This is a genomic window from Psychrobacter immobilis, assembly GCF_904846235.1.
In the GTDB taxonomy this organism is placed as follows: domain Bacteria; phylum Pseudomonadota; class Gammaproteobacteria; order Pseudomonadales; family Moraxellaceae; genus Psychrobacter; species Psychrobacter immobilis_C.
Window position 1 is genome coordinate 1 of the sequence record NZ_CAJGZN010000002.1, and the last position, 57,671, is coordinate 57,671.

Sequence of the window (57,671 nt, forward strand, 5' to 3'; positions counted from 1 at the left end):
CTTTAAACTGGGACTGTGACAGTCGGGGCAGCTGATATCTATTTGTGTCTTCATAACCTCAAATATATCATCTTGCTTTGACTGTCACCCTCCTTTATTTCTTCAGCATACTTTTTGATACACCACCAAAAAATTAAGTCCAAATCGGCTTATGTGGTTATAATAACTATTATAAAGTTTTGTTTAGCAACCCAGTTAATTTTTATAATCATACTTTTTGGTATTTTTACTCTATCTATTGACGATACAACACTATGTCTAGACGCTCAGCACCCTTTGTCGCCCCAGACTATATCGATGATCCTGCATCAAAAGATGGCAAAAAACACGCCAAAGTTTTGTTATCAACGCTGCAAGAAGACATTGCAAACTTTCGTAATGAACAGTTTCCACCTGATATTTTGCGACAAATCCGTGATATGCCTATTTATGAAGGCAACTTAGCCGAAGTCCAAACCTATCAACAACGTTGGCAAAATCTGCTTGAGCGTGCAAAGGATTTTTATCCAGCGGCCAATATGCCACCTGATTATCTACCGCTCCCTGCCAGCCTTGAAATACCGCAATTCATCTATCACGTTCAGCGTCTACACTTAACTAAGACACGTGCTAAAGAATCCAAAAGCTTTGGGTCAGTAGGTGCTCTGACCGATAAGTGTGGTCAATATACGGATGATGAAATTGAGCGTATGACAGCAGTGTTAGACAACGATGACGAAGCGCGACTGGTAGCGCATCGTGAATTTATCGATCTGCGTGCTTATGTTTTTTGTCGCGATAGTAAGGGCGAGATGCTAGAGCCTGAGCGAGTACGCTTTTATCGTACCGGTCTTATTGTACATGCCCTGCCTGACTTTAAGATTGTTGATAGTCGCCAGACACCGCGTAAACGCCGCAACGATGCTTATAATAATCCGCTTGCAGACAATGGTGTGTGGAAAATTTATCGCAAAAAATAATAGATACTAACACGATACTGTTTTAGCCATACTGATTTTAGTCACATTGATTTTGTATTTTATTCAAATTTTTAAGGAGCCCAGATGTTTGCTGCCGCCGCCGGCTCACCAAATCTCATGTTGCAAGCCACTATATTTTTGGGAGCAGCATTGCTCTTTGTCCCTCTCGGTAAACGCTTTGGTATTGCAACGGTTTTAGGCTACCTCATCACTGGACTCATATTGGGCCCAAGTGGCTTGGATGTGGCAGGCGACGCTGAAAGTCTATTGCACTTTTCAGAGTTTGGTGTGGTCATGCTGCTGTTTATTATCGGGCTTGAACTCCAGCCTTCGCGTCTCTGGGCATTACGCCGCTCTATATTTGTGTTGGGTGGTTTGCAGGTCGGTTTGACTGGTACGCTACTGATGTGGTTATTACACCAGTTTTTCTCCTTACAACTAGATACCGCCTTTATCGTTGGTTTTGGTTTAGCCCTATCTTCTACCGCGTTTGTACTACAGATACTGACTGAAAAGCAGCAGCTTTCAAGCACCCATGGTCGAGAAGCCTTCACTATCTTACTATTCCAAGATATTGCGGTCATTCCATTATTAGCAATCATTCCCTTTTTATCAGGGGTGCGTGAACAAAGCTACGATTTGATTTATTTTGGTAAAGTATTTGCTGTCTTTGCCGGTCTGATTTTTGCCAGCCGTTACGTGGTTCGACCCTTCTTCAAATTTGTGGCTTCCAGTGGTGCGTCAGAACTACTAACAGCGGTCGCGCTATTTATCGTGATGGGCGTATCTATCTTGATGGGCCAAATTGGTCTATCAATGGCGTTGGGTGCATTTTTAACAGGTGTATTGCTCGCTGATTCTGAGTATCGTCATGAACTAGAGGCTAGTATCGAACCTTTTAAAGGGTTGCTATTAGGTCTGTTCTTTATGTCAGTCGGTATGCTTACCGACGTCAAACTTATTTTGGCAGAACCCATCTTCATTATTGGCTGCGCACTCGCATTGATGTTCATCAAGTTTGCAGTGATTGCAGGTATTGCCAAAGTATCGGGCAATCGCTGGCCGACCAGTATCCGATTGGGTGTGACCCTAGCCCAAGGTGGTGAGTTTGCCTTCGTCCTATTCAGTGTTGCCACTGCTCAAAACGTCTTGCGCCCCGAGCTTGCTAATACTCTCAATCTTGTGGTTACCATCTCGATGGCGCTAACACCTCTGGCATTCTTGTTATTAGAAAAAGTGGGTGAGCCGTTATTTGCCAAGAGTAAACCGAGTCGCGAATACGATACCATTCCCGATCATGAGCATCAGGTCATTATTGCAGGCTTTGGCCGCGTCGGACAGATTATTGGCCGTGTACTGCGCATGCATAATATCGAATTTACCGCTATCGAACGCTCTGCAAACCGAGTAGATTTTGTAAGAAAATTCGGTAACCAAGTCTATTATGGCGACCCGAAAAACCCTGAGATTTTGCGAGCGGCAGGCATTCAAAAAGCGCGGGTTTTTATTCTTGCTATCGATGACTTAGAGCGCTCTATCACTACCGCTCAATACTTACGCAAAAATTATCCTGAACTGATTGTATTAGCAAGAGCGCGCGATCGTCAGCACTATTATCGTTTACGTGAGGTTGGTGTGCGGCACATCTGGCGTGAGACTTATTTGTCATCTTTGGACATGTCACGCGAATCACTACAGCTATTAGGCATTTCACCAGAAAAAGCGCGAGAAACAGTAAAAACATTCCGTGATTATGATGATGACTTGATCGAACGCCAACAAGCTATCTATGATGATGAAGCCAGCATGATTGAATCCGCGCAATCAGCAATGGCTGAGCTTGAAAGCTTGTTTGACGAAGATATTGGTAAAGCACGTAAAATGGATTTAACCGATTTTTATGAGGCGTTAAAGAGCCAAGCAACACCAGTTGAGGAAAAAGATGATACTGCAACGGATTCTAAGCATTAACCCTAAGCAGTAGCTCTCAGCACTAGCAACACCTACAAGCACTCGTGAAATACAGTCCCTAATCAGCTATGCAGTTTTTAGGGGCTTGTTTTTTATTCAGTGAGCTGGTGCAATCCCAATTATCACTGTCTGGTATATGATAAAAGACCAGCGTCTGCTCGTTTAAATAGCGTATCGGAAACGTCACGTTCTGAATCGTTCCTACTACCGCACAGTCGGTTTCTGTTACGCCAGCGGCCTGAGTATCGACATGCATGCGTATTTGCTGCTGCTCGGTACTAAGCGGCAGATTTACTGGGCACTGCCCTGTCTGCTGATAAATCAACGCCACTCGGTTTTGGGCATTCTTTGCAATATCATAAGCGTCAAACAACACTTCGTTTGCTTTTGGCTTGGCAATAATCGGTAAGAACTGCACCTTAATCACCAATAGCGAAAACGCAAAGAAACCAAATCCTAATGCCAGTCCAAATAAGCTAACACCGCCTTCTCTTTGCAGATGCGCCTTCTGTGCTGCCTCATCTCGCGGATGATCATTTATCGCATCAGCGATCTCACGCCTTGCCATACGGTAGTAATACGCATCAGTCCAGCGTGCCACCATAAACGACCAAAATAGCCAAATAACGGCAGCAATGCCGATACGTGTTGCCATCTGATAAGCATCTGGTACATAGGACATCGCTACAAATTCAAAGGCGACTAGCACCAGTGCCACATTAAGCTGAATAAAAGACCACCCTGCGACACTATAGACAATCGCATCCATATAGCGCTTGCGATATAGCAGCCAAGGAAAGGTGATAAAAAACGCAGCCCAATGCCATTTTGGCGACAGATAACCTTGCTGATCAAACTGCTCAAAGCGTTTGAGATAATAACGCTGGGTACGATTGCCTATGAACCACTTGTCTAACTGCTTACGTTTAGCAGGTGTTAACGATTCTTGATAAAACGGTGGCGGTGAATCGGTCTCGATAAATAACATGGCAACACGCTCTACTTACTGATTCTTAGGAAAATCATTTGAAAGATACCATTATATGATAACGCCAAAACCCGTGTGTAACATAGAGAAACCACAGCACCGACCAGCAAATACGCGAAAATAGGATTGTCCGTTCACAGTTGTATGGATTTAACTTATAATAAGCAAACATCACCCACCTAATTAAGCCTTACGAATCCTATGAGTCAACATTCTGATATCAATGACAACGTCAATAGTACCGATACTACTGATGAGCAAACCCTTAATAGCACAAGCGAGCCTATCAATAACGATAACAGCACTAGCCAAGAGATAGAACCGACCTCTGACAAGCATATCCGCATCGTCAATACGTTTATGAAGCGCCGTACGCACATGAACAAAAATGCCGAGCTTGCACTAACTGCTCCAGAATTTTCTGAGTATTTGGTCAATAACAGTTTTGGTGATGGCGATCTTACCGGTATTGACAACCTACGTACGTTATTCGCCGATAGCCCTAACGGTCCAGATGCGCCGCTTACGGTAGAGATTGGTTTTGGCTTGGGTGATTCATTTATTGAAATGGCGGCCGCTGACCCTACTCGTAACTTTGTCGGTGTAGAAGTGCATGAGCCTGGTATTGGTAAATGTGCTTATATGGCTGGCACCCAAGATTTGAGCAACGTAAAAATCATCAACGGTGATGCCATTCAATTGCTAAAGCAACTACCAGAAAACCATATCGACCGTATTCAGCTATACTTCCCTGACCCATGGCAAAAGAAGCGCCACTATAAGCGTCGTTTTGTCAGTCCTGAACGTATGACCATCGTCACGCGCAGCTTAAAACAAGGCGGCTGGTTCCATACAGCAACTGACTGGGAGCATTATGCATTTTGGATGGTTGAAGTATTGGATGGTTTCGCTGGACTGACCAACAAAGCAGGTACAGGTAATTTCACTGAGCGTCCTGACTTTCGTCCAATGACCAAGTTTGAGCGTCGTGGCCTCGACCGTGGGCATGGTGTGTGGGATTTGATCTATATCAAAGACTGATTGATACAGCTCTATTTTTAAGTGTTTTGACAAAGCGGCTATCTGATGTAGCCGCTTTTTTGTGGCCTTTTATAGGCTGTAGAAAATATCTCTAAAAATACTAGACATTCTATGCATAACTATGTCTTCTGACATCTTAGGTGTATATCTTGAGTCATACTCCTGACTTTTAATGTCTATAGTATGATTATGCGTAAAAAAAGATAAATTTATAATTTGTGAAACATAGCGCTCATAGCGTTGTTTGTAGACAAAATAGTACCTGTAAAGTAGTTAGAAACAAAATATAGAATCCGTTCCTCATACTAATTATCTACGTAAACTTATGTATTATAAGGCTTTACAGAGTTCTCCCCATAAGCTGTGGATAACCCTGTGCATAAGTCACTACTTGACAACTTTATAGCTAAGCAACTTAAAGGATAAGGTAAAATCGTTCATTTTTTGTACAATTTATAAAACATTTAAAATCAATTACTTATATTAAATTTACACACATAAAAAATTATTTTAAATAATTTCTAAAATAATTTAATTCTTCATAATGTTTCACAATTAGCGAAAATAAGCCTTTTATTTGTTGTGGACAACTCCTAAATCTATTGACAAGCATAGTCATTATAAGGTTCAAAACAACGACGGCCTATCGCATCATTTCTATAGATTTTTAGCCGCATACCATACGACAGATAGTGTCGTCTAGCATCCCTCAACGCTCATTATAGTGCCTTGCTTTTGTTATAATTACCTTATCAAATCAACAGCGTCAAGAAGTTGAGTCAAGTAATTAGCACGTCAAGGCTGACTAAAAACAACGATAACGACAGTGTATTACGGACTTATTTTTACTTCTCGCGCTATTTAATTTTACTGTATAGTAGAACGATACCTTCGATACTACTACCTACACCAGTCACGTGACAACCTATTTTTCGATAAAACAGCCAAACAATAATTGCCGACTTCATAACAGTCAGTATGCGTTTGCCAAAGGTTTCAACAGTACCAATATTTTATTTATAGCATCAACTTAACTACCGGAAACAAGGAATCCAATATGGACGACAATAAAGCCAAAGCCCTCAAAGCGGCATTAGGTCAAATCGAAAAGCAATTTGGTAAAAACACCATCATGCATCTAGGCGATGACTCGGCCATTATGGATGTCGACGTGGTCTCTACAGGCTCTCTAGGATTAGACATTGCGCTTGGCATTGGTGGTCTACCAAAAGGCCGTATCGTTGAAATTTACGGCCCAGAAAGCTCAGGTAAGACAACGATGACTCTGCAAGCTATTGCAGAATGTCAAAAGCAAGGCGGTACCTGTGCCTTTATCGATGCCGAGCATGCGCTTGACCCTGTCTATGCTCGCAAGCTTGGGGTAAATACTGATGACTTATTGCTCTCGCAGCCTGACAATGGCGAGCAAGCACTTGAAATCACCGATATGTTGGTACGCTCAGGCGCGATCGACATGATCGTAATTGACTCAGTGGCTGCTTTGACGCCACGAGCTGAGATTGAAGGCGAAATGGGTGACTCGCACATGGGTCTGCAAGCACGTCTGATGAGCCAAGCCCTACGTAAAATCACTGGTAACGCTAAACGCTCTAACTGTATGGTGGTGTTTATTAACCAAATCCGTATGAAAATTGGTGTTATGTTCGGTAGCCCCGAAACGACGACTGGTGGTAACGCGCTGAAATTCTACGCCTCTGTACGTATGGATATTCGACGTATTGGTGCGGTCAAAAATGGTGATGAAATCATCGGTAACCAGACCCGTGTCAAAGTCATTAAAAACAAAATGGCACCACCTTTCCGCCAAGCTGAGTTCGAAATTACTTATGGTGAAGGTACGAATCACTTAGCCGAAGTCATTGACTTAGGTGTAGAGATTGGAGCGGTTGGTAAAGCAGGATCTTGGTATAGCTATGGCGACGAAAAAATCGGTCAAGGTAAAGCCAACTCTGTGCTTTTCTTAAAAGAGAATCCTGCCATTGCTCAAGAAATCGAAGACAAAATTCGTGACGAAAAGCTTGGTACAAAGAAAAAGAGCAAAGCCGACGAAACTGAAGAAGCAGAACAGGCTTCTGAACCTGTACAATAATGGTTTAACGATTAACCGTTGTCAGTTAATATGATTCATTATGAAAATTAAAACCTTAGCTGAAATTTTAGCTGAGTCGGGTGCCGACTCAGCTAGTTCTATTGATAGCAAACCAAAAAAACTGTCCAAAAACTCTCATACGAAAGAGCCTAAAAAACGAGAGAAATCTAGTAAACGGACTACCCGTTCAAGTAAAGATGATTCAGTCAAGAATGACGCTACTATTGATACAGCGTTCTTTGAAGACTCCTCTCCTAAGTCAAAAAAGAACTCTAAATCTAAAAAACGTAAGAAGCGTTTTCACCCAGCGGCCAATTTTACCGCTGAGCCTAGTGATACCCCTATATATCAACCACCTGAAGCGCAAACCATCAAAGAGATGCTGGCAGAAGTCAAACTCGACATTCATAATGACGAAATTAGTGATGGTTTGACCACTGGTACTAGTGATAGCACTGAGCCGCCATCCAAAAACTCAGAAAATGAAGCTGAGATTTTTGCTATTAATGATAGTGAAACAGACAGCCGAAACGATAACATACCAGCCGCGCTCAAAGCCTATTTACGAACCCCTGAACAAAAACAAGCAGAAATCGATGCGATTAAAGCAGAAAGTCGATTGCGTTGGCTCGCATTTTATTATTTATCACGCCGCGAATACGGTAAAGCTGAGCTAAAGCTAAAGCTGATCGACAAAGAGCAAGACCCAGAGAAAATTGATGCCCTGCTCGATGAGTTTGAAGAAAAAGGTTATCAAAGTGATTACCGCACTACCCTAATGCTGATACGCGAGAATATTCGTAAAGGCCGTGGACGTGGTCGGATCAAACAAGAATTCTATCGTAAGAAAATTGCTATGCCAGGTAACATCGATGAGCTAATCGATATGGCAAATACTGAGTCTGATGAATTTAGTGAGTTTGTAGATAATGATGCAGACAACTTAGTAGACGGTGTAGATTGGCTAAAACTGGCGGTGATAGCTCGTACCAAAAAATACGGTAATGAGATACCAGTTGAGCAAAAAGAAAAAGCTAAGCAGCTACGTTTTTTACAGTATAGAGGGTTTAACACCGATATCTGCTTTGCTGCGCTCAACTATACATTAGAAACATTAGATGCACGCTTTTAGCGAATGCTTTTTAAATTTAGTAATAACCGAGTACTTTCCACCAAATGAGGCCAGCACCTATCCAAATGACTAAATTAACCACGCTCATAATCGCCCCAATGGCCCACCACTCTTTTAACGTCACATAACCAGAGTTAAAAATTACAGGCGCAGTACCAGTCGCATAATGCGTAAGCGTCATCATGATATTACCCGCTGCGGCCAAGATTAGCGCATATAACATCGGCGGTGCCCCTAACGTCAGGCCAACTGCATAGAATGCTGCAAATAGTGCGGTAATATGAGCGGTGGTACTAGCAAAGAAATAATGTATGTATAAATAAACTAAGGTCAAAATAGTTGCTGCACCTACCAAACCTACCCCAGTTGTTCCAATGAGAGACTCAATATTGCCTGCGAACCAGCTAATTAGACCAAGTTTGTTTAGATAAGCTGCCATCATAATCAGGGCACCAAACCAAACGATAGTATCCCATGCAGACTTCTCTTTGAGAATATCATCCCAAGTCAGCACACCAGTCAATATCAGTGTCGTCAAGCCAACAAAGGCCGTGGTAGTAGCATCAACACTATATTGTTCACCCAAAATCAACGCAGGAATATTCGCCCACAGTACTAACATAAGAGCAAATACACCGAACATTATTTTTTCGTGAATACTGATTTGACCCATCTCTGTCAAATTATCTTTTGCAAAGTTTTTGGCATCAGGCGTTGCTTTAACATCAGGAGGATAAATCATATAAATGATCAATGGCATGACGATTAAACAAAGCATCCCGGGTATAAACATGGCTACTGCCCACGTTGTCCATGATAACTGAATATCACCACCTGTGGCTTTATTCACCAGCTCGACAACTAAAGGGTTAGGAGCCGTAGCAGTGATAAACATACCAGAAGTAATAGGATTAGCGTGGTAATTCACCATCGCTAAGTAACGCCCAATTTTGTTTTGAGTACCCTCTTCTGGTGTCGAATGAAAACTCTGCGCAATGGATTTCATAATAGGATGAATAATACCGCCACCACGTGCCGTATTAGAAGGGGTAATAGGTGCGACCATTAGCTCAGCAGCGGCCAAGGAATAAGCCACGCCAATGGTTTTTTTACCAAAGATAGAAATGAAATAATAAGCAATACGTCGACCTAAACCTGTCTTTATCAATCCACGCGATATCATAACTGCAATACCAATGAGCCAAATCAGAGGGCTTGAATAGCTTGATAATGCATCGCTAATGGCTTGCTTCGGATTATCATTTGTGACACCGGTCAGTGCCACTAGAGTCACAGCAATAATAGCAATGGCACCAATGGGCAGTACCTTACCTATGATAGCAACAATAGTCGCGATGAATAGTGCCAACATATGCCACGCTTCTGGTGTGACACCCGTCGGTACTGGGATAACAAACCAAATTAACAAACCGACTAAAATAGCAACAGCTGCTTGAACGGGCTTGAATGGCATAAGTAATAATCCTTATGAAATCATTAGGCGATTAAAAGATGGTACCTTTAATTCAATGCTTTTAAGACGATAAAGCTATAGCTACAACCTGAGTGCTTGTCTTAGCTATTTTATAGGACTTATAGAATCCTTACGTTATTGTTTACTATTTTTAACATATACATTTAGATTATAAGTTTAATAAATAATAAAAATTTGTTAGATACGATATTTACTTTTAATTAATAAAAAAAATAGTCCATCTATTGATGGACCATTTTCTATTGTGTTTTCATTGATATGACTAATTCTGTAAATAGTGATTTTTTATAAAAAACTACTTAAAATTACCAAGACGGCTAGATAGCTGGCTAATGATTTGATCTATCTCTTCATTGGCTTCAGACTCATTATCCAAATTACCATTAGGCGTTAGCTGATTCATTACTTCAGGCAACAGCTCAGCAAGTCCCTGTCTTACCTCAGTTTCATTAGCACCAGTATGAGCGGCTACTTGCTGAATTTCGTTTTCATCAAACAAACGGTTAATTTCGTTTGGATCTAAATTATCATTTGCTTCGTTATTACTCATCCAAGAGCGTGCTTGACCTTCATAGCCCATACCAGTGATTTTCGACAATGCACCGCTCAAGCCGCCATTACGTTTGATCCAGCTAAGTACCATAGGCATCAATGCAGCGACGAGCATACCTTTACCACCAAACCCACTATTAGTTCGCTGACCACCTAATACACTACCTAAAATATCACCTAGTCCGCCAGCACCTGAGCTCATACCGCCGCGCTGACTGCCGCCCGTGAGACCACCAATGATGTCGTCTAAGCCAAAACCATTATCTGCTTGACGGCTATTTTGTTGAGGGCTATAACCACCTGCCTGACTGCCACCGCCCAGCACACTACCTAAGATATCACCTAATCCGCCAGTCTGCCGTGTTTCAGTACGTTGGTTAACTGGATTGCGCTGAGCGTCGTCTGGATTCATTGCACTACGTGCCACTTGGCTCACTAAATTCCCTAATAAGCTCATTATCTATTCCTCTTTTTATCGTATTGTTTAGTACAAAAATACTGCTAAAATTTATGAAACATCATATCTGCCTACATGTTCTTTAATAACAGGACAGCAGACTTATGAGTTTTATTTTCTATTTTTAATATAACAGATTTTAATATAACAAACCTCTTTGTCCTTTGAGATAGCTATTTTGTTATGACGTGTAGAGATTTCTCATCGTAAAAGGAGAAATATAAGACCAATAAATACTCAGCTATCTAATATTACCCTTACTGATATTGGTTAAAATATTTAATTGTCGCCATTGCTCAGAATTTACTTGATCGCGAAATATAGTGGTTGAAAACGTTCTTTGATAAGGCTCAACGATATTGAATTCGACACTCATCGCCCACTGATAGCGATTTATATCGACCAACTCTGCTTGCCATAATTCATCGCCGCGGCCCGTTCGTATCAGTAATTGCCATTCTTTATCAATACGCTGACTGAGCGATGGCTGACTAATATGTAATAGTATTGGTCTCGATATAATCAGATAACTTGCGACCGCTGCCGAGACTATTAAGATTAGTAAATACTGCCACAAAGTCAAAGATGCAAACCATGCCAATATCATCATAACGCCAGTCAAGCCTACATATAGCAGCGCGCGTAAATAACTGGCAGGCTTGATAGCTGTATCAATACGTAGCGAGGTTACTAGCGTCATATAAGCGTACCATGGGAAACGTTAGATATTGTACTGACCCGTTCCTTAAGACCTAAACCAAGTCTTTGGTATGGCGCCATGTTTTTATCTTATTGACCAATACCCAGATGTCGTCCTCTTCTGGACGATTTTGATTGGTAAAATAGTCTAGCAAGTCTGGGTCTTCATGAGTGAGCATTTCTGCAAATGTTGCTTGCTCAGTAGCATCTGCTGTCAGGTACAGCTCCTTGACGTAAGGATCAATATAAAAATCCAATTCTTTTAATCCGCGGCGAGCTTGATAGATAATACGGCGCTGTTCATTGGTTGGTTCTGGCTGAGTTGTACTTGTCATAGATTTACTCTTATTAATTGAGATAGTTTTATTGGTTTAGATAGTTTAAAAATAGACGCTAAGCATAGCGTATAGAATATTTATAGTCTTAAAATCTCACTATGCATATATAAAGTGACATTAACAACGATATGCTGACAGTTGACTCCATAAGGCCACTGCTTGCTGCATCATCGCCACATTATGCGTACGAATGATACTTGCTCCTTGTTGCACGGCTAACAGTCCAGCAGCGGTTCCTGCCGAATCACGCTCTACCGCTTGCGTCATACTTACGGATTGCACCCCACTTTTGGTCAATACTTCTGCCAAGAAACGCTTGCGAGAAATGCCAAACATCATCGGCAGCCCTAATGTCTGCAAGCTACTCAGCTGACTTAATAATGCGCAGTGATGCTCATAGTTCTTAGCAAAACCAAAACCTGGGTCGATAATGATATTGCTTTGTTTGACGCCGATGCTGACTACTTCGTTAATACGGTCGAGCAGCTCTGTACGCACTTCATCGATCACATTGTCATACTGTGCCAGATTATTCATTGTCGTTGGCTCACCGCGCATATGCATTAGCATAACAGGTATATCAAGCTTAGCCGCTAGCTCTGGCGCACCAGTACGTTTCAGTGCTCGTACATCGTTCCAAATGTCAGCACCTTCATCAAAAGCTGCCTGCATGACTTCAGGACTGCTAGTATCAATCGATAACCAAATGGCATCACCACAGTGCTGACGAATGGCTCGGACCACTGGTACAACTCGTTGTATCTCATCATCAGTCGCCACAGTTTGCGCATTTGGACGAGTAGACTCACCACCGATATCGATAATAGTAGCGCCTTCATTTATCATCTGCTGACAATGAGCGACGGCTTTATCTACTGCGTTAAACTGCCCACCATCTGAAAATGAATCTGGCGTTACGTTCAAGATGCCCATGATATGGGGCTGCGACAAATCTAAGGTTTTATCACGACTAGATATCTTGTAGTCAGGTAAGGCTTGGAATAATGACATAACCAACTTATCTCTCATAAGAACAATTTTAATTATTACTGTCTATGCTTATAATACCAGTAAATCTTATGGGGTTCTAAACCCTTCATAAAATGATGACAATAAAAAAGCCCTTTATCATAAAGGGCTTTTTGTAAAACATGAGTACGCTAGCATTTACATCGCTGGTAATGGTGGCGGTGTAGCACCCGTTGTTTTAACATCGTTTTTCGACAAGTTTACTTCGTTATGCTGGTAAACTCTTGGTGGACGCGGTTCTTCACCTGCTAGGATATCTTGCAGCTGGTCACGATCAATGGTTTCCCAGTTCATAAGCGCATCAACCATCGCATGCATTTTGTCTTGGTTGGCTTCAATCAATTCACGAGCAATATCATACTGCTCTTCTAGCATACGACGCACTTCTTCATCGACCTTCTGCTGCGTGGCTTCTGAAATCGTACGTCCACCACCGCCGAAATATCCTTGTGAATTGTCGTCATCTTCGTACACCATGATACCAAGTGCATCAGACATACCGTACTTCGTGACCATCGCACGTGCCATTTTAGTAGCACGTTCAAAGTCGTTCGAAGCACCCGTTGACATTTGATTGATAAACACTTCTTCGGCGATACGACCACCGAATAAGATAGCAATATCACTTAGCATTTTTGACTTATACATACTGGTTTGGTCATGCTCAGGTAGCTGCCAAGTCACACCAAGGGCAAAACCACGTGGCATAATAGTGACCTTATGCACAGGATCCGTACCTGGCAATAGCTCAGCTACCAACGCATGACCCGCTTCATGATACGCAGTTGCACGGCGCTCTTCTTCGCGGATTACCATGGATTTGCGTTCAGGACCCATATATAGCTTGTCTTTCGCATCTTCAAAGTCATTCATATCGACGCTGGTCTTGTTACGACGCGCGGCAAACAATGCAGCTTCGTTTACAAGGTTGGCAAGCTGTGCACCACTGAACCCAGGAGTACCACGAGCAAGAGAACTGGCATCTACACTGATTGTATTTGGTAATTTCTTCAAATGGACTTTTAGGATTTGTTCACGGCCTTTGATATCCGGCAAGCCTACTTGCACCTGACGGTCAAAACGACCTGGACGCAATAATGCTTTATCAAGCACATCAGCACGGTTAGTTGCGGCAATAACGATAACGCCTTCATTGCCTTCAAAACCATCCATCTCAACCAATAATTGGTTCAATGTCTGCTCGCGCTCATCGTTACCGCCGCCCATACCAGAGCCACGATGACGACCGACTGCATCAATCTCATCAATAAAGATGATACAAGGCGCGCTTTTCTTTGCTTGTTCAAACATGTCGCGTACACGTGATGCACCAACACCGACGAACATTTCAACAAAATCAGAACCTGAAATTGAGAAGAACGGCACTTTAGCTTCACCAGCAATGGCTCTCGCTAGCAAGGTTTTACCTGTGCCTGGAGGACCTACCATCAAGATACCACGAGGAATCGTTGCACCCAGTTTGGTAAATTTGTCTGGATCACGTAAGAACTCAACCACTTCAACAACTTCTTCTTTGGCTTCTTCACAACCAGCCACATCTTCGAAGTTAACGTTGATTTGATCTTCAGTCAACATCTTCGCTTTTGATTTACCAAAACTCATTGGGCCGCCGCCTTTACCGCCCGCGCCGCCTTGCATGTTACGCATAAAGAATAAGAACAGACCAATAATCAATAGAATTGGGAAGCTGGCTATTAGTAGTTGCATTAGTACGCTTTGGCGCTTTGGTGCAGTTCCTTGAACTTCGACTTGGTTCTCACGTAGCATTGGCATGAGCTGGTCATCTGACACAGCTGGTCTAATGGTCTCAAAAGATGAACCATTTTTCTTTTCGCCGGTGATCTGTTCGCCGTCGATCTCGACACTGGCTACTTGGTTTTCTGACACTGCGGTCACAAACTCAGAGTAGTTAAGGTTATCCGGCTCAGAGGATTGATCAAAGCCGCTAAACACCAGCACCAAAACGCCGATTACCACCAGCCACAATAAGGTATTTTTTACCATGTCGCTCACTAGTTATTCCCATCCCTTACTTATTGGTGTGTTTATTAAACACGTGACGTCTATAAACGTATTGCTCATTTTTAACGAATATCCCGATAATAAAAAACTGCTAAATTAAATTTATATGATTTATAGGTAGCCTAAAAATTGTTTTTATAAATAATCATTATGAGATAAACATAGATATACGATCACTGAGCTTGTAAAACGCTTATTATCAGACGACTTTGCCTAAAACGTATGCTAAAAACAAAGGTAATATACCATGATATGTGGTGCTAACCCGCATAATTCAAGCAGGTTTCACGATTATTCATTTAACAATTGACGCATCTTTTATATCGCGATAATAACACTTTATGGTGGTTTACCCTCACGCTTACAAGAGCAGCAACCTATTGATGTTAAAACTATTTAATCGCTATCCAAAACATCTCTTTTGAGCGTGGTCGTGACGCACCTGGCTTTATACTACGAATCTTACTAAAATCCTGCTGCATCTGCTTGCGTAATTCTTGTGTACCCTCACCTTGAAACACTTTCATAATAAGTGCGCCACCTTCTGGTAAGGTTGCGAGCGCGAAGTCTACTGCCAGCTCACATAAGTACATCATACGTGGCTGATCGATAGCGCTATTTCCCGCAGTATTGGGTGCCATGTCAGACAATACCACGTCGACTTGTCTATCACCCACTTCTGCCATAATGGCATCAAACACTTCAGCTTCACGAAAATCGCCCTGAATAAAGGTCACATCAGGCAAGGTATCCATGGCCAAAATATCAGAGGCAATCAAGATACCATCGTCACCTACCAATCGACCAGCGACTTGTGACCAGCTACCAGGCGCACTGCCCAAGTCCACGACCGTCATGCCTTTTTTGATTAGGTTGGTTTTTTCATTAATCTCTAATAATTTATAAGCGGCACGGGCACGGTAGCCATCTTTTTGAGCTTTTTGCACATAATGATCGTCAATATGCTCTTTCATCCAAGCACTGCTGCTCTTTGATAGTTTTTTGTTTTCGATACGCGTGGCCAAAATACCTGCTCCTATTGCTTTACTAAATCTAGCTGCTTTAATTGCTCTATCACTTACAAACTGATATTAATCCGTTGCGGATTATTCTAAATACAGTGTTAATCAGATTTTTTATTCATGGTTGGTTGCAAACTGACCAAATTCTATTGGTTAAATAACTGTTTTATAAGGCAGTAGCGTTTATAATGTACCAAACATTCAGTTTAACATTTTCGTCACGTAAAATCGTGCAAAATCCTGCTGATCTCATGCAAGATGGTCACAGATTATCTATAATGATCAATAACTGTTTTTGACAGTACCATTTTTATTTTTACCAACACTTAGGAATTCTATGCAACTCGATAACGCTACCATTAAACGTCTAAAAGGCATCGGTCACGAGCTAAAGCCTATCGTTATGATCGGCAACAAGGGTATTACCCCAACCATCACTGAAGAAATCGATCGCGCGCTAACAGATCATGAGCTTATCAAAGTAAAATTGCCTGCTGGCACGAAAGAAGAGCGTGACATCGTTGGCGCTGAACTTGCTAAAGCGGCTAATGCATCTTTGGTTCACTCTATTGGTCGTATGGCATTATTACTACGCAAAAACCCAAATGCCAACCCAAAACTGTCTAACCTAGCACGTCACGCACAGTAATATGTCATGACCGACTGGCATTAAGTGACTGGGTTTTATGTTCACTTATATCATAGCCAAACGATAATGAAATACAAAGGCCGCGACGCACCTTGCTCGCGGCTTTTATGTTTTCCGATAGTCTCGGTTATACTTATCATATAGTATTAGTGTCCTTTAGTATTAGTGCTCTTAGCCAGTATGATTTCTCTTGTCACTATCACCTCTTTACTATTACCGTCGAGATGTACCCATAATGAACCAATCTTTTAACCTCTGTATAGCCACAGAGACGATAGCGAAAGACGCTCAGCAGTTAGGCGTGTCTATAGAAGATCTTGAGAATATCTCTATCGGAGTAAGTGCAGAAATCATCCAGCAACCAGCTTTGCAACTGGTGCTGACCTATCAAGTGACTCTGCCTAGCCAAATTCTAGCCAATCAATTCAATTGGCCAACATGGCAACAAACTCAAGTAAATTTCACTGATTACCTATGGGAAGAAACCTGCCTTGAATGTTTTATTGCTGGCAGTGAGGTTGATGGTAGTAAGGTTAATAATGAAGATGTCGTAGCATCTGACCAGACCGAACCTCACAAGATACCACTTCAGCAAGCAACCGCTTATATAGAGATCAATACTAGCCCTGATGGTCGTTACGCTCTTTATCAATTTAAGAGCTATCGTAATCCTTCGACACTACCGCCAGCACCGTTGTATGAAACCGACGGAACCACATGCGCATCTATTAATTGGCGTAACTGTAAAGAGCTAGCAGATAGATCAGGGGAGAACCCGTTATCTAGAACTCCAATGGTAGCGCAGACACCTGCTCATTATGAGCGTAGCTTTAGCCTACCTATAACGCAGCTACCGAATCAACAATACGCTATTGCAAACATGAGGATCGAACAAATACATCCTTGTGTCATCTTATGGTTTGGCAAAACTGACTTATACTTTGCCTCGGGCCATGCCTCCCCGCCTGATTTTCACAATCGCGACTATTGGCCAAAATTTGAGCTTTGATTTGGTTATATGAGCTGAACTCATTTAAATACAGCTATTCTTAGATATAATTATTTAAAGCACAAAAAAAACCCAGTAATGTCATAAAGAGCATTACTGAGTTTGGAGAAAACTTTAGTCTTATTTAACTGATGCTTACTTCATTTAACCGATGTTTATTTGTCAGCCATCGCAAGGTAGATACCACGATCTGATGCATCATCAACATACTGCGAATCACGCCATGTCGTATAGCTGTAGTTACCGCTATATGGGCTGATGCTGTTTTGACGGAAATCAGATACCCAATCATTGCCATCAAAAATCTGAATATGACCATGTGGACGGCTTGACGTGCGGTTATAGACAACGACATCACCAACTTGTGGTGCCATATCGTTACTGATTTTGGTAAAGCCAGCTTGGGCTAGCGTGCCCCGAGAGGCGTACTGATAAGCTGAAGGGTTAGGCGTAAATTCGTAACCTGCTGATTGTAATGCTTTACGTACATAGCGAGCACAGTAACCAGAGCTTCTAGATAGAGCGACGCGAGAGGCATTTGCTGCTGCAATAGCAGGAGCAGAATTGCGGTCAGGTACACGGCTTGCTTGCTGCTGACGCTGCTCGTAAGACAAACGACTGGTCAGTGAAGCTAGTTGATATTCTTTTTGCTTAGCATGAGCGCTTAGGTTGTCAATTGCTTGACTGATCTCATCGTTGCTATATACATGGGCACCACTGCTAGTGCTATAGATGTTGCGACTAGAACCATAGTTCGCAGAAGTAGAAATATTTGTGATGGTATGACTCAAGGTATTATTTGGTTGAAAGGTTGTTTCGGCAGCACCACTCGTCTGTGCGATACCCATTCCCAATACTGACAAAATTAATAAAGCTTGTTTCATAAATTTACTACCTATTGTTAATACAAGTCTGCTCGTCATCCGTAACGAAGCATCAATTAATTTAGAGGATATAATCATCAAATAGACGTGATAAAATCCCTATTACAACGGTTCATTCTTTTCAAATAGTGACTAGTGCCAGTAGTACCTCCCACCTAGTCAACTATCTTATAAGCCATCTGCTATATATTGCTTTTGGCATGTCTGTTATGAGTATCGAGTTTGTCACCTATTAGATGAGTACTTACGATGTCAAAAAAACAGCCTAATCGGCTTGCCCAGCTTATAGATCATCAAGCATTTGCTGGTAGCGCGCTACCTCAAACCCTTGCTAACAACATGCGACTATATATAGAAGCAACCAACGAGATAAAAGAGCTATTGGTAGACTGTCTACCTGAAGAAATACTCAATACCTGTTGGGTTGTAGGCTTAACACCTGAGCAGTTGATATTAAGTGTTAGCTCAATGACAGCAGCAAATCATATTCGCTATTTACATAGCTCGTATTTGCAAATACTAACAGAGCAGTCAATTACATTTAAACAACTCAAGCAAATTCGCGTCGTTGTGGCTAAAAGCTCTGCCGATAATTATTCATCTAAACAATCATTAACATCATCACTGCACTTGCCAAATTCTCGTAAAGCCAATGAAAATCAGGCGCTTAGCCAAAACACAAAACGGACTATATCACAGGCCGCAGAGCATGTCACCACTGATGAGAATCTCAAAAAAGCCCTTTTGCGTTTGATTAATCATTAAAGATACCGACCGTTAAATGTAAAGTTATGTAAATAAGAGCAGATGATGGCATTGATAAAGATGGATTTTTGTAATGCATTGGACAAAAAAAATCCTTCATCGGTTACATCCAGATTATGGATATAACCGATGAAGGACTTAAAAATCATCTACATCTTTTGTATTATATGCCTTAACGGAAAATTCATATATTCATATATTCATATAGACAATATATTCAAAATATAGAATATTATATAAATGTAATTATGAGCCGTCTATGTAATATTGCGTAAATGTTTCGATACTTCCTGTATATTCCTGTATTTATCCTTCAATAACCAAATCGTTGAGTGGTAAATACTCGATAGGACAGGTTACATTGTCATCAAAAGTTACAATTTCAAAGTTATCTTCATCAGACAGTATTTCACGTACCAATAAATTATTTAGAGCATGACCAGACTTATAGGCGTTAAAACGACCTAAAATTGGGTAGCCAATCAGATGCAAATCTCCCAAAGCATCTAAAATTTTATGACGGACAAACTCATCGTTAAAACGTAAGCCTTCTGCATTAAGTATGTTGGCATCATCGATAACGATGGCGTTTTCCATACTGCCACCTAATGCTAGGTTATTTTGACGTAGCGCTTCTATATCACGTAAAAATCCAAAAGTACGCGCAGTGCTTAATTGTTCGATGAAGTTCTGTGTAGAGAACTGCAACTGTGCATGCTGAAAGTTCTTATCAAACGCAGGATGATCAAAATCAATTTCGAAATTTAATTCGTACCCTTCATAAGGACGTAGCTCTGCCCATTTATCTTCTAGCTTCACTCGTACTGGACGTATAATTTTAATAAATTTCTTGGCCGCTTCTTGCTCACAAAATCCTGCATCAAGTAAGAGCGCAACAAAAGGCGCAGCACTACCATCCATGATTGGTATCTCTGAAGCAGAGACACGAATCAATAGGTTATCCACGCCTAGACCAGCGATGGCACTAAGCAGATGCTCAACGGTGCCCACGCGCGTACCACCAAACACTAAATTCGATGACATCATCGTGTCTTGTACTAAAAACGCACTCGCTGGAATTGGTTGACTACCTTCTATATCAGAGCGCTCGAAAACAATACCAGTGTCAATCGGCTGTGGATGAAACTCCAAGTCAACAGGCTGACCACTATGTAGACCAGTACCCGTAACGGCTATTGCTGTTTTTATGGTTCTTTGGTTCATGGTTGTCTTCTCACATATTTTGTTACAATTGACATAGTGTACCATTACCGACCCCTTATTCGCTATATATAAAAAGCGCTAATTTTCTTATCTCCTTGATTGATAACACTTATCGTCAATATCCTATTGCTGATTTTTACTTTATATGGTCTATCTAATACTATAAAAAAGTGAGATTCACATACGTTTCGACAATCATATACATATAGATTACATAGAAAACTGTCATGAATTTTCTTATAGAAAACGTTTCATTTTTCCTTAAACATAAAAAAACCAGCGTCAAAACGCTGGCCTTTTCTTATTCACAGTAAATTAGAAGTACTATTTATTCTGTTGACGCTTTAAATAGTCTTGGATACTGTTTGTTTTAGTCTTAGGCTGCTCTTGAGGTGCGCTTGCGCTAGGACGTGCAACGGTATCTTGATACTGCTGAGCTTGTGACTGCTTCTGACTGTTTAAAGCGCTGGTATGCACGTTAGGATCGATAGGTTGCGTGCTATTAACAGAAGGTACTGGCTGCTCTACTACTTCTGGCTCTTGACCTGCATTTTCATCTAACGTTAAGCCAGTTGCGATGACGGTTACATGTAAGTCGTCACCCATTTTTTCATCAATCACAGAACCGTAGAAAATATGAGCGTCATCAATATCAGTAATTTCTTCGACTATTGCACTGATTTTGCTCATTTCATCTAGTGACAATGACTCTGAAGAAATAACGTTAACCAGTAGGCCTTTTGCATTTTCTAAACGCAAATCATCAAGTAGTGGTGATCTGATGGCTTTTTCAGTCGCTTGACGCGCACGATCATCACCGCTGGCACGACCAATACCCATCATCGCATGACCTTTCGCAGTCATTGCCGTACGGATATCGTTAAAGTCAATGTTGATCATACCTTCGCTAGCGATGGTTTCCGCAATACCTTGAACGGCATGCAGCAATACATCATCCGCTTTTTTGAAAGCATCTTGCATAGAGATGTTGCCGTATACACTCATCAATTTATCATTTGGAATCGTGATAATTGAGTCAACAAAATTAGTCAGCTGCTCAATACCTGCTTTAGCAGCTTTGATACGCTTACCACCTTCGAATTTGAATGGCGTGGTCACAACAGCAACTGTCAGCACTTCCATTTCTTTCGCAATACGAGCAACAACTGGCGCTGCGCCTGTACCAGTACCGCCGCCCATACCAGCAGTGATGAATACCATATCTGAGTGCTCAAGCAATGCACGAATCGCTTCTTCTTCGCTCTCTGCTGCTTCACGACCCACTTCTGGATTTGCGCCTGCCCCTAGACCACGGTTCGTTTTTGCACCCAGTTGCAGTTTATGCGGTGCAGTAAGACGATCTAGCGCTTGTTTATCTGTATTGGCACAAACGAACGTTACACCTCTGATGCCTTGCTGTACCATATGTTCAACTGCATTACCGCCGCCGCCACCAACACCGAATACAGTGAAGCTTGCTTGGCCATTGTTTTGAAGCTGATTATCATCTGGCATGGTGTATTTTGACATAAAAAAGATTCTCCAGTTGCAGATAGCGTGTAAGTCGATACATAGTAACGCACTCATGTGGCGCGCTATCGACATACTATATATAAATGTATTTAAATAAAACAGGGTATGGCTAAAATCGATCAGTATAGACAATAATATGTCATTATTACTTAATACTTTATTTTTAAAACTAATTTATTCGCAATATTACTTTATTTTCTTGCTTAACTAACTTAGAGACATTCCATAATGTATGGATGCTCTAGATATGAGGTTAAACGAATCTATAGTATTTTCTTTAAAACATTTGCAAACCGTTGACCCGCACTCCGAAATACACCTGATACTCGATTGTTTTGAATCGCTTCAGGTTCGCTTTTTTCGCTACGGCGGAATTGCTCACTTTGACTATATAGCAATGTGCCAAAAGCCGTCTGATAAGCACGGTCATTCACTTGACTATTTAGTAGCTTAAATGATTCATCATTATCAAAATGATTATAAGCACTGATAGCAGGATGAGTATTGGTCAGTACAACAGGCATTTTTAGTAGCTTTTTGGCAAAGGGTATCATACCTTTAATCGTACTACCGCCGCCAGTCAACACAATCCCTTTATCGATATAGCCTATCAAACCTGCTTCGTGTAATTGACGCGCTACTTCAGTAAATATCTGAACGTAACGAGCTTCAATAATACGTGCCAAGTTATAGATACCAATATTGATTTCGTCGCCCGATCCTTGAGGCTTGAATAAAAAGAAGGCGCTTGGATCGACACTATTAACATCAGCTGTACCATGAGACTTCTTCAGCTTTTCAGCTTCAATCATGGAAATACCAAAATCAGCTGAAATATCCATTGTCACTTCATGACTGCCTGTTGCTATACAGTGTGTAAAAATCAACTTATTCTCTTTATACACACAAATGCTGGTCGTACTAGCACCGATATCTACTAAGCAAACGCCTTGCTGGCGTTCCTCAGTCATCAAACTATACTCAGCACTGGTCACTGCATCAAAAACAATATGATCAATGCCGACGTCACAACTTTGCAATAGTTTTTGGATATTCTGACGGCTGGCAACAGGCATCATCATCATGTGGTACATCACGGTGATATTGTGTGCCATCATTTCGATGACATCATCCACCATAAAGTCTTGCTCATCGACATAAATACCTTGCTGACAGCAATGCATCAAATAATAGTCAGATGATAAATCACGCGACTTTGCATTGGCCAATGCTTGTACCATGTCTTTGGCACGTACAACTTCATCTTCTACTTTGACCTCTCCAGCACTGTTTTTGCTAGATAGCTCAGGGGTCGCAAGCGTTAACCAAACACTATGTACACGGCAGTTAGCGGTGTCTTCTGCTTCTTGGATAGCTTGTTTGATAGCACCTTGCAGACGTTCACGATGCTTTATTTGACCTTGATAAAAATCGCTGTTTTTAACTTGTCCTACGCCCAAAATACGAATGTCTTTTGCAGAGACAACATTGCCTATGACGACATATACTGCCGTGGCACTTAGATGGACAACAACCAGATTTTCATTATTTTTCATGGTACCAGACAAATTATCGCTAAATAGAAGAACAAGTGATGCTCTTCTATTAAATCATTAAAAAAAGCGTTACTAATACGCTATGATGTTGTACATATTCTCTTCAAACTAAATAAACCGTATTAGCTCACATCGGTTATGCATAGATGTAGTGCTTACTTAGGCTATTCTGATTCAGCACTCTGTGTCACGTTCCAAGCGATGGTAAAGCCATTTTTGTATCGTAAATCTACAGACTGCATTTCATCTCGACGCGTACTTAACTGATTGCCAAGCAGTTGGCTTAAATTCAGTAGTTTTTGTGCTGTATTTTCATTGTCTACAATCACACGTAGCCCATTGTCAAAGCGGATTAGCCAAGTCATTCTCGGTGAAAGAATGATATCTTCGACCTGCATGCCAAGCGGCGCATACCAATCATTAACTTGCTGCATTTGTTGCATAATAACTGGTGCTTGAGACATTTCACCCTGTAAGGTGGCAAAACGTTCTTGTGTTAAATCTCTACTATCCGCAGGAACAAATACCGCCCCTTTTGCATCGACCAAACGTTCCGTACCAAAATTAGCAACTGCTTGCTTAGGTAATGCATTGACGACAATACCACGTTGCCAATCACGAGAGATACTCACTTGGTCTACCCAAGCTAAACCCATCGTAATGTCGCGCAATGCTTGCAAATCAGAAGTAAAAAAGCTACTTACTTGTTGTTGTTCCATCACATCTTGTAATGAGTGATACTGAGCAGCAGACAAACCTTGATTACTGACATAAATATTTGCTGGCGGTGCATCACGTAACGCTTTGCCGCCCATCATTAATATTAGCACTAGCAAACCTAAGACCAGTACCATAAATAGATACTTTACCGTTGCCGGTATTTGGATTTTAGATTTTGGGCGACCGGCTTTATCACTCATCAAGTCAGTTACCTCGTTGACAGTTTGAGCCATAACGACCTTTGTCCCTATATTTGCATAAAACTGATCATGCTATTTATTGATATAAATCTGCGTATTTTTGGCAGAAGCTTATTAAGTCGATATATTATCAAATTTTTTTAAAAATATAGCTTATATACAGCGATTACGTTGATTTAAACGTAACATTTTTCTTAAATTATGAATAAGTTATCAGCTGTATTCACAAAACAACATAAATATCACCGAAATAGACCTATTCTTACAATATTAACGTATTTTATGGTTAAACAATAGCCAAACACCAACTAGCAGCAGCGAATTTACACAAGTTTACACGAAGCTGTGGTATAGCAGCTCTAGTGACACAAAGAGTCATCACTATCTGCTCAATTTAGTTGATTTGACAGTTATAGCGTTTGTGCCAAAATATGCCAACATAGCGCGTCAAAATCTAGTCCGCGAGCTTTAGCTGCCATCGGCACCAAACTGTGACTGGTCATACCTGGTACAGTATTGATTTCAAGCAACCAAAAATTGCCTGCTTCGTCTTGCATCGCATCGATACGCCCCCAGCCTTTTGCATCTACTGCACGAAATGCCGCAAGGCTTAAATCTTGCAAGTGCTTTTCATCAGCAGCGCTCAATCCACAAGGGATGTAATAACTGGTATCGTTACGATTATACTTGGCTTCAAAATCATAGAAGTTAGTAATGTCGGCAGGCTCAAGGCGAATAACTGGATAGGCTTCGTCATCGATAATAACAATCGTAAATTCGCGACCTGTAATCCAGCGCTCAGCCATTACCGCATCACCACATTCCACTGCAGTTGCATAAGCGGCAGGCAGCTCATCAAGATGATTAACCTTAGTCATGCCAATGCTTGAACCTTCATGAACTGGTTTAATGATAAGTGGCAAACCTAGCATGTTAACCACTTGCTGCCAGTCAGTATCAGCCGTCAATAATGAAAATGGTGCAGTTGAAAGGCCGCAACCTTGCCACAGTTGTTTGGTACGTACTTTGTCCATGCCTAGTGCAGAAGCTAGAATCCCTGAACCAGTTTGCGGTATATCAAACCACTGTAATACGCCTTGCAGCAAACCATCTTCGCCGCCACGACCATGCAACACATTAAACACGCGGTCATATTTGCGTAGCTCAGTAATGTCTTGATGCTTTGGATCAAAGTGAGTGGCATCAACGCCTTGGTTTTGGAGCGCTTGTAATACTGCCGCACCACTGTCCAAAGATACGCTGCGCTCATTGCTACTGCCACCATAAATAACGGCTACTTTGCCAAATTGACTGGCATCTTTTGCATGAGTCGTCGTGTCTACAGATGTATCGTTGATAGCTGCATTTTGAGTGCTATTATTGTCTTTATTGTCAGTTGTCATGAGGATCGTCCCTAAATTTTAGCTTACTTAATATAAAGGTTATTGGCAGCCAAATCGATAGCAATTTGCCCAACATTACCAGCGCCTTGGGTAATCAGCATATCGTTAGCTTTTAATAAACGCTGCATAACAGGAGCTAAATTGTCTTTATCAATAATAGTCGGTTCAACTTCACCGCGCAAACGGATACTGCGCGCTAGTGACTTGGTATCAGCGCCCGTAATCGGACTCTCACCTGCTGAATAAACATCTAATAATAATAGCTCATCAACACTCGATAGCACTTCTACAAAATCGTCATAGCAATCACGGGTACGGCTATAACGATGCGGCTGAAATAGCATCACTAAACGACGATCAGGGAAGCTTTGACGAGCGGCTTTGATGGTCGCATCAACTTCTTTTGGATGATGACCATAATCATCAATTAATAAGACATTGCCATCATCGATATCGACAGAGGCATGCTGCTCAAAACGACGGCCCACGCCTTCAAATTTCTGCAGAGCACGCTCAATCGCTGCATCATCAACGCCTTCGTCGGTCGCCATCGTGATGGCAGCAAGCGCGTTATAGACGTTATGTGTACCAGGAATGTTTAACGTTAGACGTAATGGCTCACGATCACGGCGCAGTACGGTAAAGTGAGTTTTAGTTCCTTCTGTCACTAAGTCTACAGCTTGTACATCATTGAACGGCTCAAGACCAAAGGTCAATACTGGACGACCGATATCATCAATCATTGCATACAGTTCAGGGTCATCACCGCAAACCACTGCTAAACCGTAAAACGGCATGTTTTGTAGAAACTGGATATAAGCAGCTTTTAATTTATCAAAGCTGTTTTCGTAGGTTTCCATATGGTCTTGATCGATGTTGGTCACAATCGCCGCCATCGGATGCAATGACAAGAATGATGCATCAGACTCATCAGCCTCTGCTACCAAGAAACGGCTGCTACCCAATGCTGCATTTTTTCCTGACGCATTTAACTTACCGCCGATAACATAGGTAGGATCTAGCTGTCCTTCTGCCATCATCGTGGTTAGCAAACTGGTCGTCGTTGTTTTGCCATGTGCGCCAGCAACTGCGATACCATGACGATAGCGCATTAATTCACCAAGCATATCGGCGCGGCGTACCACCGGCAGCCGAGCTTCAAGCGCTGCTTTTACCTCAGGGTTGCTACGATCAATCGCTGATGAGACAACGATAACATCAGCATTGGCAATGTTTTTGGAGTCATGGCCGATAGATATTTCAATGCCAATCTGCTGTAAACGCTTAGTTACCAAGCTTTCTGCGATGTCGGAACCACTGACCTGATAGCCTTGATTGTTCATCACCTCAGCGATACCACACATGCCTGAGCCACCAATACCGATAAAATGCAAATGCTGAATGCGGCGCATTTCTGGTATTTCAATCAAACGCTTAGGTAGAGCTTTCGCAGAGGTAGGCATAAGGATCTCTCTTTATTAAAGGTCAATAAAACTTGGTAAATTCAAATAAGGGGGATAGATGACAGACTATAGTGCTTGCCAAATGATGTCAGCAACTTGCTTGCTCGCACTACGGTTGGCCAATGCGTGGCCTTTTTTTGCCATCGCTAAGCACTTCTCTCGATTGAGTACGCCAAGCTCGTCACTTAGACTCTTGGCAGTTAGCTCTGACTGCGGTAATAGAATTGCCGCATCATGCGAGGTCAACGTGCGTGCATTAGCCGTCTGATGGTCATCCACTGCATGCGGTAGCGGTACAAAAATAGCGGCGATGCCGACGTTTTGAATTTCCGTCACGGTCAATGCACCTGCGCGGCAAACGATGATATCTGCCCAGTTGTAAGCTGCAGCCATGTCATTGATAAAGGGCTGTACAGTAAACTGATGGTTGTTTAGGTCTTGTGCGCTATAAGCCGCTTGCGTGGCTGCTTCATTGTTGCGCCCACACTGATGCAGGACTTCAAATGGCTGATCTAGTAATGCTAATGCTTTTGGTACTGTATCATTTAATACCTGAGCACCAAGTGAACCCCCGACTACCAACAGTTTAAGCGGTGAACTGTCATTTACATCGTAGCGTATGGTTGGCTCTGCGACACCAGTAATGGCGTTACGCACAGGATTGCCCACTGTCTCAAGCTTGGCATCTTGCTGACTATTAGCAAAGGTATTCTCGAACGCTTGTAATGTCTTAGTCGACAGCTTAGATAAGTAGCGGTTGCTCATGCCAGCGATGGCATTTTGCTCATGGATAATCAAAGGCGTATTAGTCATACGCGCAGCGATACCGCCAGGTGCAGTGACATAACCACCGAACCCAACGACCACGTCAATCTGATTACTACGAATCACTTTTACTGCTGCCATCGTCGCTGATAGCAGAGTTATTGGTAGCTTCAATAATCGACCAACGCCTTTGCCACGAAGTCCTTGCATATTAATAGCATGAAAAGGATAACCTGTCGGCTCAACCAACCCATTTTCCATACCGTTTGGCGTTCCTAACCAATGAATCACTGCACCGCGCTGGGTCAGCTCGTCGCTCACTGCAAGCGCTGGAAAAACATGCCCGCCCGTACCAGCTGCCATCATCAATATATGCGGTGTTTTCATGAACGCCTGCCTATCTTTACTTTATTTATATGAAGGGTTTATCTCACTGCGGCGGTAACAATTATGAAAAATAATGACCTAGCCAAAGCCCGCATAGTATAGAGGAAATCATTGTCTTATATACAGTACTTTATGCAGCAAAAATAACAAAAATCCAAGCCATGATCGGTCATAGCTTGGCGTCGTGTAATGCTAATAAACGGTAAGGAAAATTAATGACTAACAATACCTCAAAATACGGGTTTTACGTAGTCAGAATACTCCTTAACTCAAAACTTTCCTGAACATAGCGAAAGCTACGCAGTAAATTTATTCTCAATAGCAATAATAAAGTCGGTCGCGATATCTGTACCGCATTGGTCATCAATCTCACGTACGCATGTTGGGCTAGTAACGTTAATCTCAGTGATGCGCCCACCGATCAAGTCTAGACCAACGAACATTAGGCCTTTTTCTTTGACAATTGGCGCTACAACTTCTGCTACTTGGCGTTCGATATCAGTCAATGGCATAGCAACGCCACTACCACCAGCTGCTAGATTACCACGGGTCTCGCCTTTGGTTGGAATACGAGCCAAACTATAATCTACCACGACTCCATCGACGATTAATACGCGCTTATCACCTTCTTTGATTTCTGGCAAATAACGCTGCGCCATGATGGGCAAAGTCTCAAGCTCAGTCAGTATCTCTAACGTCACTCCAATATTTGGACTATCAGCAGTCAAACGGAAGATGCCAGTGCCGCCCATACCATCTAATGGCTTGACGATGACATCCTGCTGTTCAGCGATGAACTTACGAATGTGTGCTTGTTTGCTAGTCACAATCGTTGGGCTCATATAATCGCTAAACCACGTCGCAAATAGCTTCTCATTACAGTCGCGAATCGCCTGTGGGTCATTGACCACGAGTACGCCTGCTGCTTTGGCATGGTCGAGCATATAAGTGGCATAGATAAAGCGCATATCAAACGGCGGATCTTTACGCATCAAAATCACGTCATAGTCGCCGACTGGCCCTGTGCTTTTATCACCCAATGTATAGAAATCTGCAGGATCACGCTTTACTGTAAGCGGCTGCGTATCAACCATCAACTGACCACGGTCCAACCACAGGTCATGAATCTGACAATAACCGAGCTGATGGCCACGGTCTTGAGCGGCCCACATCATAGCGAGACTGGTGTCTTTTTTATAATTGACTCGCTCGATAGGATCCATAATAACGAGTATTTTTAGCGATTTTTCTTGTTTTTGTTGGCTCATGATAAGACTCACTTACGTTATATTATTAATATGAAATAAACTTATTAAACAACATCAGTGCCCAACTATACGCCGTACTGCTCACGATAGTGTTGCATTTTGGCTAACTGGGTCGCGTCTTTATGCTGGCCGTTTTGTGCACCATTGTCATCGGCTAAATAACTGATCAAATCATCGATATCGACCAATGCACGTACGGGCACTTCTAGTGTCGCGGCAAGCTCTTGAATAGCAGAGTGCTCTGCTTGACCTTTTTCTTTACGATCAAGTGCGACGAGAATACCAGCAACGCTTGCGCCTGCTTGCTCTAAAATCTCGACCACTTCGCGCATGGCTGTACCCGCTGTGATGACATCGTCAAGCACCCAAACGGCCTTGCCACTTACGTCAGCACCGACCAAATTGCCGCCTTCGCCGTGAGTTTTGGCTTCTTTACGGTTATAGCCCCATTTGGCATTAATGCCATGATGTAGCCATAACGCTTGCGCTGTCGCTGCGACAAAAGGAATACCTTTATAAGCCGCACCAAAGATGACCAGCTCTTGCGCATCAGCACCATCATTTGCTGCACTCATTTGTTCAGCCAAGGCATCTGCATAACCACGTGCTAGTAACGACAACATCTCACCAGTCGCAAGCAAGCCTGCATTAAAAAAGTATGGACTGATACGACCAGACTTTAGGACAAACTCACCAAACTTAAGCACTTGGTTGTCTAGAGCCAGTTGAATAAATTGATGAGATGAAAATGTAGGGTCTTGAGGGCGTGTTACATGAGACATTATGACATTCCTATCAGCAAAAAGAGGGGACAAAAAATTTGCATTATTGTACGCATTATTGATCAGCTTGACCAACCATTGATCGCATAATCCTGCATATTGGCATAGCGAGTCAACAAACCACTACGCGACGAGATATTAAAATAGCTCTGTCCATCTGCTCGGACCTGTATCTCCCAGCCCAAATGATAAGCGGCAACAATAATATGACCAGCAAATAGTCGAATCTGACGATATGCGTGGCGCTGCGACGGCTCACAAACGATTTGACTGAGCAAGTAGCTACGCACATACTGGCATATTTCTGCGGCGCTATAGCTATGATTGATACTCTTACGGGTACTACACTGCTTTAGCGCATGGACAGCCACGCTACATGCCATAATATCCGTGGCCAAACTACCCTCGCCTGTTTCAAACTGCTGCGGCTGTAGTATCACTTGCCAATCATCGGCATACAGACTGTTGAGTAGCTCATCAGGATTATAGCGTTTGGTCAATGCGCGCATAGATAATAATGCAGAATTTTGAGCCTTGCTGTCATTGTTTGAATCGTTGTTTGAATCGTTATCTGATTCAGTCACTGTAGAGTTATCAATAGGCAAAAACCCATAACGGTTCAGTTTTGGATAAGCGCGAATCGCCTGTTGAATATCCGACATATCTAATAATGTCATATCTGATAATGTCGATATTAGTGGCTGCTCACTATGATTCTGATAAAAGCTATCCGGCAACTCAATAAGCTGTGCCGCATTCAGCAATGATAAATGCTCAGCCAGCGCTTCTGAAGCAATCAGCGACCACTTTGACAAACTGTCTGCATTGGGCTGATAGAACCGAGTCGAATTACCATAAAGCCTGCGCAATTGACCATTTAGGCGACGAGCGGGCTCAGGAATATCACTTAATGGTCTGGCAGGGTCAAGAGGAGATTGTTTGGGATCAAAGTTAGGATGTACGATCGCAGGTTGCTGCGAATCAGCTAGCATAGACGATTGACCAGCCTTTTTTTGGACGTGACCTTCTGCCAGCTGCCCGCCTTCTGTTGCCAGATTAGCATGAGACAAACGGTCATCAGAAGTAGAAGGCTGGGACATGAAATCTCCATAAACTATAAAATAAATAAGAACGATTATACCAAGGACTATTTTACTCTTTAGGGCTCAGCTCTAAAGGCTTACTCTTGATAATTCAAAATATCTCGGTAGCCTGTCTGCCAATCAGCATAATCAAGCCAAGCTAACGGAATGTTGCTGTGCAAGCGTTTTCCTGTCACTGACATTTTTGTATTATCAATAGTAGGAGGTGTCTCACCAACCTGCTCACTAAGCCAAACCCCTAGCTCAAACGTAGTAACAGGTCGATAGTCCGTCGCTAGATAGACAGGCTTTGGTGCTTTTATCGTCAAAACTTTGGCGATGATATTGACCAAGTCGCGATCCATAATACGGTTGCTCCAATGCTCCGCTGGCACTGGTTCTTTATTTTGCTCACGAGCCTTACGTAGTCGCATTAAGCGCTCGCGACCGTAGATACCACTGGGGCGAATAATAATGGCTTTATCACCAAAGCCTTGTTGCAGCGCTTGTTCTGCTTGCAATATGAATTTCGAGGCTTCACGCGCAGGCGTAACAGGTGCAGTATGCTCATCAATCCATTCGCCATTATCCTGACCATAGACACCAGTAGAAGAAATAAATACCACACGTTCAAGTTTAATAAGCTGTGGAGCAAGCGTTGCTAAATGCTGACTAATCGCTAGATAACTGTCGTGATAACCGCTGGTCGAATACTCATCAGGGGTGACGATAATCGCAATATGAGTAAATGCTTGTAGCTGCTCAGCCGTCAAAGTCAACGCATTAGCCTGCAAAAAATCTGCACTATCTACCAAATCATAGTATTCGCGCTCACTACGAGCTAGCCCAGTCACACAATAGCCATCTTGGGCGAGTTTATTGGTCACTGGTAGGCCAATATCACCTTGCCCGATAATTAGTAAATTTTGCGTACTCATAAAGCATGTTTCCCTTTATACAACTTCCTTTATACAACGATTACAGCACTTAGAAGCCATTTTGTTTAAATTAATACCTAATTCAGTGTCTAATCCAATGTCTAAACCAATGTCTAAACCACTGCCTAAAAATACCGTCTGTACGATAGCTGTATATCATCATTGGCATCGATACGTTCTTGCCATTCGTAATTGGCATTGATACGTAGTGCTTGTCTTTTATCAATGTCGTATTGCAGCCCTAAGCTTGAGATTGGTTGCCAATAATGACCACGGACGTTGGTTTCATCGTTGTTGCCATGATACCAATATGGCAATTGCAATTCAGCTTGCGCGCGTAACTGATTGTTAATCTGATAACGGCAGCCTGCATTGATACCTGCGCCTAGACGAAAGCCTTTATTGATACCTCGTCCTACTTGCCCTGTACCTGCCAAAAACGTATAGCACAGTTGCGGCGGCATCTCACCAGTACCTGAAGCTGGTGTACCAAATGCCCATGACCAACCTTTCTCGTAACCTACGCTACCGACCAAATGATCCGTACCTGCCTCTTGCGATCCATCGTTTACTCGCGTCGCCTCGATACTAGCGCCCCAAGTATTGCCTTTTTTGGCTGCATTGACAGGGTTAAAAGAACGGCCACGAATCAAAGTGACATTTTGCAAAACCACACTATCTGGCTGATTGGGCTTATTATCATCTGTGTCATACAGTCGTAATGTCGCAGCCAGCCCTTCTAAGTTAAAAAACTGTGGATACCCTGAGGCGTGGTCAAGCGTATCATGAAACCCCGCTCGAAACCCAATATCCATATAGTCATCGTCGCCACGCTGCCCTATACCTATCGTACCCAACTGTAGCGGATGCCTGTCTATCGGATTATTATCCGATACGTCGATTTGACGCTTGAGTAGTGTTTGCCCATCAGCTGACATGCTCGATACAGGGTTAAGCTGCGCAGACTTGATCTCATTCACGGTTTGTTTGGCACTATTATGATAGCCCAACTGCGCGCGCTGTTGTTTTTTATCATTGAGCTGATTTTGACGTAAGGTATTATCAGCAGGCGTATAAGTGGTACTTGCCAGCAACTGCTCATTATTTAATAGTTGAATCACATCAGAAGGCACGACTGCATAAGACAGTTGGCTCAGTAGGTTTTGCTGCGGACGGACCACATCAATAAGACGCAGAATCTCAGAAGCACAATTGTCCGTGGTGAAGTAATACGGCATTTTTAACGCTTTGGTTTCCCAAACGTGGCGCATAATCTGCTGCACTTCCGCGGGCGTCAGACTCAACTGATATGTCCACGTATCACGTTCATCATCTTGCAGGTATTTCGCTAGCATCTCTGGATATGGGTCAATTTCGATAGCGCTGTTGTAGCTACCAATCATTGACTTAGTAGCATAGACTGGAAAACTGTCGTTTGGATCCCCGTCTACCGTATAGTTCAGCGCATAAGCCTTATCAATTTGGTTTGGATTGGCGATACTCGCTTTTGAGTCAATGCGTAGTAATGTATGAGCAAATGCAGAGAGCGGATTGTCCAAGTACTCCTGCGCAAACATAATAGACAGCTGCTCAGGCGCTAATGTCGACATCCACTCATCCAATTCTGGACAATCAGTAGATAGACTTGCAGCATCGATCGCTAGCACCTCTGCTAACCACGCCACTCGCGCTGGAAAACGGCATAAGACAGAATTATTATTGGCATCAGTTTTGGCTTGGTCGTTATCAGTCGCTGATGATGACACCAACTCTTGTGCAAGTGCCACAAGCATCGCATCTAACTCTGCACCTGAATCTTGTTGACCATTCTGACTTAAAAAAAAGCTCGGATCATCAACCAAACTCTCGGTTTTCTTTTTACCCAATACACTGTTTTTATCATCGTAAAAATACAACAAGCGTCGCCATGTTGTATGCTGTGCCAACTTGTCTGTTTTTACTTGCTGACGCCATGTTGATAGTAGCTGCTCTGTCGCTAAACTTGATTCAGATAAAGTACTATTTTTAATATTAGATTCAGCATTACTGATATTACCCGACTCAAATAATGCATCTGAATGAGAATAAGTAGGTGCTGTGCTAGATGCGTCAGGTGACAATACATCTGATTCTAGGACGGACAGCGGCGTTGGTAAAAATGCCTGTGTTTGAGCCGAGAGTAACAGCCCTGCTATAGCCAATGGCAGACGTGCTCGCAGGTCAATGGTCATTAGCGTACAATCGATAGGTATGGACGTCAGTTTTATAGACATGAGGTAAAATCTCGCACGTTATTATTCATACGCTATCAGCGTTATTAAAGTTGCTGGGTCAAAAAGTCGAACACATAGCCCGCTATCGTTTAGCTATTTAGATAGATTGTCTATCGCACCATTATCAATACTAGTATAAAAAGAGAGCATTATGCCCGTATTATCACCAAACTCATCATCTACGTCGCCAATGACTATCAAAGATGGTCTACTATCGGCAGCCACTTGGCTGGCCTCACCCAATTACAATGTAAGGCCAAAAGGTTTAAGTATTGACGCCATCGTCGTACACAATATCAGCCTACCACCGAATGAATTTGGCGCCTGCGACGCTAATGGCAGACATTATGTGAAAGCATTATTTACCAATCAATTAGACTGGGATGCTCATCCTTATTTTCAAACAATCAAAGGTGCAGAAGTATCAGCGCACTTGTTTATCGAACGTGATGGCGCTATCACCCAGTTCGTCAATTTCAACGAAAGGGCGTGGCATGCTGGGCGGTCTAGCTACTTGGGTCGACATGAATGTAATGATTATAGCATTGGCATCGAGCTTGAAGGGTCGGATTTTGTGTCCTTCACCTCTGCTCAATATGAGCAGCTAGCCGAAGTAATTGCCGCCATCTATAAGGCCCATCCCAAAACACGTCGCCACTTGACTGGCCACAGTGATATCGCGCCTGGGCGTAAAACTGACCCTGGTGATTTTTTTGAATGGGCAAGGTTGCGCCAGTTAGTCGCTGATGCAACGAAAAACGATGTACCATCGCATAAATGATTTCCACACTCAATCCATTTATCTCAATGGTGAAAGTGATATAATTCGTCAGTTTTTCATCCATATCACATCAGCACATAACTCAATATACAACTTAGCAAGATAGGTTCTCATGGCAAAAAGTCGGTTATTTCGTTCAACCATGGTGGTCAGCAGTATGACCATGTTATCGCGTATTTTAGGTTTGGTACGTGATGTTGTATTGCTAGGGGTTTTTGGTGCAGGTGGTTTGATGGATGCCTTTTTGGTTGCTTTCAAAATCCCAAACTTCTTACGACGACTGTTTGCAGAAGGTGCGTTTAGCCAAGCTTTCGTGCCGGTACTCTCCGAATATAAAGAAAAGTACAGCTTACAACAAGTGCAGATTTTGGTCAGTCGCACCTCGGGCGCATTGTTGCTAGTGTTATCGATGCTTACGGTGGTGGTCATCTTAATCGCACCTTGGGTGGTGACGTTGTTTGCCCCTGGGTTTGCCGATCAACCCAACAAGTTTGCCATCACTGCTGAATTACTGCGTCTTACCTTTCCGTATTTGCTATTCATCTCTATGACAGCCTTTGCGAGTGGTATTCTGCAAAGCTACGGTCGTTTTGCCGCACCCGCCTTTGCGCCAGTGCTGTTGAATCTGTGTATGATTGGTGGGGCGCTGATTTTTGCGCCAATGTTTGATACACCCATCATGGCGCTTGGCTATGCCGTTGCTATCGCAGGCTTGCTACAGTTTTTGATTCAACTGCCGCAACTCTGGCAACAAAAGCTGCTTGTCGCACCAAAGATTGATTTTCAGCACGAAGGTGTTCGTCGGATTTTAAAGTTGATGTTACCTGCTATCTTTGGTGTTTCTGTTACTCAGATTAATTTACTATTAAACACCATCTTTGCCTCGTTAATGATTGGCGGTTCAGTCTCTTGGCTCTATGCAGCTGAACGTATGAGCGAGCTTCCATTGGGTCTGATTGGCGTGGCGATTGGTACCGTCATATTGCCAAGTCTGTCGAAAAGCGAAGCTCAAAAAGACGACGTCAGTTTTAAAAAGACCATCGACTGGGCAGCACGCCTTATCATCTTGGTCGGTGTGCCTGCCTCGGCTGCCTTATTTGTACTGGCAGATGTATTGATGCAAGCACTATTTTTACGCGGTGAGTTTACCTTACGTGATGCCCAAATGAGTTCACTGGCCTTACGTAGTATGGCAGGTGGTATCTTAGGATTTATGCTCATTAAGATTTTTGCCCCTGCATTTTTTGCGCGTCAAGACACCAGAACCCCTGTAAAAATCGGCATCATTTCTGTCATCGCTAATATGATTTTTAGTGTTATTTTTATCGGGATATTTTATTTCTTAGAGATACCGTTACATGGTGGCCTAGCTTTGGCTACGACTGGTGCTGCTTTTGTAAACGCAGGCTTGCTATATTACTTCTTGCACAAGCGTGATATTTTCCGTTTCGGTCCGCATTGGAAAAAGCTGTTTACGCAGTTTGCTATCTCGACTGGCTCTATGATTGGCGTGCTTTATTTTATGCTGCCTTACTTTCCTACCGATGAAGCTCAGTGGCAACGTATCGTCGCGCTGATTATTATGTGTGCCGTCGGAGCGCTGGTTTACGGTGTGGTATTGCTAGCGACAGGGTTCCGTCCGCGTCAGCTAAAGCACGGTTAGGACAAAATATAAGCAAACTTATGGCAGGCTTACGAAACCAAAACAAGCCTGTTATGAGAAATGACAATGCGCGCTGCTGATAATTGTCATAATAGATCACTAATGAATAAATGACATTTGAGGTTTGATATGACAACGAAACAGCCAATCTTCCAGCGCTTACCAATTCTGCTAGCAACTGGTGTACTAAGCACTGGATTACTTATTAGCGGCTGTAGCAATAATGAGTCGGCTGAAACTGCTACCGATAATGAGGATGTAGCAGCGACCGTTGATACCTCAGAAGACGTCACATTAGACAATGATACGACTGACCAAGCAGAGATTGCTGAAAGTGGTAGCGAAACAGGCGAAATTACAGATGGCCCTGAAGATAAGACAGCGATTGATAGTGACAATATTAATCCAGTTACTGATGCGGCCAAACAAAAAAGCCTAGTGACCAATCCGACTCAAGCCGGTACGGCAGAAGACACGGTCAAGCAAGCCTTAAACAGCTTATATTACGGTGACGTGAAGGATGCAGCGTCATATTACCAAGTTGATATGGCAAACTTCGAAGAAGAGCTTGCCAATACCCAGTCTGCGTTTCAGCAAACGGTGGATGGCGTTACGATTACTGATACCAAATATAATGATGACAAAACTCGTGCCACCATCACTGGCGAGCTGATGCTAAAAGGACAGAGCGAACCTGCACCACTGACCTACCAGCTACAGAAGATAGAAGGTCAATGGAAGATTTTGGGTTAGAGCATCTTAAGTTAAATTGTTTCAGACGCTTTATCTGAGATATCATCTGATGTCACTGATTTACCAAGCATCACAACATCAGCGATAAACCCTTCCATATCGCAAACTTCTGGCATATAGCCCCATTGTTCAAAGCCAAGCTTACGAAATAATCCTAAGCTTGGATGGTTATGAGCAAAGACAAGGGCGATAATATTTCGAATACCTAGGCTTGGTGCTTGCGTCAACATCCAACGGGTCAGCAAACTGCCTAACCCTTTGCCTTGATAATCTTGATTTAGATAAATGCTAATCTCGGTACTGATATGATAGGCAGTACGTGCGTACAAATCACTAAAGCTGCCCCATGCGACTATCGGTGCCTTTGTTTGATCTATATTATTTGATGGTAAGGCCTTGACCACATATATCGGTCTGGTTGCACTATCTAAATGCTCTTCAAACCAAGCGGCACGCTCTTCTAGCGTAACCAATGCAAGATTGGCTGTTGCTTGTTTGCCCGGTATGCTTTGATTATAAATGGCTAAGACTTCTGCTAAATCTTCTTTATTTGCACGCTGCACAACGAACTGATCGGTGAGCTGATATGTCGATAGTTCGGTTGGTATAGTATTTAAGGCAGCAGCAGACATAAGATCTCCATCGTTGTCGGGATTGTTGTTAGGATTACTATTAGCATCATTGGCAATAAAGAATAGCTACCCTACGTGCCATACTTGCATTACAGGTAGACTATAGGATGTTAGTGTGGCTATTTTACTTTATAATGGCTGGTTTTAGACACATCAATTTTAAGCATAGATGTGTTTTTTCGTTTTTTATTTGGTCTCATCATAGCTGAAAACTTATGAAAACCTATTTTCTTGAGCAACTGATTTCGTCGCCACACACTTCATCTACGGACACTGTCCCAGTAGAGTTGGCATCTTGCGTGCTCACTATCGGCAATTTCGACGGTGTGCACCTTGGTCACCAAGCAATGCTAGCCCAAGTTCGTGAGATTGCACATACCCAAAATTTGAGTGCAGCGGTTATGATCTTTGAGCCGCAGCCACGCGAGTTTTTTGCACCTGCTAAAGCGCCTGCGCGTCTGACCAATCTGGCAGAAAAACAAGCACTGCTAGCAGAATATGGTGTTGAAACATTGATCGTAGCAGGTTTTGATACAGAATTTCGCTCGCTATCAGCACAAGCATTTGCCGATATATTAGCCAAGCGTTTGAACGTCAAAGCATTGGTGCTGGGTGACGACTTCCGCTTCGGCCATGATCGTACTGGTGACAGTCAGTTTTTGCGTGGTTACGGTTTGGATGTGACCAACCTGCATACGGTCACTGATAGTAATACTGATAGCGACAGTATTGATACTATCGATAACGACGCTGCCCGTATTAGCTCTACTCGGGTTCGTGACTTACTATTAGCAGGTGAACTTCAGGCGGCCAACAGGTTGCTTGGTCGTGACTATGCAATCACAGGAGGGGTTGTGCGCGGCGACCAGATAGGTCGTACGATAGACTTCCCTACCGCAAATATCGATTTGCAACGTATAAAGCCTGCCCTGCATGGTATTTTTGCAGTCGATGTGGTGAGCTTAGATGACAATGGTAATGTGATCGCTGATGGTTTGACCGCGCTTGCCACCGATGGTCATACAGGTGTTGCCGGCTTGCGTCCGCATAGTTTGTTCGGCACGGCTAATATTGGCAAAAGACCTTCTGTTGATAAAGGTGATGACTGGCGACTAGAAGTCCATTTTCCGCAGTTGCAAGCTGACTTATACGGATTGAACTTACACGTACGTTTCCTGCACTTTTTGCATGGTGAGCGTCGTTATGATGGATTAGAAGCATTAAAAGCGGGTATTTATCGAGACGTTGCTGACTTACTCGAATGGCGCGAAAAGCAAGTTTAAAATTTAGTGTTACTTCAGATATAAAAAAACCCGCGATATTGATACTATCGCGGGTTTTTTAAATATGTCTATAAATATTTATGCATCAGGATGCAAACGGACATTTAACTCGTCGATGGTTTCTACCCATGCTGCATCTTTTTGCCATTCTTCTTGTAAGAACATGCGCTGATTATCCGTCCAAATGCTAGCCTCTATCAGTTTTTCTTCGCTAGCTAGTTGGTTTGCTGCGATAAAATTATCAATTGCTTCATCAGAGCTGTCTAGACCTAACTGAGCAAATAACTCATTCATACTGTATTCTGGTTCACCCAACATAACTTTCTCCTTAAATGATACGAATAGGATCGTACTTATTGTTTAATGTACTTATTATTCAAATTGACACATTCATTGTAGCAAGCTTTATTTTAATAGCTGTTAATCAACGTTTATCTAACGTTATCAATTGTATTAACGGTAAATCGCTTTTACCAGTTTAAGACAGTAAGCTATATTGCTCTCATTTGCCTGTTTCTTATAGACATAAAAAAAGCCCTCACATTTAAGAGGGCTTTTTTGTACTACTTATCTTTACTACTTAAATCATAGCTTACTGGATAGCAGCTTAGATTTACGGTAGTAAATGTGCTACTGCATCACGCTCTTCACTAAGCTCTTGCTCAGTGGCAGCCATTTTCTCTTTAGAGAAATCTGATGATACATCAACGCCGTCTACGATAGACCAGTCGCCGTTAGTGCATGTGCATGGGAATGAGTAGATCAAACCTTCAGCAATACCGTATTCGCCGTTTGAGTAAACGCCCATAGATACCCAATCGTTCTCATCAGTACCTAGTGCCCACGTACGCATGTGTGCGATAGCAGCGTTGGCAGCAGAAGCGGCAGATGATGCACCGCGAGCTTTAATGATCGCAGCACCGCGCTGTTGTACTTCTGGGATATAAGTCGCTTCGTACCATTCGCGATCAACTAAATCTAGCGCAGGCTTGCCGTTTACCGTACAAGCAGTTAGATCTGGATACTGAGTTGACGAATGGTTGCCCCAGATGATCATTTTTTTCACGTCATTAACCGTGCTGTCAGTCTTGCCAGCCAACTGTGCCATAGCACGGTTATGGTCTAGACGAGTCATTGCAGTGAAGTTGCGTGGATCAAGATCTGGTGCATTGCGCTGAGCGATAAGTGCGTTCGTGTTGGCAGGGTTACCGACTACCAATACTTTTACATCACGGCTAGCGACTTCGTTCAATGCTTTACCTTGTGCTGAGAAGATCGCAGCATTGGCTTCTAGCAAATCTTTACGCTCCATACCTGGGCCACGAGGACGTGCACCAACCAGTAAAGCATAATCGATATCTTTGAATGCGACATTAGCATCGTCAGTTTGGACGATACCAGCCAACAATGGGAATGCACAGTCTTCTAGTTCCATGACCACACCCTTTAGGGCGTCAAGAGCTGGCGTAATTTCAAGTAATTGCAAAATAACTGGCTGATCTTTACCTAGCATCTCGCCAGATGCAATACGAAATAGCATCGCGTAGCTGATATTACCAGCGGCACCAGTGACGGCAACACGTAAAGGCTGTTTCATTGACATTGAATACTCCCTAATTAATTATTAGATAATTCTAATGAACGATTATCATTTTAGATATCGACTTGTTTGCCGCATAGCAGCATGTATAAACCGAGAGCTAGTGTAGCACTTCATCGCAGTGACCGTCTAGATACAGTCATAGACCCGTCAGGGATTATATTGTTACATTTTATACGAGAGGAGGTCTATAGATGCGAAGCACTTACAGATAAAGCGCTAGAGGGTTTTATCACATGATAATTAAAGCACAGCTTTACTGTGCTTTACGTAGATATAATGGTCAAAATAGGCACTTTGCACTATTAAATTCGATTAAGTGAAATGAAAAATGGTATCAAAAAAGAGGTTTAAGCAGATAACTAAGTAAAGGCTATCGCCCACCTGAAATGATAAATTTACTGCCACAGCTGTCTACAACGTCATGACAAGTCCCAAAATCACTACCTTCATAACACACATGTATATCAGTAAGTATCGATTGGCGACGGCTGCCTTCTTGACAGATAAGATCTACACTATTTGAAGACATACCACTATTGAGCCGCGTCATTTGGCTGATGAATCGAGATTTGGAAACGGTATAACTGTTGCCAGTATTTAGCTCATTCGGTAAGTTTAAACCACCTGCATAGTTAGTAATCTGGCGAAAGTAACTGCTGGCGCTAAGTGGGCTACAGACTCCGTAACGTTGCCACGTTTGGCTACGTACCGTTGTGTCAGGCATAATGCGGTTGACGACTTTTAGTTGTAACGGTGTAAGGCGTGGCTCACTACCACGACCGCAGCGTTCGCCATATCCCATATCCAGACCAGATACGGTCAATGAATACCCTTCTAGACATTGGCGCATACGTGCTCGCGTTGGCTGCATATCACATAATGCTGGCGTCATCTCAATCATTAATACGCGCTGACCAGTTTTCACCGTATTAGCGGCTTGGACTGGCAACATTACGATACCCTGTATAAGTAACAAAGCGCCGAAGCTCATCGTTGCTTTGATACTACCTACGCTATGTTTGCTAGCCAAATCTGCACGCAATTGCACCATAGAATTAGCGACCTTATTGCTCAGGTCTGTATCCGTCTTTGTATTTGCCTTCGATAAAGAGCATATCCGATTAGATAACGAATATTTGGTTTTTGGCGACGTAGACAGACTAAAATATTTTTTGATCATAGGACTGAAGGCAGTTAGTTAGCAATGATAAGACATAGGCTATAACTTAAATCATTAGACGCGATACATAAAACACGCATTGACCTAAGAACAAGACTGAAAAATAGGGTTTCCCATTAAGGCAATGGTAACAAAACGTTTTTTTTAATCTATAGCAAAAACGTAAACGTTGACGACATCGTCAGGAATCTCGATAAATGTTTATAAAGTACTGAAGGATAAAAAATATGAAATTTATTTTCGCTAGATGAGTGCTGCTTGAGCAAATCAGAGTTGATCAATTGACAAAGCAAATCAGTAGATAAAAATAAACCACTAACAATAAATCATTAGTGGTTTATCAAATGCAAGTTCAGTGATTAAAAGCCAGCTGGCACCGTACCCATACGCTGAGTAATCGGCTGACCACGACCCAATAGACTGCTGTAGATAGTGGCGTTTTCCATCACGTGTTTGACATAATTACGTGTCTCAGGAAATGCAATCGACTCTACATACTGATCTGCGGCGAGCGAACCATAAACTGGCTGCCAGCGTTTGGCGTTATTAGGACCAGCGTTATAGCCTGCGGTTGCCAATACTGGCTGATAATTGAGCTTGCCCAAGATATCACCCATGTACCATGTACCATAGCGAATATTGGTATCACCGCTGTTAGCACGGCTCGCACTATACGTCTCGCCTAGATTACGAGCGATATATTTTGCGGTATCAGGCATAACTTGCATCAGTCCACTCGCGCCTACGTTTGAGCGCGCAGAGGATACAAAACGGCTTTCTTGACGCATAATACCGTACGCCCACGCTGGATCAATACCTGCTGACTCACTATAACGTACGACTGCACTTTGATGCGGCATCGGATGCGAGAGTGCTAAGCTATCCACCCTATCAGTATTATCAACCGCATAAATCGCTCGATCGAGCCAGCCCATATCATAGGCTTGACGAGCAGCGGCAATAATTAAATTGTCATCACGATTATCACGAGCTTGCTTCACCGCCCAGTTCCACTCGCGATTGGCATAAGCACGACTAGCCTCAGAGTTATACAACGCAAACGCACGAGCAAAGTTAGCATCTTGCATGACGCGCGCGCGGTCAGCAGTACTGACATTAGGCAAATTACTACCGCCTAAACGGCTAGCATCAAAACGCTGCCCTATTTTGTCTTTTGCCATCAGGCCATAGTAGTCATTACTTTTTGCTAAGTTCTGATACATTTTTTTGGACGTATTACGCTTGCTACTATCGCTTGACTGCTCATACGCACGAGCTAGCCAATACTGCCACTGGGCTTCTTTTTGCGTTTCGCCGTCCATTTTTGAGATAGCTTCTACCACATCATCCCAACGACCGAAGCGAATCGCTGCCATAGCATAATCTTCAGCTTCTTCAAAATTAAAGTCATTATCTAAACTGTTGCGGAACCAATCCACTGCTTCAGCGTTAAACCCATCGTCAGTGTTGTGGTTCATACGCTGTACGCCAAGCGTACGATAAGCATAGCGTCGGGTTTCATCATTCAACAATCTGACCGCGCGCTGATTGTCTTGTTTGATATCAAAATCTAACTGTAACGCCGCCTCACGATAAGACTTGTCAGCCATACGGCCAATTGCGTACATATATAGGTATTGATTGGTTTGGCTTGCAGGCTCACGACCAAAACGGCTAAAGAAAGAAGATGGGTTTAGCTGAATTTCACTGAGCGCCGAATAAGCAATTGGCGTACCAAGGCGTGATGACAATGCCATAATATCGCCTGTCTTGCCTTTACGTAACATACGTTTCAGACGAGCTGCACGATCTTGATTACTAATTAGCGCGTTGTTGTTCATCTCCATCGCTAGCTGATCGCACAATGCTGGTTGCTTTTTGGTGGTTAGCCATACATCAGATTTGGCTGCCATGGCACGCATAGTATCACCGCCATTATTAAACCCAAGCGCAACGGCACAGCGCTCACTGGCATCGGCATTGGTAATTAAATTCGCGACTTGACGTACTGATGCATAATCATTTGACCCCGCTTTGGTCTCCGCAAAATCCGCAACCAATTTCTCAGCCATGACCGTATCTGGATACTGACGCACAAACTGCGAGACGGCCGCTGAACTCTGTGAATTGAGATCTAGATTCATACGCCAATAGGTCGGGTACATCGCAAACAAGCCGCCACTCATGACTTGCTCATAGTTATAGAGCGCACTTACATCACCGCGATCTGCGGCGATAGCGGCTGCCATAAATGAGTCAATACTACTGTCTTGCTGATAATCTTGTTGATAGTTACTTTCTTGTTGATAGCTTTCCTCATCGCCCCAGGTCAACTCGGCACAAGCGACTTGTGACACACCAAGTGCACTGACCGCTGTTGCCACGCTCAACGCGCTCAACCGTAGCGTACCTACTGTGATTCGCTTTGACGCGTGTTTTTGACTGATAGACTCTTCATCCTTGATGCTATGCGCAACACGCAACTTTGTCATACTGACTCTCTTTATGATATCTCTACAAATATGTGAATAACGGTTCGCTAAGTACCGCCAAGGGTATAGCAATCATCATACTATACTCATTGTGCTTTCAACTATCTCCTTTACCTTTTGTTAATAAATAGGACAGCACGGTGTAACATAGAAGTGATAATGAGCCGCAGTTTTTATGAATAGGAATATGAACGACAGTAAATAATTGATACTGCTATGAATTATTTATCATATTGATACCCCATCGCTCGTGCTAATTTTTCACATTGGCACAGGGTTGTGATAAAATACGCCACCTGTTAATCGGCTACTCCGCTATATTTTTGGTCAATCATGGACTTATCCTTATGAGTGTTACTGTATTCAATCCCCGCATCGATGACGATGCTGTTGCTGAGACGACTGTCACCGCACGTGCTGTCACTGCACTCAAAGAAGCAAGTTCAGCCCAAGCGCCCGTCGAAAAAGCAGCGACAAAAAAGGTCTTTGTCACGACTCAAGGCTGTCAGATGAATGTCTATGACTCTGGCAAAATGCTAGACGTGCTAGGCGACTCACATGGTATGGAAGTGACTCATGATATCGATGAGGCCGACGTACTACTGATGAACACCTGCTCTATCCGCGAAAAAGCGCAAGAAAAAGTCTTTTCAGAATTGGGCCGCTGGCGCAAACTAAAAGAAAAACGCCCTGACCTTGTCATTGGCGTTGGTGGTTGTGTGGCTTCACAAGAAGGCGATAACATTCAGAAGCGTGCGCCTTACGTCGATATGGTATTTGGCCCACAAACTTTGCATCGCCTGCCAGAACTGTATGATCAATCAAATGAGCAACGTGAAATCGTACCTAAAAACCGTATCGGTACGATTGATGTGTCATTCCCTAGCATCGAGAAGTTTGATTTCTTACCAGAGCCAAGAGTAGAAGGCTACAAAGCGTTTGTCTCTATAATGGAAGGCTGTTCAAAGTATTGCTCATTCTGCGTTGTTCCTTATACCCGCGGTGAAGAATTGTCACGTCCACTCGATGACGTATTGGCTGAGATTGATAGCTTAGCAGCGCAAGGCGTGCGTGAAATCAACCTCTTGGGTCAAAACGTCAACGGCTATCGCGGTGAAAAAGATGATGGCAGTATTTGCCGTTTTGCCGAGCTATTGCATTATGTCTCGCATGTCGATGGTGTCGAGCGTATTCGCTATACGACCAGCCATCCGCTTGAATTCACTGATGACATCATTGATGCGTATGCACAATTGCCAGAGCTGGTATCACACTTACATCTACCGGTTCAAAGTGGCTCAAACGCTATCTTGGCAGCGATGAAGCGCAATCACACCATTGATGTTTATATCAATCAGATTAATAAGCTTAAAGCCATTCGTCCTGATATTCACTTGTCGAGTGACTTTATCATTGGCTTCCCTGGTGAGACGGATCAAGATTTCCAAGATACGTTGAACTTGGCAAAAGAATTGAACTTCGATCACTCTTACAGCTTTATCTACTCTAAGCGCCCAGGCACGCCAGCGGCTGAGTTGCCAGATGATGTGAGTTTCAAAACTAAAAAAGAGCGCTTGGCAGAATTTCAAAAAGTCATCATTGATTCAACACTTGCCAAAACCCATGAGATGGTCGGTACCACGACACGTGTTTTGGTAGAACAAGTTGCCAATCGTCACCCTGACTGCCTAATCGGTACAGCGGATAATACGCGTACGGTCATGTTCCCTTATGACGAAGACAAAATGGCTGAGTTACTTGGTAAACTCGTGAGCGTACGTGTCAACGATTTTGTCAGTCCGCATATGGTGAAAGGCGAGCTAATCGAAGTATTGGCATAGTGGTTAAGGTAACAATGGTTAAGTTATAAGTTTGAGTAAAAATAAAAAAAGCCGTTCACTATAATAACGAACGGCTTTTTTATGCGTGAATATTAATCATCATTACTCTGATAACCAATCTGTCTTCCGTAGCTGCTGCTTAGTCTCACGGCGGCGTTTTTTGCGCACGATATCGATATCCTCCTTTTCATGAATACCACCTTTTCTTAACAGTGGATCCAGTGCCAAATAATTACGCGGCTTTACTGTACCTAGCGAGTGTTGACTTGAGTTATTATCAGCATCGTTTTGACTTTCTAACTGTCGTTCAATCTGTTTGGCCTTTTTTAAGGTTTGTTTTAAGCTCATATTTTTACCTATATTTTAATCTATAGTCGATTCAATTTAAAAGTAGTACAAGGCAACCGAGTGTAGATGTACATTTGATACTTCAAGCGAGGTTAACGCTGTAATACTTTTATAGTGGAATGACTATATCTAAATCTATTTTATATATTCGAGTGACCCCATAGTGAGACCACAATTAGGAAATCGAGCGCAAATAGTACACTTAGTACATTTAGCTCGATTGACACCGTCGTGACTCGCTATGGTTTTACTCATTAGCCTTTAATACACATGACCTGCTTCAGCGTATGCACCACTTCGACCAAATCTGTTTGATTGGCCATCACTTCATCGATGTTTTTATAAGCGCCTGGTATCTCATCGATGACGCCTTTGTCTTTGCGACATTCGACACCATCCGTCTGCGCTTTTAGCTCATCGATAGTGAACGCTCGCATGGCTTTGCCTCGGCTCATCTGTCGCCCTGCCCCATGCGAACACGAGCAAAACGATTCAGCTTCGCCCAGACCACGTACGATAAAGGACTTTGCGCCCATAGAGCCTGGGATAATCCCAAGCTCACCTGCATAAGCACTGATTGCACCTTTACGCGTCACATAGACTTGCTCACCAAAATGCACCTCTTCATTGACATAATTATGATGACAATTGATGGCTTCTTTGGTCAGCTGAAATCGTGGCAACCCCGCTTGTGGCGACTGCAAGGACTTAATCACCAAACGCATCATCTCACGGCGATTCTCTAGCGCGTAATCCTGCGCCCAGCCTACTGCTTCGACATAATTGGCAAAGCTATCAGACCCTTCGGCAAAGTAAGACAAATCTCGATCTGGCACATGACCAAAGCGCGATTGACGTTCTTTTTTGGCAAGGCTGATGAAATAGCGACCGATACAATTACCGATGCCGCGGCTGCCAGAATGCAGCATGACCCAGACATCTTTGTTTTCATCCAAGCACAACTCAATAAAGTGATTACCACCGCCCAATGTACCCAACTGCTTTGCCCAAGTACGCTCAAAACCTTTAAGCATTTTAAGTAAACCTGGATGCTTATCAGTAATCGGTTTTAGGCGTTTGCCTAGTGGATCAAGCGTTGAGTTTTTGGCTTGGATTTGTTTGTGCATGTTGAAGCCGACTGGCACTTGTTGTTCAACGATCGATCGTAACGACCGTAAGCTATCAGGCAGATCGCTCGCCGTTAGGGACAAACGTACTGCGTTCATACCGCAGCCAATGTCTACCCCAACTGCGGCAGGAATGATGGCTGACTTGGTCGGAATCACGCTACCGACTGTCGCGCCTTTGCCAACGTGCACATCGGGCATCACTGCAATGTGTGAATGCACAAACTCTAGCTGGGCTAAATTGCGTAACTGCTGCATCGCACCTTGCTCAACATCCGAGGTATAAATTTTGACTGGTACGCCGTGTTTTCGATTTTTGTTTAATACTAATTGAATGCTCATAATTTATTATTTCCATTTTATTATTTTATAACCATGCATTTTTTATAATTACCATTTTTTATAATTTTTAGACATTACTTATCTATCTCAATTAAACGAAACGTTTAATAAGAAATGAAATTATAAAATTTAGGCAATAAAAAACCGTATTCTTATTAATTAAAAAATCAATAAAAATTCATGGTTAATTTATTATGGACATTTTAAAGAAAGATAATATAGATCAGAACCGTCGGCCACAGCGTAAATATTATATGCATAGAAAAGCTTTAGCTGAATCATAGCCTGAGTCGCTTTATTAGCAATAGCGGTAAAGAAAAATGTTAGGTAAACAGATAACAGCAAGCGCAATATGGCTTAGCACAATCGCAGAGCAAATTTGGCACAGTAGACTTAGAAAAGAGATAGCGCAAGTAGATACAGAAAGCTATTCGTTGATATCGATAGATGGGATATCACTCAATAGCTTATATAAAAACTTAGCCAAACCTTTTCGAAGGTGTCATTGCTGTCATGTGGTTTACACATTCAATCTTTAAAAACGTCTTGGTAGTTATATAGGACACGATGATTCCTCCATAGGTTGTGGCTAACGTCAGAGCGACAATAACAGATTAATTGAAACGATTTATCGCTTATAAAAGATAAACGATATAAATCAATGAGCCAATAATAACGATTTAAAAATTAAAGTCAATAATTAATTTGGCCTGTATAGAAAATAATTTAATAAACGTGTGTTTAATTGATCACTTTAATTTTAAATCTTATCGGTAGTTTTTAAGCTATAGTCAATCCAAAATAAAAGAAGTATAGTCAATCCAAAATAAAAGAAGTACAACCCATATTATGAAATAGTTTAGGTAGATTATTCTCCATCCAACCTTGTCGTAGAAACTTAGCTTGTGCCCATTTCTTTTCAATAGGATTTAAGTCAGGACTATAGGATGGTAGAAATAAAAGCCTGTGACCATGCCTATTCAGAAGACTTTTCACTCGTTTATGAAAGCTGGCATTATCCATGACGATTACGCATTTAGTTTTAAGGCTTGGAATGAGCGTGTATTTGCACCAGTCATAGAATATATCGCCATTGATGTTTTTCTCAAAGTAATCAAGCGCAAAAAGCATCTTTTCATACAGAGCACCGATGACATTGGTACGTTTTTTAGCTTGCCAATTATAGCTATCAATACAAGGTTTACCTATCGGTGCATAGCCATAAGGACGAATAGTTTCAGCCTCAAAGCCACTCTCATCCATATAGACAACGGGATAGCCTTGCTGCTTAAAATGATCAAGCTTATTCTTATATACCGCTCTTTTTATTGGACACGCTTTTGGATGTGCTAAGGTCTTTTTTTTGGCTAATATTTAATCTTTTTAAGGCATAGCCAATACCTGATTTACTACAGTTTAAACGACGAGCTCGCTCATACAGGTAGTCATCTGGGTATTGATTAACGTCTTGTAGAAGGGCTTCATTGGGTATACTGCTTGGCGTTTTGACTCTGGTCGTTTGGATGCTTGGGTCTATAAGCCAGCGCTGTAGTGTACTCTTGCTGATATTATAAAAAATACAGGCCTGACGGATGCTCATGTCTTTTTGCTCAATGTTTTTGATAACTTGTGCTCGAAAATCTGCTGAGTAGGTCATCTTTTATATTTCTCTTTGCTTGGTTTAAAAGCATTGTACCTTTTATATTTTGGACTGACTATATAAAACTATTTAACACTTCAGCCAATAAAGCGGCAGCAATGATTATAAATATCACCCCGCAACCACGATTGAGCCAGGCTAAGCGATTACCTACATCGAGCCAGCTTGCCAGCTTTTTGCCACCTAGCGTATATACGATTTGCCAAATCGTTTCGCTCAAAAACAAGCCGATGGTCAATAGGACATATTGTGGCCATAGTGGCGCGCTAAAATTGATAAATTTAGGGAAAAAGGCCGCGAAGAACAAAATAGCTTTCGGATTAGATAATGACACCCAAACACCAGTACGAAACAAGGTCATGTTGCTCGGCGCTATTTTAGTAGCAGCACTAGAGAGCGAACGCGGCTGTGGTGTACTGGGTACGCCGTCAGTGGCAGCATAGTCTGCTGCTACCTCGGCACTCAACTCTTTAGCATCACTCATCAAGCTACTGTCACCAGCATCGCGCCAAGAGCTGATACCCAAATAGATTAAGTATGCCGCACCCACGGCTTTGATAATAGTCAGTAGCCACGGTGACTGGCGACTGATTACGTCTAATCCAAGCAGTGTCGATAGCAGTAATACAAACAAGCCAAGGCTCAGACCTGCCAGCGTCCATAAAGTTCGTTTGACGCCATAGTTCATGCCATACTGAAATGCCAGCAGCATATTAGGACCAGGGGTCGCTGAAATAAAAAACGTACTTGCGAAAAATACTGCAAACAGATGCCAAGACATCAACCCACCTCTACTTTGTCATGTGTAAATGGTTCTAATACGAAAGGCTATACGACTTAAATACGCGACTAAAAAATAAACACCGCCATTCAGACGGTGTCACTTATACCTATATATCAAAAAAGTCTCGCAGAAATTACTAAAGTAACGACACGCATTCTTCTGAAGAATTACGATTACATGGACGGCTGAGTCGTACAGCTATCTAACAATTTCTTTAAAAACGCATCACAGCGTTCAATTTCACTAAGCTCCACATACTCATCCGCTTTGTGCGCCTGCTCAATACTACCAGGGCCACAGATAATCGTTGGGATACCTGCATTGGTAAACTGACCGCCTTCAGTCGCGTAAGCCACTTTATGACGTTCATCATCTCCTGTAAGCGCAGCGATCAATGATTGCAACTCAGCACTATCGTCATCTGTCATTGCTGGGACGCTTTCTTCTTGCATCAGCTCAATGCCAGTCTCTGGCGCACGCGCTTGCATTTGCGCATTTAGTTCAGCGATTTTTACCTGAATGGGCGCTAGTATATCGTCTTGCGTCATGTGCGGCAGGTTGCGATAATCAAAAGTAAACTCGCATAGGTTGGGCACGATATTGGTCGCTGTACCACCGTGTATGGTACCTACTGACAATGTCGAATAAGGCACTGTAAATGATGCATCCCCGTCTTCTAAAGTGTCATCACGAGCGCTCAGCTCTTCAGCAAGCGTATCTACATAGCCGACCAATCTGCTAGCGTAGCTAATAGCATTGACACCTTGTGCAATCAATGAAGAATGCGCCGACTTGCCATGTACACGGCAACGATAAACCGCGATGCCTTTGTGTGCAACCACCATAGCCATATTGGTCGGCTCACCTACGATACAATAATCAGGCGTGATACCGCGTGCTTTTAGGTCTGCCAAAATCAATGGCGCACCCAAGCAGCCAACCTCTTCATCGAACGACAATGCCAAATGCAACGGACGACGTAGCTGACCGCTATTCGATAACTGCACGGCTTGTGGCAATACCGTGAGCGCACAAGCGATAAAGCCCTTCATATCACACGCACCGCGTCCGTATAGCTTATCACCACGTATCGTCGCGGTAAACGGCTCTGAAGACCACGCTTGTCCATCAACTGGCACAACGTCGGTATGACCTGATAAGACCAGACCGTTATTCACGATATCAGCATTCTCACCAGCTGGTACAGTCACAAACAAATTGGCTTTGGTCTCAGCTTCATTAAAGGTCAAATCTACCGTCAAACCTAACTGCTCACAATAAGACTTTACATCGTTAATCAAAGCCAAATTAGAGTGACGACTAACCGTATCAAAGGCGATGAGACGTGTTAGCCAATCGAGGCTTTGAGTAGGATGTTCGACACTTTTCAGCTGGACATCGCTGCTACTATCAACATTATCGCTATTACTGACATTGTCGCTATTACTACTATTATTTTGGATCATAAAATATCCTTACTACAATTTTCAGAACTATGATGTGTCAGAGCTGCCTTACGATGGATTGTTATGATTCATCACATCAACCACTGGCGGCATTGGTTTTGGTAACTTACCTTCTGCCTGTAGCTCTTTGGTTGTTTTGGCATCGATAGACAAACCCGCGATGAGCGCGATATCTTTGACAGCCTTACGCTTACGCGTAGCAAAGCTTACTGGTACCATACGAGCAAATTCATAGATATAAAGATAAGACTCTTCGCCACCTTCAAAATCTTCATCATCTTCGAGACGAATTGCGCCGATCTTAGCCAAATCCGATAGCATCTCGTTTTCTTCACTGGTCAAACCACAATCAGTAATACCAAAACCGGTCATAAAACCGTTTGCCCACTGTTTCAACGCCATCACGCGCTCGTATAAATCATGTTCATCATCTGGGATGAGCGGCATATACGCGTAAGCATCATCTTTGTCTTTTAGCTGAAACACGATGTCTTCCGCTTCTTCTGTCAGCAAGGTCAATGCAGGCTCTGGTAATGGGGCAAAGCTGAGCTCTTCAAACACCTTAGCCCAAGTTGCTTCGTCGGGTGCATTACAAGCCGTCATAAGCCCTGTCATCATGCCATGCACTTCGCTGATAGACACGTCAGTCCAGTCATCAAACGCAGTCAGCCAAGTATTCCAGCCAGAGATATTATCATTCATAATAGATGTCCTAGTAATTGATTACTGCTCATAAAATAAAAATAGTCGCGATAAAATGTCATAGACAAATCATCGATAAATAAAAGTGAAAAGACAAAGCCTGATGCTTGTAATTACTTTGTTGATATAGATATTATGCGGTCACCTATGGCATTATTAAATGCAGCGAACAAAATTCATTCACGCTTACTTGTTAAGGATAAAAACTGACTATGTATGATCAACTTAGAATATTAGAAAAAATGGTACTCGACATCAAAAAACAGTATCAGCTTGTCAGTGCTGAACTTAGCAGCTTAAAACAACACCCTGTTACTGATTCAAAAGAATTTGCCGCACTAAAAACCAAACTAGATAACAGTCATAACGAACGTGACGGTGCCAAAAAACAACTGAACGATCTAGACAAGCGTTATCAGAGTCTTGCAGAAGCGCACCATATGATCGGTGAAGAACAAGACAAATTGCAAAAACAGATCAGCCAATTACAACAACAAAACAGCGAGCTGCAACAACACAATAATGAGCTAAAACAGCAGTATAGCGATATCAAACAACAAAACAGTGAACTACAAAAGAAGAACCAATTGGCAGCCGAGCGTACGCAAGTCGTATTACAGCGCCTAACTCGTATCGATCAAGCAGAAGGCTAACGTTTTCTTGTAGCAGATAGCAAAGACGTACTACTTATTCAACTGCCAAATGCTATTTGTAAAATCTGATATCACTCATTTCACTGACCAGACATTGTAGGATTTATCATGACCGATGACCAAAGCAAATCGATAGAAAAACAACCAAAAAATACTCAAGCGCCAAGTGCGCCAGTACCAGCGCAAAAAACGACACCAGCATCAAATATATCAAGCGCCATGGCACAATCTAATACCAAAACACCTAAAGCGCCAGAACCACAAATCAAAAAAGTTGATATCGCGATTGCTGGGGTTACTTATCCAATCTTTTGTCCAGTACATGAGCAAGAAGAGCTACTGTCAGCGGTTTCATATATCAACAACTATGCGCTCGATCTAAAAAGAGATGCGCCAAGCCTAAGTCAAGAAAGCATACTGGTACTGTGCTGCTTAAACCTATATGAAAAAATCCATGCCAATCAAAGAAATGACGAAGATCGTTTGCAGAAAGACAAACAGTCTGAGGCATTGCTCAATAAAATCATGAAAGACGCTCATTCTATTCTGTAGATGCATCGTACTGTATTAAACATATAAGCGCCTAGCCAATGAAGTTAGGCGCTTTTTTATGGTCAATCATTTATCTATTTATGCATAAGGCGTGTAGGTCTTGCCTGCGTGAAAGTCTGCCTGATGCTCATAATTGCAAAAGAATAACTCCTGGTTCGCTTCAACATTGCCATCGGTAGCTGTACTTGGTTTGGTTTCGAGTACGCCGCGATATTCAGCCAAGCTGTTGCCACAGAAATTACACTGACGCGGAGTGGTCACATCCCCTTCTTTTGGCATCATGCTTTTAGGTGCACGCGGGTACATAAACTTATAAAAAGCCCACATTGAAGCCCAAATAATAAGGATGACGATAATAACAGCAAACACGGCAGTGCTCCTTCGATGACGGGTAAACGTGAGAAATAATGAAATCTACTAAATAAGATTATTTAAGACGTTTTGATAGCATAAATTTTACCGTCAATACTAGCGATAATACAATGCCTTTACCGTTTAATTGCTTATTGCGCTAACGGACTTATATCCAGCGGATAACTGTATGAGTAAACCAGTCAACTGCATAACAAAAAACCTGGCCATGATAAGCCAGGTTTTTTATCAAAAGTAACCGTCAAGTTAAAGCAATAATCAGGTTAAAGTAACAATCAGCTTTTAGCAGAGTTACAGCTGTAGCTCGCTAATATCAGCTACCGTCAAGAACAAGGCGCGAACCTGTTTTAGCAATGCCAAACGATTGTTTTTAAGCGCAGCATCTTCACTGTTGACCATCACATTGTCAAAGAACTGGGTCAACGGCTCATCTAAGCTAGCCAGCGTTTGCAATACTTGCGTATAGTCCGCTTGCTCAAGCAATGGTTGTACCATTGTCTGTGCTTGCTGCACATTTGCATATAGGTTTTGCTCAGCAGATTCAGACAGTAGTGCTTCATCGACTGTATCAGCTACGCTCACTTCTGACTTGGCCAATATATTAGCAACACGTTTGTTTGAGTCAGCCAACATCGACGCTTGTGATAGCTCGCTAAATGCTTGCACTGCACGGATACGCTGATCAAAATCAAGCGGCATATGCGGGTTAATCGCTTGCACTGCTTGAATCGTATCGACACTAACGCCCTGCTCCGTATACATCGCACGGTAGCGCGAGTTTAGGAATGCCATGACTTGGGTAAAAGCATCACCCATTTTGGCAATTTTGCTACCTTCAGCATCACTATAGCCTTTAATCGCTTGCTCAACGAGCGCTACCAGATTAATCGGCAACTGCTTTTCGATCAAAATACGCAAGATACCAATAGCAGAACGACGTAAGCTAAACGGATCCTTTGAACCCGTTGGCGCTTGGTCAATCGCAAAAATACCAACCAATGTGTCCAAACGATCCGCTAAGGCTAAGCAAATGCCAATCGGTGTCTGTGGTAGCACATCGCCACTGAATTTCGGCAGATACTGCTCTTCTAAACTGGCGGCGACCGCTTCTGGCTCATCGTTTAGACGCGCATAATACGTACCTGCGATACCTTGTAATTCAGGGTACTCGCCGACGAGCGAGCTGGCTAAATCTGCTTTAGACAAAATGCCTGCACGTACGGTTTCATCAACATTGATATCGTGGCCTTGCTGCTGCATCAATGTAGCGATAAACGCAGCAAGCTTAGCAATACGCTCAGATTTCTCCCAAATCGTCCCCAGCTTGTCTTGGAATACGCGATTTTTTAGGCTCTCTGTGAGCGCAAACAATGGCTGCTTTTGATCTTGCAAGAAGAAAAACTCTGCATCAGCCAAACGTGGACGTACAACTTTTTCATTACCTTCGATAATCTGGTTAGGATCTTTTGATTCAATATTGGTAATAAAAATGAAATACGGCTGCAATTTGCCAGTCTTATCCGTCAAGCAAAAATACTTTTGATCCGCTTGCATGGTCGAGATAAGCGCTTCTTGCGGTACTTGTAAAAAGCGTGCTTCAAAGCTTGCTCGTAGCGCAATTGGAAAATCGACCAATGCGGTGACTTCATCCAACAAATCTTGCGGTACGATGGCATCAGAATTGACTTCGTCTGCCAAAGCTTTGACTTGGTTTTTGATCAACATTTGACGCTTATCAAAATCTGCTACCACTTTTAGATCACTTAGTAATTCTTCATAATCATTGGCATGAGCAATATTATGGTAGTCAGGGCTGTGGAAGCGATGACCACGCGTTTGCGTACCAGTCTGATGACCTTGGATAGTGGCATCAATGACAGTATCATCCTGCATCAATACTGCCCACTGTACTGGACGCACAAACTCATCACGACTAGCGCCTGAGCGCATACGCTTAGCAATCGGCAGATTATCTAGCGCGGTTTGGAAAATAGCAGGCAGTAGCTCAGTGGTCGCTTGGCCACGGATAGTCTGCTCAAAACCGACATAGTCACCTTTGTCGGTTTTGATGGTCGTTAGCTCGCTAGCTTCAATACCCAAACCTTTGGCAAAACCCATGGCCGCACGTGTTGGATTGCTCTCTGCATCGAACGCTGCTTTAATCGCAGGTCCGCGTTTTTGCTCAGTGCGATCAGGCTGCTTATCGCTAATACCTTGAATCTGAATTGCCAAGCGGCGCGGAGCAGCAAAGGCTTTGATGCTATCAAAGGTAATATCTGCTGCTGTTAATTGCTCAGTGACACTGGCTTGTAGCGCATCACGTAATGGTTTTAGGCTTTTTGGAGGTAGCTCTTCACACCCCAGTTCAAATAGAATAGTACTCATGGGATGCTCCTATTTATCGTTAGTAGATTGGTTAGTGTCAGTAGTTTCTTTTGTTATGCCGTCTGCTGCTAAGGTGTCTGCTGCCACGTCTTCTTTTGGCAAATATTTATCAAGCGCAGCTTGGCGATGTTCTTCATCAGCCAATGGGAAGCCCAATTTGGCACGAGCTTCGACATAACCAAAAGCAACCTTACGAGCAAGTGTACGCACACGTAGGATAAAACGCTGACGCTCAGTCACTGAAATAGCGCCGCGTGCATCAAGCAAGTTAAAGGCGTGAGATGCTTTTAATACCATCTCATAAGCTGGCAATGG

51 protein-coding genes (1 of these 51 running past the window's edge) are annotated in these 57,671 nt (G+C 42.7%); 15 read left to right on the forward strand and 36 right to left on the reverse strand.

What is annotated here, in order from left to right; all coding sequences use genetic code 11:
- Positions 1–254: 254 nt before the first annotated feature.
- Both JMX07_RS01265 and JMX07_RS01270 read left to right on the forward strand, forming a co-directional pair.
- Positions 255–959 carry a hypothetical protein gene (locus JMX07_RS01265; protein WP_165597653.1) on the forward strand — a complete coding sequence of 235 codons (705 nt, stop codon included), beginning with the start codon at positions 255–257 and terminating at the stop codon, positions 957–959.
- A gap of 84 nt (positions 960–1,043) precedes the next feature.
- Positions 1,044–2,930, forward strand: coding sequence for a monovalent cation:proton antiporter-2 (CPA2) family protein (locus JMX07_RS01270; protein ID WP_201605690.1), 1,887 nt, complete (start codon positions 1,044–1,046; stop codon positions 2,928–2,930).
- Positions 2,931–2,988: 58 nt separating this feature from the next.
- On the opposite strand, the gene JMX07_RS01275 is transcribed toward JMX07_RS01270, so the two are convergent.
- The gene (locus tag JMX07_RS01275) at positions 2,989–3,918 is read right to left on the reverse strand and encodes a DUF2628 domain-containing protein (protein ID WP_201605692.1); all 930 of its coding nucleotides are present in this window, start codon (positions 3,916–3,918) and stop codon (positions 2,989–2,991) included.
- Positions 3,919–4,119: 201 nt separating this feature from the next.
- Here JMX07_RS01275 and trmB point away from each other — a divergent pair, with 201 nt between their 5' ends.
- The 3 genes from trmB (at position 4,120) to JMX07_RS01290 (ending at position 8,201) form a co-directional block, all read left to right on the forward strand.
- Positions 4,120–4,959 carry a tRNA (guanosine(46)-N7)-methyltransferase TrmB gene (trmB, locus tag JMX07_RS01280; RefSeq protein ID WP_201605694.1) on the forward strand — a complete coding sequence of 280 codons (840 nt, stop codon included), beginning with the start codon at positions 4,120–4,122 and terminating at the stop codon, positions 4,957–4,959.
- Positions 4,960–6,016: 1,057 nt separating this feature from the next.
- On the forward strand, positions 6,017–7,069 hold the full coding sequence (recA, locus tag JMX07_RS01285) for a recombinase RecA (RefSeq protein WP_201605696.1): 1,053 nt from the start codon (positions 6,017–6,019) through the stop codon (positions 7,067–7,069).
- 40 nt (positions 7,070–7,109) lie between these two features.
- Positions 7,110–8,201 carry a regulatory protein RecX gene (locus tag JMX07_RS01290; protein ID WP_201605698.1) on the forward strand — a complete coding sequence of 364 codons (1,092 nt, stop codon included), beginning with the start codon at positions 7,110–7,112 and terminating at the stop codon, positions 8,199–8,201.
- A gap of 16 nt (positions 8,202–8,217) precedes the next feature.
- On the opposite strand, the gene JMX07_RS01295 is transcribed toward JMX07_RS01290, so the two are convergent.
- The 7 genes from JMX07_RS01295 to JMX07_RS01325 all read right to left on the reverse strand — a co-directional run bounded on the left by JMX07_RS01295 (position 8,218) and on the right by JMX07_RS01325 (position 15,839).
- On the reverse strand, positions 8,218–9,675 hold the full coding sequence (locus JMX07_RS01295; RefSeq protein ID WP_201605700.1) for an anion permease: 1,458 nt from the start codon (positions 9,673–9,675) through the stop codon (positions 8,218–8,220).
- 316 nt (positions 9,676–9,991) lie between these two features.
- Positions 9,992–10,705, reverse strand: coding sequence for a YidB family protein (locus JMX07_RS01300; protein ID WP_102092773.1), 714 nt, complete (start codon positions 10,703–10,705; stop codon positions 9,992–9,994).
- Positions 10,706–10,946: 241 nt separating this feature from the next.
- Positions 10,947–11,405: a hypothetical protein gene (locus JMX07_RS01305; protein ID WP_201605702.1), complete on the reverse strand. Its 459-nt coding sequence runs from the start codon at positions 11,403–11,405 to the stop codon at positions 10,947–10,949.
- Positions 11,406–11,457: 52 nt separating this feature from the next.
- On the reverse strand, positions 11,458–11,739 hold the full coding sequence (locus JMX07_RS01310; RefSeq protein WP_160022313.1) for a succinate dehydrogenase assembly factor 2: 282 nt from the start codon (positions 11,737–11,739) through the stop codon (positions 11,458–11,460).
- A 120-nt stretch (positions 11,740–11,859) separates the two neighbouring features.
- Positions 11,860–12,753 (reverse strand): dihydropteroate synthase, encoded by an 894-nt coding sequence (folP, locus tag JMX07_RS01315; RefSeq protein WP_201605709.1) that lies wholly within the window; start codon positions 12,751–12,753, stop codon positions 11,860–11,862.
- A 156-nt stretch (positions 12,754–12,909) separates the two neighbouring features.
- Positions 12,910–14,805 carry an ATP-dependent zinc metalloprotease FtsH gene (gene ftsH / locus JMX07_RS01320; protein WP_057761422.1) on the reverse strand — a complete coding sequence of 632 codons (1,896 nt, stop codon included), beginning with the start codon at positions 14,803–14,805 and terminating at the stop codon, positions 12,910–12,912.
- 401 nt (positions 14,806–15,206) lie between these two features.
- Entirely contained in the window at positions 15,207–15,839 is a 633-nt protein-coding gene (locus tag JMX07_RS01325; protein ID WP_057761424.1) for an RlmE family RNA methyltransferase, read from the reverse strand.
- Positions 15,840–16,173: 334 nt separating this feature from the next.
- Here JMX07_RS01325 and JMX07_RS01330 point away from each other — a divergent pair, with 334 nt between their 5' ends.
- Both JMX07_RS01330 and JMX07_RS01335 read left to right on the forward strand, forming a co-directional pair.
- A complete protein-coding gene (locus tag JMX07_RS01330) occupies positions 16,174–16,485 on the forward strand; it encodes a YhbY family RNA-binding protein (RefSeq protein WP_057761426.1) in 312 nt (103 codons plus the stop codon).
- A 235-nt stretch (positions 16,486–16,720) separates the two neighbouring features.
- Positions 16,721–17,494 carry a hypothetical protein gene (locus JMX07_RS01335; protein ID WP_201605712.1) on the forward strand — a complete coding sequence of 258 codons (774 nt, stop codon included), beginning with the start codon at positions 16,721–16,723 and terminating at the stop codon, positions 17,492–17,494.
- 155 nt (positions 17,495–17,649) lie between these two features.
- On the opposite strand, the gene JMX07_RS01340 is transcribed toward JMX07_RS01335, so the two are convergent.
- On the reverse strand, positions 17,650–18,378 hold the full coding sequence (locus JMX07_RS01340; protein WP_201579199.1) for a CHAP domain-containing protein: 729 nt from the start codon (positions 18,376–18,378) through the stop codon (positions 17,650–17,652).
- Positions 18,379–18,627: 249 nt separating this feature from the next.
- On the opposite strand from JMX07_RS01340, the gene JMX07_RS01345 reads away from it, so the two are divergent.
- A complete protein-coding gene (locus JMX07_RS01345; RefSeq protein WP_201605714.1) occupies positions 18,628–19,143 on the forward strand; it encodes a hypothetical protein in 516 nt (171 codons plus the stop codon).
- 306 nt (positions 19,144–19,449) lie between these two features.
- Here the strand turns inward: JMX07_RS01345 and lpxC are convergent, their stop codons facing one another.
- The 12 genes from lpxC to JMX07_RS01405 all read right to left on the reverse strand — a co-directional run bounded on the left by lpxC (position 19,450) and on the right by JMX07_RS01405 (position 34,737).
- Positions 19,450–20,367, reverse strand: a complete 918-nt coding sequence (gene lpxC / locus JMX07_RS01350) for a UDP-3-O-acyl-N-acetylglucosamine deacetylase (RefSeq protein ID WP_201605716.1) — start codon at positions 20,365–20,367, stop codon at positions 19,450–19,452.
- 324 nt (positions 20,368–20,691) lie between these two features.
- On the reverse strand, positions 20,692–21,897 hold the full coding sequence (ftsZ, locus tag JMX07_RS01355; protein WP_201605718.1) for a cell division protein FtsZ: 1,206 nt from the start codon (positions 21,895–21,897) through the stop codon (positions 20,692–20,694).
- 266 nt (positions 21,898–22,163) lie between these two features.
- A complete protein-coding gene (gene ftsA, locus JMX07_RS01360) occupies positions 22,164–23,456 on the reverse strand; it encodes a cell division protein FtsA (protein WP_057761435.1) in 1,293 nt (430 codons plus the stop codon).
- A 164-nt stretch (positions 23,457–23,620) separates the two neighbouring features.
- Positions 23,621–24,409 (reverse strand): cell division protein FtsQ/DivIB, encoded by a 789-nt coding sequence (locus JMX07_RS01365; RefSeq protein ID WP_201605720.1) that lies wholly within the window; start codon positions 24,407–24,409, stop codon positions 23,621–23,623.
- A 377-nt stretch (positions 24,410–24,786) separates the two neighbouring features.
- On the reverse strand, positions 24,787–25,779 hold the full coding sequence (locus tag JMX07_RS01370; protein ID WP_227684579.1) for a D-alanine--D-alanine ligase: 993 nt from the start codon (positions 25,777–25,779) through the stop codon (positions 24,787–24,789).
- A gap of 23 nt (positions 25,780–25,802) precedes the next feature.
- Positions 25,803–27,242, reverse strand: coding sequence for a UDP-N-acetylmuramate--L-alanine ligase (gene murC / locus JMX07_RS01375; protein WP_101205772.1), 1,440 nt, complete (start codon positions 27,240–27,242; stop codon positions 25,803–25,805).
- A 66-nt stretch (positions 27,243–27,308) separates the two neighbouring features.
- Positions 27,309–28,394, reverse strand: a complete 1,086-nt coding sequence (gene murG, locus JMX07_RS01380; protein WP_201605722.1) for an undecaprenyldiphospho-muramoylpentapeptide beta-N-acetylglucosaminyltransferase — start codon at positions 28,392–28,394, stop codon at positions 27,309–27,311.
- Positions 28,395–28,690: 296 nt separating this feature from the next.
- Positions 28,691–29,662, reverse strand: a complete 972-nt coding sequence (gene gshB / locus JMX07_RS01385; protein WP_165597669.1) for a glutathione synthase — start codon at positions 29,660–29,662, stop codon at positions 28,691–28,693.
- A 65-nt stretch (positions 29,663–29,727) separates the two neighbouring features.
- Complete coding sequence (gene pyrE, locus JMX07_RS01390) at positions 29,728–30,444, reverse strand: orotate phosphoribosyltransferase (RefSeq protein WP_201605724.1); 717 nt, start codon at positions 30,442–30,444, stop codon at positions 29,728–29,730.
- 62 nt (positions 30,445–30,506) lie between these two features.
- Positions 30,507–31,544, reverse strand: coding sequence for a hypothetical protein (locus JMX07_RS01395; RefSeq protein ID WP_201605726.1), 1,038 nt, complete (start codon positions 31,542–31,544; stop codon positions 30,507–30,509).
- 80 nt (positions 31,545–31,624) lie between these two features.
- Positions 31,625–32,464, reverse strand: coding sequence for an SDR family oxidoreductase (locus JMX07_RS01400; protein WP_201605728.1), 840 nt, complete (start codon positions 32,462–32,464; stop codon positions 31,625–31,627).
- 125 nt (positions 32,465–32,589) lie between these two features.
- On the reverse strand, positions 32,590–34,737 hold the full coding sequence (locus tag JMX07_RS01405; RefSeq protein WP_201605730.1) for a DUF4105 domain-containing protein: 2,148 nt from the start codon (positions 34,735–34,737) through the stop codon (positions 32,590–32,592).
- A gap of 151 nt (positions 34,738–34,888) precedes the next feature.
- Between JMX07_RS01405 and ampD the strand changes: the two genes are divergently transcribed.
- The 3 genes from ampD (at position 34,889) to JMX07_RS01420 (ending at position 37,934) form a co-directional block, all read left to right on the forward strand.
- Positions 34,889–35,518 (forward strand): 1,6-anhydro-N-acetylmuramyl-L-alanine amidase AmpD, encoded by a 630-nt coding sequence (gene ampD / locus JMX07_RS01410; protein WP_201605732.1) that lies wholly within the window; start codon positions 34,889–34,891, stop codon positions 35,516–35,518.
- Between the two features lie 112 nt (positions 35,519–35,630).
- Positions 35,631–37,181: a murein biosynthesis integral membrane protein MurJ gene (gene murJ / locus JMX07_RS01415; protein ID WP_201570656.1), complete on the forward strand. Its 1,551-nt coding sequence runs from the start codon at positions 35,631–35,633 to the stop codon at positions 37,179–37,181.
- A gap of 129 nt (positions 37,182–37,310) precedes the next feature.
- Complete coding sequence (locus JMX07_RS01420; protein ID WP_201605734.1) at positions 37,311–37,934, forward strand: hypothetical protein; 624 nt, start codon at positions 37,311–37,313, stop codon at positions 37,932–37,934.
- 11 nt (positions 37,935–37,945) lie between these two features.
- Here JMX07_RS01420 and JMX07_RS01425 read toward each other — a convergent pair whose 3' ends face one another.
- Complete coding sequence (locus JMX07_RS01425; RefSeq protein WP_201605736.1) at positions 37,946–38,566, reverse strand: GNAT family N-acetyltransferase; 621 nt, start codon at positions 38,564–38,566, stop codon at positions 37,946–37,948.
- Between the two features lie 215 nt (positions 38,567–38,781).
- Between JMX07_RS01425 and ribF the strand changes: the two genes are divergently transcribed.
- Positions 38,782–39,849, forward strand: a complete 1,068-nt coding sequence (ribF, locus tag JMX07_RS01430; RefSeq protein WP_201605738.1) for a riboflavin biosynthesis protein RibF — start codon at positions 38,782–38,784, stop codon at positions 39,847–39,849.
- A gap of 78 nt (positions 39,850–39,927) precedes the next feature.
- Here the strand turns inward: ribF and JMX07_RS01435 are convergent, their stop codons facing one another.
- From JMX07_RS01435 to JMX07_RS01450, 4 genes are all read right to left on the reverse strand, one after another.
- The gene (locus JMX07_RS01435; RefSeq protein ID WP_114700617.1) at positions 39,928–40,167 is read right to left on the reverse strand and encodes a DUF2789 domain-containing protein; all 240 of its coding nucleotides are present in this window, start codon (positions 40,165–40,167) and stop codon (positions 39,928–39,930) included.
- A gap of 295 nt (positions 40,168–40,462) precedes the next feature.
- Positions 40,463–41,446 carry a malate dehydrogenase gene (locus JMX07_RS01440; RefSeq protein WP_101205831.1) on the reverse strand — a complete coding sequence of 328 codons (984 nt, stop codon included), beginning with the start codon at positions 41,444–41,446 and terminating at the stop codon, positions 40,463–40,465.
- A gap of 376 nt (positions 41,447–41,822) precedes the next feature.
- Positions 41,823–42,503, reverse strand: coding sequence for a hypothetical protein (locus tag JMX07_RS01445; RefSeq protein WP_227684581.1), 681 nt, complete (start codon positions 42,501–42,503; stop codon positions 41,823–41,825).
- 488 nt (positions 42,504–42,991) lie between these two features.
- Positions 42,992–45,124: a lytic transglycosylase domain-containing protein gene (locus JMX07_RS01450; RefSeq protein WP_057761464.1), complete on the reverse strand. Its 2,133-nt coding sequence runs from the start codon at positions 45,122–45,124 to the stop codon at positions 42,992–42,994.
- 347 nt (positions 45,125–45,471) lie between these two features.
- On the opposite strand from JMX07_RS01450, the gene miaB reads away from it, so the two are divergent.
- The gene (miaB, locus tag JMX07_RS01455; RefSeq protein WP_201605740.1) at positions 45,472–46,965 is read left to right on the forward strand and encodes a tRNA (N6-isopentenyl adenosine(37)-C2)-methylthiotransferase MiaB; all 1,494 of its coding nucleotides are present in this window, start codon (positions 45,472–45,474) and stop codon (positions 46,963–46,965) included.
- Between the two features lie 102 nt (positions 46,966–47,067).
- Here the strand turns inward: miaB and JMX07_RS01460 are convergent, their stop codons facing one another.
- From JMX07_RS01460 to JMX07_RS01490, 7 genes are all read right to left on the reverse strand, one after another.
- Positions 47,068–47,313 (reverse strand): hypothetical protein, encoded by a 246-nt coding sequence (locus JMX07_RS01460; protein ID WP_201606138.1) that lies wholly within the window; start codon positions 47,311–47,313, stop codon positions 47,068–47,070.
- A gap of 254 nt (positions 47,314–47,567) precedes the next feature.
- Entirely contained in the window at positions 47,568–48,782 is a 1,215-nt protein-coding gene (locus JMX07_RS01465; RefSeq protein WP_201605742.1) for an RtcB family protein, read from the reverse strand.
- Positions 48,783–49,598: 816 nt separating this feature from the next.
- Complete coding sequence (locus JMX07_RS01470; protein ID WP_165597457.1) at positions 49,599–50,156, reverse strand: IS630 family transposase; 558 nt, start codon at positions 50,154–50,156, stop codon at positions 49,599–49,601.
- A complete protein-coding gene (locus JMX07_RS01475; RefSeq protein ID WP_165597456.1) occupies positions 50,092–50,439 on the reverse strand; it encodes an IS630 transposase-related protein in 348 nt (115 codons plus the stop codon). The genes JMX07_RS01470 and JMX07_RS01475 overlap by 65 nt, the downstream gene beginning before the upstream one ends.
- A gap of 58 nt (positions 50,440–50,497) precedes the next feature.
- Entirely contained in the window at positions 50,498–51,223 is a 726-nt protein-coding gene (locus tag JMX07_RS01480) for a LysE family translocator (RefSeq protein WP_201605744.1), read from the reverse strand.
- Positions 51,224–51,399: 176 nt separating this feature from the next.
- Positions 51,400–52,692 carry an acetylornithine deacetylase gene (gene argE, locus JMX07_RS01485; RefSeq protein ID WP_201605746.1) on the reverse strand — a complete coding sequence of 431 codons (1,293 nt, stop codon included), beginning with the start codon at positions 52,690–52,692 and terminating at the stop codon, positions 51,400–51,402.
- 48 nt (positions 52,693–52,740) lie between these two features.
- Complete coding sequence (locus tag JMX07_RS01490; protein WP_057761477.1) at positions 52,741–53,394, reverse strand: UPF0149 family protein; 654 nt, start codon at positions 53,392–53,394, stop codon at positions 52,741–52,743.
- A 212-nt stretch (positions 53,395–53,606) separates the two neighbouring features.
- Here JMX07_RS01490 and JMX07_RS01495 point away from each other — a divergent pair, with 212 nt between their 5' ends.
- Entirely contained in the window at positions 53,607–54,047 is a 441-nt protein-coding gene (locus JMX07_RS01495; protein ID WP_057761479.1) for a hypothetical protein, read from the forward strand.
- 108 nt (positions 54,048–54,155) lie between these two features.
- Positions 54,156–54,599: a cell division protein ZapA gene (locus JMX07_RS01500; RefSeq protein ID WP_201605747.1), complete on the forward strand. Its 444-nt coding sequence runs from the start codon at positions 54,156–54,158 to the stop codon at positions 54,597–54,599.
- A 78-nt stretch (positions 54,600–54,677) separates the two neighbouring features.
- On the opposite strand, the gene JMX07_RS01505 is transcribed toward JMX07_RS01500, so the two are convergent.
- From JMX07_RS01505 to glyQ, 3 genes are all read right to left on the reverse strand, one after another.
- Positions 54,678–54,968, reverse strand: a complete 291-nt coding sequence (locus tag JMX07_RS01505; RefSeq protein ID WP_224737782.1) for a hypothetical protein — start codon at positions 54,966–54,968, stop codon at positions 54,678–54,680.
- A 294-nt stretch (positions 54,969–55,262) separates the two neighbouring features.
- Entirely contained in the window at positions 55,263–57,356 is a 2,094-nt protein-coding gene (glyS, locus tag JMX07_RS01510) for a glycine--tRNA ligase subunit beta (protein WP_201605748.1), read from the reverse strand.
- A gap of 9 nt (positions 57,357–57,365) precedes the next feature.
- A protein-coding gene (gene glyQ, locus JMX07_RS01515) for a glycine--tRNA ligase subunit alpha (RefSeq protein WP_227684589.1) crosses the window boundary here: on the reverse strand, positions 57,366–57,671 show its final stretch. The gene runs 696 nt beyond the window's last position; only the last 306 of its 1,002 coding nucleotides appear in the window; its start codon lies off the right edge, out of view — the gene reads right to left on this strand; the stop codon is at positions 57,366–57,368.

Bases quoted from the DNA above. Each gene is read 5' to 3' on its own strand.
- JMX07_RS01265 (WP_165597653.1), top strand. From the start codon at position 255: ATGTCTAGACGCTCAGCACCCTTTGTCGCCCCAGACTATATCGATGAT.
- JMX07_RS01270 (WP_201605690.1), top strand. From the start codon at position 1,044: ATGTTTGCTGCCGCCGCCGGCTCACCAAATCTCATGTTGCAAGCCACT.
- JMX07_RS01275 (WP_201605692.1), bottom strand. From the start codon at position 3,918: ATGTTATTTATCGAGACCGATTCACCGCCACCGTTTTATCAAGAATCG.
- trmB (WP_201605694.1), top strand. From the start codon at position 4,120: ATGAGTCAACATTCTGATATCAATGACAACGTCAATAGTACCGATACT.
- recA (WP_201605696.1), top strand. From the start codon at position 6,017: ATGGACGACAATAAAGCCAAAGCCCTCAAAGCGGCATTAGGTCAAATC.
- JMX07_RS01290 (WP_201605698.1), top strand. From the start codon at position 7,110: ATGAAAATTAAAACCTTAGCTGAAATTTTAGCTGAGTCGGGTGCCGAC.
- JMX07_RS01295 (WP_201605700.1), bottom strand. From the start codon at position 9,675: ATGCCATTCAAGCCCGTTCAAGCAGCTGTTGCTATTTTAGTCGGTTTG.
- JMX07_RS01300 (WP_102092773.1), bottom strand. From the start codon at position 10,705: ATGAGCTTATTAGGGAATTTAGTGAGCCAAGTGGCACGTAGTGCAATG.
- JMX07_RS01305 (WP_201605702.1), bottom strand. From the start codon at position 11,405: ATGACGCTAGTAACCTCGCTACGTATTGATACAGCTATCAAGCCTGCC.
- JMX07_RS01310 (WP_160022313.1), bottom strand. From the start codon at position 11,739: ATGACAAGTACAACTCAGCCAGAACCAACCAATGAACAGCGCCGTATT.
- folP (WP_201605709.1), bottom strand. From the start codon at position 12,753: ATGTCATTATTCCAAGCCTTACCTGACTACAAGATATCTAGTCGTGAT.
- JMX07_RS01330 (WP_057761426.1), top strand. From the start codon at position 16,174: ATGCAACTCGATAACGCTACCATTAAACGTCTAAAAGGCATCGGTCAC.
- JMX07_RS01335 (WP_201605712.1), top strand. From the start codon at position 16,721: ATGAACCAATCTTTTAACCTCTGTATAGCCACAGAGACGATAGCGAAA.
- JMX07_RS01340 (WP_201579199.1), bottom strand. From the start codon at position 18,378: ATGAAACAAGCTTTATTAATTTTGTCAGTATTGGGAATGGGTATCGCA.
- JMX07_RS01345 (WP_201605714.1), top strand. From the start codon at position 18,628: ATGTCAAAAAAACAGCCTAATCGGCTTGCCCAGCTTATAGATCATCAA.
- lpxC (WP_201605716.1), bottom strand. From the start codon at position 20,367: ATGAACCAAAGAACCATAAAAACAGCAATAGCCGTTACGGGTACTGGT.
- ftsZ (WP_201605718.1), bottom strand. From the start codon at position 21,897: ATGTCAAAATACACCATGCCAGATGATAATCAGCTTCAAAACAATGGC.
- ftsA (WP_057761435.1), bottom strand. From the start codon at position 23,456: ATGAAAAATAATGAAAATCTGGTTGTTGTCCATCTAAGTGCCACGGCA.
- JMX07_RS01365 (WP_201605720.1), bottom strand. From the start codon at position 24,409: ATGGCTCAAACTGTCAACGAGGTAACTGACTTGATGAGTGATAAAGCC.
- JMX07_RS01370 (WP_227684579.1), bottom strand. From the start codon at position 25,779: ATGACAACTGACAATAAAGACAATAATAGCACTCAAAATGCAGCTATC.
- murC (WP_101205772.1), bottom strand. From the start codon at position 27,242: ATGCCTACCTCTGCGAAAGCTCTACCTAAGCGTTTGATTGAAATACCA.
- murG (WP_201605722.1), bottom strand. From the start codon at position 28,394: ATGAAAACACCGCATATATTGATGATGGCAGCTGGTACGGGCGGGCAT.
- gshB (WP_165597669.1), bottom strand. From the start codon at position 29,662: ATGAGCCAACAAAAACAAGAAAAATCGCTAAAAATACTCGTTATTATG.
- pyrE (WP_201605724.1), bottom strand. From the start codon at position 30,444: ATGTCTCATGTAACACGCCCTCAAGACCCTACATTTTCATCTCATCAA.
- JMX07_RS01395 (WP_201605726.1), bottom strand. From the start codon at position 31,544: ATGTCCCAGCCTTCTACTTCTGATGACCGTTTGTCTCATGCTAATCTG.
- JMX07_RS01400 (WP_201605728.1), bottom strand. From the start codon at position 32,464: ATGAGTACGCAAAATTTACTAATTATCGGGCAAGGTGATATTGGCCTA.
- JMX07_RS01405 (WP_201605730.1), bottom strand. From the start codon at position 34,737: ATGTCTATAAAACTGACGTCCATACCTATCGATTGTACGCTAATGACC.
- ampD (WP_201605732.1), top strand. From the start codon at position 34,889: ATGCCCGTATTATCACCAAACTCATCATCTACGTCGCCAATGACTATC.
- murJ (WP_201570656.1), top strand. From the start codon at position 35,631: ATGGCAAAAAGTCGGTTATTTCGTTCAACCATGGTGGTCAGCAGTATG.
- JMX07_RS01420 (WP_201605734.1), top strand. From the start codon at position 37,311: ATGACAACGAAACAGCCAATCTTCCAGCGCTTACCAATTCTGCTAGCA.
- JMX07_RS01425 (WP_201605736.1), bottom strand. From the start codon at position 38,566: ATGTCTGCTGCTGCCTTAAATACTATACCAACCGAACTATCGACATAT.
- ribF (WP_201605738.1), top strand. From the start codon at position 38,782: ATGAAAACCTATTTTCTTGAGCAACTGATTTCGTCGCCACACACTTCA.
- JMX07_RS01435 (WP_114700617.1), bottom strand. From the start codon at position 40,167: ATGTTGGGTGAACCAGAATACAGTATGAATGAGTTATTTGCTCAGTTA.
- JMX07_RS01440 (WP_101205831.1), bottom strand. From the start codon at position 41,446: ATGAAACAGCCTTTACGTGTTGCCGTCACTGGTGCCGCTGGTAATATC.
- JMX07_RS01445 (WP_227684581.1), bottom strand. From the start codon at position 42,503: ATGGTGCAATTGCGTGCAGATTTGGCTAGCAAACATAGCGTAGGTAGT.
- JMX07_RS01450 (WP_057761464.1), bottom strand. From the start codon at position 45,124: ATGACAAAGTTGCGTGTTGCGCATAGCATCAAGGATGAAGAGTCTATC.
- miaB (WP_201605740.1), top strand. From the start codon at position 45,472: ATGAGTGTTACTGTATTCAATCCCCGCATCGATGACGATGCTGTTGCT.
- JMX07_RS01460 (WP_201606138.1), bottom strand. From the start codon at position 47,313: ATGAGCTTAAAACAAACCTTAAAAAAGGCCAAACAGATTGAACGACAG.
- JMX07_RS01465 (WP_201605742.1), bottom strand. From the start codon at position 48,782: ATGAGCATTCAATTAGTATTAAACAAAAATCGAAAACACGGCGTACCA.
- JMX07_RS01475 (WP_165597456.1), bottom strand. From the start codon at position 50,439: ATGACCTACTCAGCAGATTTTCGAGCACAAGTTATCAAAAACATTGAG.
- JMX07_RS01480 (WP_201605744.1), bottom strand. From the start codon at position 51,223: ATGTCTTGGCATCTGTTTGCAGTATTTTTCGCAAGTACGTTTTTTATT.
- argE (WP_201605746.1), bottom strand. From the start codon at position 52,692: ATGATCCAAAATAATAGTAGTAATAGCGACAATGTCAGTAATAGCGAT.
- JMX07_RS01490 (WP_057761477.1), bottom strand. From the start codon at position 53,394: ATGAATGATAATATCTCTGGCTGGAATACTTGGCTGACTGCGTTTGAT.
- JMX07_RS01495 (WP_057761479.1), top strand. From the start codon at position 53,607: ATGTATGATCAACTTAGAATATTAGAAAAAATGGTACTCGACATCAAA.
- JMX07_RS01500 (WP_201605747.1), top strand. From the start codon at position 54,156: ATGACCGATGACCAAAGCAAATCGATAGAAAAACAACCAAAAAATACT.
- glyS (WP_201605748.1), bottom strand. From the start codon at position 57,356: ATGAGTACTATTCTATTTGAACTGGGGTGTGAAGAGCTACCTCCAAAA.